62 protein-coding genes and 1 riboswitch (1 of these 63 running past the window's edge) are annotated in these 54,729 nt (G+C 71.8%); of the genes, 24 read left to right on the top strand and 38 right to left on the bottom strand.

Going from position 1 to position 54,729, the window contains the following annotated elements; translation table 11 throughout:
* From dusB to AB0B39_RS30990, 4 genes are all read right to left on the bottom strand, one after another.
* On the bottom strand, nt 1–801 hold the 5' portion of the coding sequence (gene dusB / locus AB0B39_RS31005) for a tRNA dihydrouridine synthase DusB (RefSeq protein ID WP_357576066.1). Its footprint begins 372 nt before the window's first position; only the first 801 of its 1,173 coding nucleotides appear in the window; the start codon lies at nt 799–801; its stop codon lies off the left edge, out of view.
* 64 nt (nt 802–865) lie between these two features.
* Complete coding sequence (locus AB0B39_RS31000; RefSeq protein ID WP_357498458.1) at nt 866–2,245, bottom strand: glycine--tRNA ligase; 1,380 nt, start codon at nt 2,243–2,245, stop codon at nt 866–868.
* Between the two features lie 114 nt (nt 2,246–2,359).
* Nucleotides 2,360–2,839 (bottom strand): hypothetical protein, encoded by a 480-nt coding sequence (locus AB0B39_RS30995; RefSeq protein WP_234587280.1) that lies wholly within the window; start codon nt 2,837–2,839, stop codon nt 2,360–2,362.
* Between the two features lie 24 nt (nt 2,840–2,863).
* Nucleotides 2,864–3,205, bottom strand: a complete 342-nt coding sequence (locus AB0B39_RS30990) for an antibiotic biosynthesis monooxygenase (RefSeq protein ID WP_357498456.1) — start codon at nt 3,203–3,205, stop codon at nt 2,864–2,866.
* A 29-nt stretch (nt 3,206–3,234) separates the two neighbouring features.
* On the opposite strand from AB0B39_RS30990, the gene AB0B39_RS30985 reads away from it, so the two are divergent.
* The 9 genes from AB0B39_RS30985 (at nt 3,235) to AB0B39_RS30945 (ending at nt 8,464) form a co-directional block, all read left to right on the top strand.
* Nucleotides 3,235–3,492, top strand: coding sequence for a hypothetical protein (locus AB0B39_RS30985; RefSeq protein ID WP_234587274.1), 258 nt, complete (start codon nt 3,235–3,237; stop codon nt 3,490–3,492).
* 54 nt (nt 3,493–3,546) lie between these two features.
* On the top strand, nt 3,547–4,497 hold the full coding sequence (locus AB0B39_RS30980) for a metal ABC transporter substrate-binding protein (protein WP_357576065.1): 951 nt from the start codon (nt 3,547–3,549) through the stop codon (nt 4,495–4,497).
* Nucleotides 4,494–5,255 (top strand): metal ABC transporter ATP-binding protein, encoded by a 762-nt coding sequence (locus tag AB0B39_RS30975; protein ID WP_357576064.1) that lies wholly within the window; start codon nt 4,494–4,496, stop codon nt 5,253–5,255. The genes AB0B39_RS30980 and AB0B39_RS30975 overlap by 4 nt, the downstream gene beginning before the upstream one ends.
* Nucleotides 5,256–5,257: 2 nt before the next feature.
* Nucleotides 5,258–6,124: a metal ABC transporter permease gene (locus AB0B39_RS30970; RefSeq protein WP_357498452.1), complete on the top strand. Its 867-nt coding sequence runs from the start codon at nt 5,258–5,260 to the stop codon at nt 6,122–6,124.
* Nucleotides 6,125–6,166: 42 nt separating this feature from the next.
* Nucleotides 6,167–6,466, top strand: coding sequence for a metalloregulator ArsR/SmtB family transcription factor (locus AB0B39_RS30965; protein ID WP_007463903.1), 300 nt, complete (start codon nt 6,167–6,169; stop codon nt 6,464–6,466).
* A complete protein-coding gene (locus AB0B39_RS30960) occupies nt 6,463–6,861 on the top strand; it encodes a Fur family transcriptional regulator (protein ID WP_203150761.1) in 399 nt (132 codons plus the stop codon). Before AB0B39_RS30965 ends, AB0B39_RS30960 begins: the two co-directional genes overlap by 4 nt.
* 13 nt (nt 6,862–6,874) lie before the next feature.
* Entirely contained in the window at nt 6,875–7,324 is a 450-nt protein-coding gene (locus tag AB0B39_RS30955; protein ID WP_357576063.1) for a GNAT family N-acetyltransferase, read from the top strand.
* Between the two features lie 96 nt (nt 7,325–7,420).
* Nucleotides 7,421–8,029, top strand: a complete 609-nt coding sequence (locus AB0B39_RS30950; RefSeq protein ID WP_357576062.1) for a hypothetical protein — start codon at nt 7,421–7,423, stop codon at nt 8,027–8,029.
* 267 nt (nt 8,030–8,296) lie between these two features.
* Nucleotides 8,297–8,464, top strand: a complete 168-nt coding sequence (locus tag AB0B39_RS30945) for a hypothetical protein (protein ID WP_234587259.1) — start codon at nt 8,297–8,299, stop codon at nt 8,462–8,464.
* A 251-nt stretch (nt 8,465–8,715) separates the two neighbouring features.
* On the opposite strand, the gene AB0B39_RS30940 is transcribed toward AB0B39_RS30945, so the two are convergent.
* The 5 genes from AB0B39_RS30940 to AB0B39_RS30920 all read right to left on the bottom strand — a co-directional run bounded on the left by AB0B39_RS30940 (nt 8,716) and on the right by AB0B39_RS30920 (nt 14,069).
* Nucleotides 8,716–10,758 carry an acyl-CoA dehydrogenase family protein gene (locus AB0B39_RS30940; protein WP_357498446.1) on the bottom strand — a complete coding sequence of 681 codons (2,043 nt, stop codon included), beginning with the start codon at nt 10,756–10,758 and terminating at the stop codon, nt 8,716–8,718.
* Nucleotides 10,759–10,878: 120 nt separating this feature from the next.
* Nucleotides 10,879–11,382, bottom strand: a complete 504-nt coding sequence (locus AB0B39_RS30935; protein ID WP_357576061.1) for a DUF6328 family protein — start codon at nt 11,380–11,382, stop codon at nt 10,879–10,881.
* Nucleotides 11,383–11,632: 250 nt separating this feature from the next.
* On the bottom strand, nt 11,633–12,382 hold the full coding sequence (locus AB0B39_RS30930; RefSeq protein WP_234587252.1) for an SIS domain-containing protein: 750 nt from the start codon (nt 12,380–12,382) through the stop codon (nt 11,633–11,635).
* Nucleotides 12,379–13,185 (bottom strand): AAC(3) family N-acetyltransferase, encoded by an 807-nt coding sequence (locus AB0B39_RS30925; protein ID WP_357498440.1) that lies wholly within the window; start codon nt 13,183–13,185, stop codon nt 12,379–12,381. Before AB0B39_RS30925 ends, AB0B39_RS30930 begins: the two co-directional genes overlap by 4 nt.
* A gap of 53 nt (nt 13,186–13,238) precedes the next feature.
* Complete coding sequence (locus AB0B39_RS30920) at nt 13,239–14,069, bottom strand: alpha/beta fold hydrolase (RefSeq protein WP_357576060.1); 831 nt, start codon at nt 14,067–14,069, stop codon at nt 13,239–13,241.
* A 107-nt stretch (nt 14,070–14,176) separates the two neighbouring features.
* A riboswitch (TPP riboswitch) is annotated at nt 14,177–14,281 on the top strand.
* A gap of 77 nt (nt 14,282–14,358) precedes the next feature.
* Here AB0B39_RS30920 and AB0B39_RS30915 point away from each other — a divergent pair.
* From AB0B39_RS30915 to AB0B39_RS30905, 3 genes are all read left to right on the top strand, one after another.
* Nucleotides 14,359–14,946 carry an ECF transporter S component gene (locus tag AB0B39_RS30915; protein WP_234587245.1) on the top strand — a complete coding sequence of 196 codons (588 nt, stop codon included), beginning with the start codon at nt 14,359–14,361 and terminating at the stop codon, nt 14,944–14,946.
* A gap of 138 nt (nt 14,947–15,084) precedes the next feature.
* Nucleotides 15,085–16,500: an ABC transporter ATP-binding protein gene (locus AB0B39_RS30910; protein ID WP_357576059.1), complete on the top strand. Its 1,416-nt coding sequence runs from the start codon at nt 15,085–15,087 to the stop codon at nt 16,498–16,500.
* Nucleotides 16,501–16,570: 70 nt separating this feature from the next.
* Nucleotides 16,571–17,371 (top strand): energy-coupling factor transporter transmembrane component T, encoded by an 801-nt coding sequence (locus AB0B39_RS30905; RefSeq protein WP_357576058.1) that lies wholly within the window; start codon nt 16,571–16,573, stop codon nt 17,369–17,371.
* A 111-nt stretch (nt 17,372–17,482) separates the two neighbouring features.
* Here the strand turns inward: AB0B39_RS30905 and AB0B39_RS30900 are convergent, their stop codons facing one another.
* Nucleotides 17,483–17,851: a hypothetical protein gene (locus AB0B39_RS30900; RefSeq protein WP_357576057.1), complete on the bottom strand. Its 369-nt coding sequence runs from the start codon at nt 17,849–17,851 to the stop codon at nt 17,483–17,485.
* A gap of 290 nt (nt 17,852–18,141) precedes the next feature.
* Here AB0B39_RS30900 and AB0B39_RS30895 point away from each other — a divergent pair, with 290 nt between their 5' ends.
* Nucleotides 18,142–18,438, top strand: a complete 297-nt coding sequence (locus AB0B39_RS30895; protein ID WP_357498432.1) for an MTH1187 family thiamine-binding protein — start codon at nt 18,142–18,144, stop codon at nt 18,436–18,438.
* Between the two features lie 144 nt (nt 18,439–18,582).
* Entirely contained in the window at nt 18,583–20,025 is a 1,443-nt protein-coding gene (gene gndA, locus AB0B39_RS30890; protein WP_234587233.1) for an NADP-dependent phosphogluconate dehydrogenase, read from the top strand.
* A gap of 157 nt (nt 20,026–20,182) precedes the next feature.
* Here gndA and AB0B39_RS30885 read toward each other — a convergent pair whose 3' ends face one another.
* The 5 genes from AB0B39_RS30885 to recO all read right to left on the bottom strand — a co-directional run bounded on the left by AB0B39_RS30885 (nt 20,183) and on the right by recO (nt 23,408).
* The gene (locus tag AB0B39_RS30885; protein WP_357576056.1) at nt 20,183–20,944 is read right to left on the bottom strand and encodes a pirin family protein; all 762 of its coding nucleotides are present in this window, start codon (nt 20,942–20,944) and stop codon (nt 20,183–20,185) included.
* Nucleotides 20,941–21,141 (bottom strand): thioredoxin reductase, encoded by a 201-nt coding sequence (locus tag AB0B39_RS30880; protein ID WP_234587228.1) that lies wholly within the window; start codon nt 21,139–21,141, stop codon nt 20,941–20,943. The genes AB0B39_RS30885 and AB0B39_RS30880 overlap by 4 nt, the downstream gene beginning before the upstream one ends.
* Nucleotides 21,142–21,468: 327 nt before the next feature.
* On the bottom strand, nt 21,469–21,654 hold the full coding sequence (locus AB0B39_RS30875) for a hypothetical protein (RefSeq protein ID WP_234587226.1): 186 nt from the start codon (nt 21,652–21,654) through the stop codon (nt 21,469–21,471).
* A 69-nt stretch (nt 21,655–21,723) separates the two neighbouring features.
* Nucleotides 21,724–22,524 (bottom strand): isoprenyl transferase, encoded by an 801-nt coding sequence (locus AB0B39_RS30870; RefSeq protein WP_234587293.1) that lies wholly within the window; start codon nt 22,522–22,524, stop codon nt 21,724–21,726.
* A gap of 8 nt (nt 22,525–22,532) precedes the next feature.
* Nucleotides 22,533–23,408, bottom strand: coding sequence for a DNA repair protein RecO (gene recO, locus AB0B39_RS30865; RefSeq protein WP_355067065.1), 876 nt, complete (start codon nt 23,406–23,408; stop codon nt 22,533–22,535).
* A 102-nt stretch (nt 23,409–23,510) separates the two neighbouring features.
* Between recO and AB0B39_RS30860 the strand changes: the two genes are divergently transcribed.
* Entirely contained in the window at nt 23,511–24,317 is an 807-nt protein-coding gene (locus tag AB0B39_RS30860; RefSeq protein WP_234587222.1) for a DUF4097 family beta strand repeat-containing protein, read from the top strand.
* On the opposite strand, the gene AB0B39_RS30855 is transcribed toward AB0B39_RS30860, so the two are convergent.
* From AB0B39_RS30855 to AB0B39_RS30820, 8 genes are all read right to left on the bottom strand, one after another.
* Nucleotides 24,304–25,440, bottom strand: a complete 1,137-nt coding sequence (locus AB0B39_RS30855; protein WP_357576055.1) for an acyltransferase — start codon at nt 25,438–25,440, stop codon at nt 24,304–24,306. The two genes, AB0B39_RS30860 and AB0B39_RS30855, sit on opposite strands and share 14 nt — an antisense overlap.
* Nucleotides 25,441–25,594: 154 nt before the next feature.
* The gene (era, locus tag AB0B39_RS30850; RefSeq protein ID WP_234587218.1) at nt 25,595–26,500 is read right to left on the bottom strand and encodes a GTPase Era; all 906 of its coding nucleotides are present in this window, start codon (nt 26,498–26,500) and stop codon (nt 25,595–25,597) included.
* Entirely contained in the window at nt 26,497–26,883 is a 387-nt protein-coding gene (locus AB0B39_RS30845; RefSeq protein WP_234587216.1) for a cytidine deaminase, read from the bottom strand. Before AB0B39_RS30845 ends, era begins: the two co-directional genes overlap by 4 nt.
* Nucleotides 26,876–28,300 carry a hemolysin family protein gene (locus AB0B39_RS30840; RefSeq protein ID WP_357498473.1) on the bottom strand — a complete coding sequence of 475 codons (1,425 nt, stop codon included), beginning with the start codon at nt 28,298–28,300 and terminating at the stop codon, nt 26,876–26,878. Before AB0B39_RS30840 ends, AB0B39_RS30845 begins: the two co-directional genes overlap by 8 nt.
* Nucleotides 28,276–28,749, bottom strand: coding sequence for an rRNA maturation RNase YbeY (gene ybeY / locus AB0B39_RS30835; RefSeq protein ID WP_007463954.1), 474 nt, complete (start codon nt 28,747–28,749; stop codon nt 28,276–28,278). The genes AB0B39_RS30840 and ybeY overlap by 25 nt, the downstream gene beginning before the upstream one ends.
* Before the next feature lie 15 nt (nt 28,750–28,764).
* On the bottom strand, nt 28,765–29,820 hold the full coding sequence (locus tag AB0B39_RS30830) for a PhoH family protein (RefSeq protein WP_234587214.1): 1,056 nt from the start codon (nt 29,818–29,820) through the stop codon (nt 28,765–28,767).
* Nucleotides 29,821–29,951: 131 nt separating this feature from the next.
* Complete coding sequence (locus AB0B39_RS30825; protein WP_357576054.1) at nt 29,952–31,337, bottom strand: serine hydrolase domain-containing protein; 1,386 nt, start codon at nt 31,335–31,337, stop codon at nt 29,952–29,954.
* Complete coding sequence (locus AB0B39_RS30820) at nt 31,334–31,693, bottom strand: histidine triad nucleotide-binding protein (RefSeq protein WP_357576053.1); 360 nt, start codon at nt 31,691–31,693, stop codon at nt 31,334–31,336. Before AB0B39_RS30820 ends, AB0B39_RS30825 begins: the two co-directional genes overlap by 4 nt.
* 47 nt (nt 31,694–31,740) lie before the next feature.
* On the opposite strand from AB0B39_RS30820, the gene AB0B39_RS30815 reads away from it, so the two are divergent.
* The gene (locus AB0B39_RS30815) at nt 31,741–32,502 is read left to right on the top strand and encodes an SDR family oxidoreductase (RefSeq protein WP_357576052.1); all 762 of its coding nucleotides are present in this window, start codon (nt 31,741–31,743) and stop codon (nt 32,500–32,502) included.
* Between the two features lie 269 nt (nt 32,503–32,771).
* Here the strand turns inward: AB0B39_RS30815 and AB0B39_RS30810 are convergent, their stop codons facing one another.
* The 3 genes from AB0B39_RS30810 to hrcA form a co-directional block, all read right to left on the bottom strand.
* Nucleotides 32,772–33,506, bottom strand: coding sequence for a 16S rRNA (uracil(1498)-N(3))-methyltransferase (locus tag AB0B39_RS30810; RefSeq protein WP_357498414.1), 735 nt, complete (start codon nt 33,504–33,506; stop codon nt 32,772–32,774).
* A 1-nt stretch (nt 33,507) separates the two neighbouring features.
* Nucleotides 33,508–34,653, bottom strand: coding sequence for a molecular chaperone DnaJ (gene dnaJ / locus AB0B39_RS30805; protein ID WP_172899204.1), 1,146 nt, complete (start codon nt 34,651–34,653; stop codon nt 33,508–33,510).
* A 73-nt stretch (nt 34,654–34,726) separates the two neighbouring features.
* A complete protein-coding gene (hrcA, locus tag AB0B39_RS30800; RefSeq protein WP_234587205.1) occupies nt 34,727–35,749 on the bottom strand; it encodes a heat-inducible transcriptional repressor HrcA in 1,023 nt (340 codons plus the stop codon).
* Nucleotides 35,750–35,974: 225 nt separating this feature from the next.
* Here hrcA and AB0B39_RS30795 point away from each other — a divergent pair, with 225 nt between their 5' ends.
* The gene (locus AB0B39_RS30795; RefSeq protein ID WP_357498411.1) at nt 35,975–36,613 is read left to right on the top strand and encodes a DUF4870 domain-containing protein; all 639 of its coding nucleotides are present in this window, start codon (nt 35,975–35,977) and stop codon (nt 36,611–36,613) included.
* A gap of 108 nt (nt 36,614–36,721) precedes the next feature.
* Here the strand turns inward: AB0B39_RS30795 and hemW are convergent, their stop codons facing one another.
* On the bottom strand, nt 36,722–37,945 hold the full coding sequence (hemW, locus tag AB0B39_RS30790) for a radical SAM family heme chaperone HemW (protein ID WP_357576068.1): 1,224 nt from the start codon (nt 37,943–37,945) through the stop codon (nt 36,722–36,724).
* A 19-nt stretch (nt 37,946–37,964) separates the two neighbouring features.
* Between hemW and AB0B39_RS30785 the strand changes: the two genes are divergently transcribed.
* Nucleotides 37,965–38,774 (top strand): enoyl-CoA hydratase-related protein, encoded by an 810-nt coding sequence (locus AB0B39_RS30785; protein WP_357576051.1) that lies wholly within the window; start codon nt 37,965–37,967, stop codon nt 38,772–38,774.
* Nucleotides 38,775–38,825: 51 nt separating this feature from the next.
* Here AB0B39_RS30785 and AB0B39_RS30780 read toward each other — a convergent pair whose 3' ends face one another.
* On the bottom strand, nt 38,826–39,590 hold the full coding sequence (locus tag AB0B39_RS30780) for an SDR family NAD(P)-dependent oxidoreductase (protein ID WP_357498409.1): 765 nt from the start codon (nt 39,588–39,590) through the stop codon (nt 38,826–38,828).
* A 269-nt stretch (nt 39,591–39,859) separates the two neighbouring features.
* Here AB0B39_RS30780 and AB0B39_RS30775 point away from each other — a divergent pair, with 269 nt between their 5' ends.
* The 3 genes from AB0B39_RS30775 (at nt 39,860) to AB0B39_RS30765 (ending at nt 43,207) form a co-directional block, all read left to right on the top strand.
* Nucleotides 39,860–40,720, top strand: coding sequence for a hypothetical protein (locus AB0B39_RS30775; protein WP_357498407.1), 861 nt, complete (start codon nt 39,860–39,862; stop codon nt 40,718–40,720).
* A 221-nt stretch (nt 40,721–40,941) separates the two neighbouring features.
* Nucleotides 40,942–41,844, top strand: coding sequence for a phytanoyl-CoA dioxygenase family protein (locus tag AB0B39_RS30770; protein ID WP_357576050.1), 903 nt, complete (start codon nt 40,942–40,944; stop codon nt 41,842–41,844).
* Nucleotides 41,845–42,004: 160 nt separating this feature from the next.
* Nucleotides 42,005–43,207 (top strand): low temperature requirement protein A, encoded by a 1,203-nt coding sequence (locus AB0B39_RS30765; protein WP_357576049.1) that lies wholly within the window; start codon nt 42,005–42,007, stop codon nt 43,205–43,207.
* Between the two features lie 29 nt (nt 43,208–43,236).
* Here AB0B39_RS30765 and AB0B39_RS30760 read toward each other — a convergent pair whose 3' ends face one another.
* From AB0B39_RS30760 to AB0B39_RS30735, 6 genes are all read right to left on the bottom strand, one after another.
* Entirely contained in the window at nt 43,237–44,430 is a 1,194-nt protein-coding gene (locus AB0B39_RS30760) for a low temperature requirement protein A (protein ID WP_357498402.1), read from the bottom strand.
* Nucleotides 44,431–44,584: 154 nt separating this feature from the next.
* On the bottom strand, nt 44,585–45,382 hold the full coding sequence (locus tag AB0B39_RS30755; RefSeq protein WP_234587187.1) for an ABC transporter permease: 798 nt from the start codon (nt 45,380–45,382) through the stop codon (nt 44,585–44,587).
* On the bottom strand, nt 45,382–46,302 hold the full coding sequence (locus AB0B39_RS30750) for an ATP-binding cassette domain-containing protein (protein ID WP_357576048.1): 921 nt from the start codon (nt 46,300–46,302) through the stop codon (nt 45,382–45,384). Before AB0B39_RS30750 ends, AB0B39_RS30755 begins: the two co-directional genes overlap by 1 nt.
* Complete coding sequence (locus AB0B39_RS30745; protein ID WP_179780533.1) at nt 46,299–46,670, bottom strand: hypothetical protein; 372 nt, start codon at nt 46,668–46,670, stop codon at nt 46,299–46,301. Before AB0B39_RS30745 ends, AB0B39_RS30750 begins: the two co-directional genes overlap by 4 nt.
* On the bottom strand, nt 46,670–47,266 hold the full coding sequence (locus AB0B39_RS30740) for a helix-turn-helix domain-containing protein (protein ID WP_357576067.1): 597 nt from the start codon (nt 47,264–47,266) through the stop codon (nt 46,670–46,672). Before AB0B39_RS30740 ends, AB0B39_RS30745 begins: the two co-directional genes overlap by 1 nt.
* 89 nt (nt 47,267–47,355) lie before the next feature.
* Nucleotides 47,356–47,994, bottom strand: a complete 639-nt coding sequence (locus AB0B39_RS30735) for an MOSC domain-containing protein (protein WP_357576047.1) — start codon at nt 47,992–47,994, stop codon at nt 47,356–47,358.
* Between the two features lie 72 nt (nt 47,995–48,066).
* Between AB0B39_RS30735 and AB0B39_RS30730 the strand changes: the two genes are divergently transcribed.
* Genes AB0B39_RS30730 through AB0B39_RS30720 form a run of 3 tightly spaced genes read left to right on the top strand, consistent with a single transcriptional unit; the run spans nt 48,067 to nt 50,446 of the window.
* Entirely contained in the window at nt 48,067–48,864 is a 798-nt protein-coding gene (locus AB0B39_RS30730) for an ATP-binding cassette domain-containing protein (RefSeq protein ID WP_357576046.1), read from the top strand.
* Complete coding sequence (locus tag AB0B39_RS30725; RefSeq protein WP_357576045.1) at nt 48,861–49,622, top strand: ABC transporter permease; 762 nt, start codon at nt 48,861–48,863, stop codon at nt 49,620–49,622. Before AB0B39_RS30730 ends, AB0B39_RS30725 begins: the two co-directional genes overlap by 4 nt.
* Nucleotides 49,623–49,663: 41 nt before the next feature.
* On the top strand, nt 49,664–50,446 hold the full coding sequence (locus tag AB0B39_RS30720) for a MerR family transcriptional regulator (protein ID WP_357498390.1): 783 nt from the start codon (nt 49,664–49,666) through the stop codon (nt 50,444–50,446).
* A gap of 16 nt (nt 50,447–50,462) precedes the next feature.
* On the opposite strand, the gene AB0B39_RS30715 is transcribed toward AB0B39_RS30720, so the two are convergent.
* The 4 genes from AB0B39_RS30715 to AB0B39_RS30700 all read right to left on the bottom strand — a co-directional run bounded on the left by AB0B39_RS30715 (nt 50,463) and on the right by AB0B39_RS30700 (nt 54,067).
* The gene (locus tag AB0B39_RS30715) at nt 50,463–51,293 is read right to left on the bottom strand and encodes a carbohydrate ABC transporter permease (protein ID WP_234587171.1); all 831 of its coding nucleotides are present in this window, start codon (nt 51,291–51,293) and stop codon (nt 50,463–50,465) included.
* Nucleotides 51,290–52,276, bottom strand: a complete 987-nt coding sequence (locus AB0B39_RS30710; protein ID WP_234587169.1) for a sugar ABC transporter permease — start codon at nt 52,274–52,276, stop codon at nt 51,290–51,292. Before AB0B39_RS30710 ends, AB0B39_RS30715 begins: the two co-directional genes overlap by 4 nt.
* Complete coding sequence (locus tag AB0B39_RS30705; protein ID WP_357576044.1) at nt 52,273–53,559, bottom strand: sugar ABC transporter substrate-binding protein; 1,287 nt, start codon at nt 53,557–53,559, stop codon at nt 52,273–52,275. The genes AB0B39_RS30710 and AB0B39_RS30705 overlap by 4 nt, the downstream gene beginning before the upstream one ends.
* 223 nt (nt 53,560–53,782) lie before the next feature.
* Nucleotides 53,783–54,067, bottom strand: coding sequence for a transglycosylase (locus tag AB0B39_RS30700; RefSeq protein WP_007463997.1), 285 nt, complete (start codon nt 54,065–54,067; stop codon nt 53,783–53,785).
* Between the last annotated feature and the right edge of the window lie 662 nt (nt 54,068–54,729).

The raw sequence follows: 54,729 nt of genomic DNA, 5'->3' as shown, positions 1-54,729 counted from the left end.
GAGGGTGGGCAGACGCCGTTCGGGCCGGCCGGTGAAGGCGGCCTCCAGGTCGGCGAAGAGCCACGGCCGGCCGAGGCAGCCCCGACCGATCACCACGCCGTCGACCCCGGTGTGCGCGACCATCCGGAGCGCGTCGTCGGCCTCCCAGATGTCGCCGTTGCCGAGGACCGGCACGTCGAGGGCCTGCTTCAGGGTGGCGATCGCGTCCCAGTCGGCGGTGCCCGAGTAGCGCTGCGCGGCCGTACGCCCGTGCAGGGCCACCGCGGCGACGCCGGCGTCCTGGGCGGCGAGCCCCGCTTCGACGTACGTCAGGTGGTCGTCGTCGATGCCCTTGCGCATCTTCACGGTGACCGGCACTCCGGAGGGTGCGGCGGCGTCCACCGCGGCCCGCACCAGGCGGGCGAAGAGCCGGCGTCGCCACGGGAGCGCCGCTCCGCCGCCCCGCCGGGTGACCTTGGGGACCGGGCAGCCGAAGTTGAGGTCGATGTGGTCGGCCAGGTTGCGCTCGACGACGATCCGCACGGCGGCGGCGGTGACCTCCGGGTCGGTGCCGTAGAGCTGGAGGCTGCGCGGCTGCTCGTCGTCGCCGAACGCGATCATGCGGAGCGTCTTCGGGTTGCGCTCGACAAGAGCACGGGTCGTGATCATCTCGCAGACGTAGATGCCGCCGCCCTGCTCGCGGCAGAGCCGGCGGAACCCGACGTTCGTGATGCCTGCCATCGGCGCGAGCACCACCGGTGGCGACACCTGGTACGGCCCGAGGGCCAACGGGCGCAGCACGGGAACGGTCGAGGCGGTCACCGCACAAGTGTACGGGGCCCCGACCGGCGCTTTCCGCGTCGGCCGGGGCCCCGTGCCAGGTGTCTCAGCAGCCGGGGAGGCGCTCGATCAGGTAGCGCTCGACCTGGTCCAGCGAGACGCGCTCCTGGCCCATGGTGTCCCGGTTCCGCACCGTCACGGCGTTGTCGTCAAGCGTGTCGAAGTCGACTGTCACGCAGAACGGGGTGCCGATCTCGTCCTGCCGGCGGTAGCGGCGGCCGATCGCCTGCGAGTCGTCGAACTCGACCACCCAGCGCTTGCGCAGCAGCGCGGCGAGGTCCTTGGCCTTGGGCGACAGCGCCTCGTTACGCGACAGCGGCAGCACTGCCACCTTCACCGGGGCGAGCCGCGGGTCGAACCGCATCACGGTGCGCTTGTCCACGCCGCCCTTGGTGTTCGGCGCCTCGTCCTCGTCGTACGCCTCCAGCAGGAAGGCGAGCACCGCGCGGGTCAGACCCGCGGCCGGCTCGATGACGTACGGCATCCAGCGCTCGCCCTTGGTCTGGTCGAAGTACGACAGGTCGACGCCGGAGTGCTTGCTGTGCGTGGAGAGGTCGAAGTCGGTGCGGTTGGCGACACCCTCCAGCTCGGCGAACTCGGTGCCGCCGAACTGGAAGCGGTACTCGATGTCGACAGTGCGCTTCGAGTAGTGCGAGAGCTTCTCGGCAGGGTGCTCGTACAGGCGCAGGTTGTCCGCCGAGAGCCCGAGGTCGAGGTACCAGTTCCAGCGCTCCTGGAGCCAGTACTCGTGCCACTCTTCGTCGGTGCCCGGCTCGACGAAGAACTCCATCTCCATCTGCTCGAACTCGCGGGTCCGGAAGATGAAGTTGCCCGGGGTGATCTCGTTGCGGAACGACTTGCCGGTCTGCGCGATGCCGAACGGCGGCTTCTTGCGGGCGACCGTCTCGACGTTCTTGTAGTTGACGAAGATGCCCTGCGCGGTCTCCGGGCGCAGGTAGTGCAGCCCCTCGTCGCTCTCCACCGGGCCCAGGTACGTCTTCATCAGGCCGTTGAACATCTTCGGCTCGGTGAAGGTGCCCTTGTTGCCGCAGTTGGGGCAGTTGACCTCGGCGAGCGAGGTGGGCGCGTGGCCGTGCTTGGCCTCGTACGCCTCCTCGATGTGGTCGGCCCGGAACCGCTTGTGGCAGAACTGGCACTCGGTGAGCGGGTCGACGAACTCGGCGATGTGGCCGGACGCCTCCCACACCTTGCGGGCCAGGATCACGGCGGAGTCGAGGCCGACGACGTCGTCGCGCTGCTGGACCATGGTCTTCCACCACTGCCGGCGGACGTTCTCCTTCAGCTCCACGCCGAGCGGACCGTAGTCCCACGCCGATCGGGTGCCTCCGTAGATCTCGCTGGAGGGGAAGACGAAGCCTCGGCGCTTGGCGAGGCTGACGACGGCGTCGATACGGTCGGCTGGCATGTTTCCTCCTACGCCGGCTGGCGGTCGGCGGGGGCGAGATGTGGATGGATCGGTCGGTTCGGGCCAACGGTACGACCACCGGCGTCCCGAGCCCAGCAGAATACCGGTGGCGGGTCAGCTCACCCCGCAGACCTCCATGCCGCCGGTCTGACCGTCCTGGCCCAGGCTGACCTGCTGCCGCTCCCGGTCGCCGCCGTCGAGGGTCACGTCGACCGGGACCGTCAGGTTGGTGGTGTCCACCTCACCCACCCGGAACGCGGTGACCTGCGGCTCGGCGGCTGCCCGCCGCTCGAACTCGGGGCGGGACTCGCGCCGCTGCGCGTCGTCGCAGAGCTGGTCGTACGCCCGGCCGTAGTTTCGCTCGACGAGCGCCTGGTAGTAGTCGCCGGTCACCGTGCGGCCCTGCTCGCGTACCGCCTGCACGCCGCTCACGGCCAGGCCGACGACTGCCGTGCCTCCGCCGCCGCAGCAGAGCAGCACGGCGAGGGCGCCGACGCCGAGGCCGATCCAGAGCCGGGTCCGGCGGCCCTCGGTGGGCGGCGCGGCGAACGGCGGAGCCACACCGGGACCGGGCGGCGGGGCGGGTGCGGTCATAGGAGCAGGGTAGTGCCCGGCGGCTCAGCGGTAAGGACCAGCGGCCCGATCACTCTCGGCTACCACCACGGCTCCCCCGGGCGCGGCAGTGGCCAGCGCCTCGTACGCGGACGGCTCGTCGACCGACTGGGCGAGCAACGGCACCGCGCTGACCTTGACTTCGAAGGCGCCGAGCGCCCGCCGGTAGGTGCCTACCGACTCCCACTCGGTGAGCAGCGTCCAGTACCGGGGATCGTCCAGGGCCCGGACCAGTTGGCCGCGCAGGTAGCCGGGGCAGGCGGCCAGCGCGGTGAGGGCGGCGTGCGCCCGTTCGGTGAAGCCGTCGGCGACATCGACGTCGACCACGAACCGGTTGGTCACCAGCACCGGGGGTTCCTCCTCGTAGAGTCTGTGGGATGCAGCGTACGCAGCGCCCTCTGCTGGCCCGGTTGGCCGGGGCGAACCCGACGTCGGTGTTCCTGCTCACCCTGGTGGTGGTGCTGGTGGCGTTCTTCACGCCGGGGGTGGTCGGCGCTCTGCTGACGCTGGCCCTCGCCGCCGCCCTGATCGCCCTGTTGGCGACCACCTGGTCGGTTCAGGCGCCGCAGACGCGGCTGATCCGGCTGCTGATGCTGACTCTCCTGATCACGGTGGGCCTGGCGAAGCTGCTCTGACATGCAAGCATGCGTTTTTGACAATCATTGTCGTTACCACGGACAGTTGGGGACATGACCAACCGCACCACGTCCCGCGTCCTGGCCGCCGCGACCGCCCTGCTCGCCCTGGGCGCCGTCGCCGGCTGCTCCACCGGCGGCGCGGCCGGCGCCGATCCCCAACGGGTCGACGTGGTGGCCGCGTTCTACCCACTCCAGTTTCTCGCCGAGCGCATCGGCGGTGACGCCGTCCACGTGACCAACCTGGCCAAGCCGGGCGCCGAGCCGCACGACCTGGAGCTGAGCCCCCGCCAGGTCGGTCAGGTCACCGAGGCCGAGCTGATCGTCTACCTGAAGGGCTTCCAGCCCGCGGTGGACGAGACTGTCGCGCAGGACGACGACGCCCCGGTGTTCGACGTGGCAGGCGTGCAGCCGCTGTTGGACGCGAGTGCCGGCGGCCACAACCACGAGGGCGAGGAAGAGCAGGGCGAGGAGCAGCACGCGCACGCCAAGGACCCGCACGTCTGGCTCGACCCGACCCGGCTCGCCGCCATCGGCGACCAGCTCGCCCAGCGGCTCGGCGAGGTCGACCCCGACCACGCCGCCGACTACACCGCCCGGGCCACGGCTCTGCGCGCCGATCTGACGGCCCTCGACGGCGAGTTCACCCAGGGCCTCGCGACCTGCCAGCGGCGGGAGATCGTGACCAGCCACACCGCGTTCGGCTACCTGGCCGACCGCTACCGGCTCGAACAGGTAGGCATCACCGGGCTGAGCCCGGACGTCGAGCCCTCGCCGCAGCGGCTCGCCCGGGTCATCGAGGACGCGAAGGCGCACCACGCCAGCACGATCTTCTTCGAGGCGCTGGTCAGCCCGAAGGTCGCCGAGACCATCGCCGGCCAGGTCGGCGCGAAGACCGCGGTGCTCGACCCGATCGAAGGACTCGCCGCAGGCAGCGGCTCGGACTACCTTTCGGTCATGCGTACCAACCTGCAGACCCTGCGGACGGCGTTGAGCTGCTCGTGAGCACTCCCGTCATCACCGTCGAGCACGGCGCGGTCGGCTACGACGGCCGCCCGGTGCTCCGGGACGTCTCGCTCACCGTGACCGCCGGGGAGGTGGTCGCCGTGCTCGGCGCCAACGGCTCCGGCAAGTCCACGCTGATCCGCGCGATCCTCGGCCTGGTGCCGTTCAGCGCCGGCTCGATCACCCTCTTCGACCGGCCGTTGCGCCAGTTCCGCCAGTGGCAGCGCATCGGGTACGTCCCGCAGCGCCTCGGCGCCGGCGGAGGCGTGCCCGCCACCGTCCGCGAGGTGGTGGCGTCCGGCCGACTCGCCCGCCGGGGGATCCTGCGCCCACCCGGCGCGGCCGACCGGGCCGCCGTCGACGCGGCCCTGCGCGCGGTGGGGCTCGCCGACCGGGCTGCCGACCCGGTGTCCACCCTCTCCGGCGGTCAGCAGCAGCGCACCCTGATCGCCCGTGCGCTGTCCGGCCGGCCGGAGCTGCTGATCCTCGACGAACCCACCGCCGGGGTGGACGCGGCCAGCCAGGAGGCGTTCGCGGGCGCGCTGCGCGACTTCGTCGCCGACGGCGGGACGGTGCTGCTGGTGGCACACGAGTTGGGCCCGCTGCGACCGGTGATCAGCCGGGCGGTAGTCGTCCACCAGGGCGGCGTCTGTCACGACGGTCCGGTTCCGGACCCGGCCGGCCACCACGCGGAGCCCGACCACGACCACGTGCACCCGCACGGTCCCGACGAGCCCGCCGGGCTGTGGAGCAACTGACCATGGAACTCTTCCAGTACCCCTACATGCAGCGCGCCCTGATCGGCGCGCTGGTGATCGGCCTGGCCGCGCCGGCGCTCGGCATCTACCTGGTGCAGCGCCGACTGACGCTGATCGGCGACGGCATCGGCCACGTGGCGTTGACAGGCGTCGGCGCCGGCCTGCTCCTCAACCGCTCGCCGGTGCTGGTGGCGGTGATCGTCGCCACGGTCGGCGCGGTCGCCATCGAGGTGGTCCGCGCTCGCGGGCGGACGTCCGGTGACCTGGCCTTGGCGCTGCTCTTCTACGGCGGCATCGCCGGCGGCGTACTGCTGGTCGGCCTCTCGGACGCGACAAGCGCCAACCTCAACGCCTACCTCTTCGGGTCGCTGCTCTCCACCTCGATGGCCGACCTGATCACCGTCGGAGTGCTCGGCGCGGCGATCCTGATCACCATGATCGTGCTGCGGCCCGCGCTCTTCGCGATCAGCCACGACGAGGAGTACGCCCGCGTGTCCGGCCTGCCGGTACGCACCCTCAACCTGCTGATAGCCGTCACCACCGCGGTCACGGTGACCATCGCGATGCGGGCCGTCGGGGTGCTGCTGATCAGCGCGCTGATGGTGGTTCCGGTGGCCACCGCCCAGCAGGTCACCCGGGGCTTTCGCAGCACGATGACCGCCGCGATGGCGCTCGGGTTCTTCGCCGCCGGTTCCGGCGTCTGGGTGGCGGCCACCGCCGACACCCCGCCCGGCGCCTCGGTGGTGCTGCTGGCGATCGCCTCGTTCCTGGTGGTGGCCGTGGCTGGCGCTCTCTGGCGGGCGGTGCGCCGCCGCACCGCACCGACCCCCGTACCGGCGCCGGAACCACACGAGGTGGTCCTGCACTGAGCCTGATCGGCGGATGTCGGTGGTATTGGTTACCGTTGCAAGATGACCAGCGCAACAGGCTACGAGGGTTTCGACGGAGCCAGCGAGTTGCTCCGGGCCCTGTCGGCGCCCATCCGGCTGGCCATCGTCAGCGAGCTGGCCGGCGGCGAGCGGTGCGTGCACGAGCTGGTGGAGAAGCTGGGCGCGGCACAGCCGCTGGTGTCCCAGCACCTGCGGGTGCTGCGCGGCGCGGGCGTGGTGCGGGGCTCCCGCCGGGGCCGGGAAATCGCGTACAGCCTCGTCGACGAGCACGTCGCGCACATCGTGGCGGACGCGGTCAGCCACGCCGGGGAGGGATCATGAGCGAGAGCGGCGCCGCGGTGCGCAACACCCGGCAGCGTTCGGCGGTGAGCGCGCTGCTGGGCGAGATGGAGGGCTTCCACAGCGCCCAGGACCTGCACGCGATGCTCCGGCAACGCGGTGAACGGGTCGGCCTCACGACTGTCTACCGCACCCTGCAAGGGCTGGCCGACGCGGGCGAGATCGACGTGATGCGCCCGCCGGGCGGCGAGCACCTCTACCGCCGGTGCAGCGAAGGGCACCACCACCACCTGGTCTGCCGGGCCTGCGGGCGTACGGTCGAGGTGGCCGGCCCTGCCGTGGAGAGCTGGGCCGACCGGGTCGCCGCGCAGCACGGCTACGCCGACGTCAGCCACACCCTGGAAATCTTCGGCACCTGCCCGGCCTGCGTCCGGTGACTAGCCTGGGGCCGTGTCAGACCTTCAGTTCAGGCCGGTGCAATCGGTAGGTAACGAAGCAGCCCTGCTCGACTGGCAGTACATCCACAATCTGATCATCCCCACGGCCGCGCTGTCGGTCGACGAGATCGTCGTCCGCGCCCAGCGGAACATCCTCGAGGTCGCGTACGTCGGGGGCTCGCTGGTGGGGTGCTCGACGGTACGACCCCCGGAATCCGACGCGGCGGTGGCGACCGTGATCGCACGGGTTCTGCCGGGACATCGCCGGCGCGGCTACGGGGAGCAGGTCTACCAGCGAGGGCTGGCGAGGGCACGCGATCTGGGCGCACAGGTCATCGACACTGTCGTGCTGGCCTCCAACGACGACGGCCTGCGGTTCGCCCGACAGCACGGCTTCATCGAGATCGAGCGGTACGTCCTGCCCGGTGACACCGTGCCGTTCGTGGACCTCCGGCTCGCCTGATCGCGGCGTGACAGGTAATCGCACCGTTCACGTCGGATCCTCCGGCAGCTGATCCGGCGGGTGCCGGTCCCGGCGCGTTCGTGGCACGCTGCTGGCGTGAAAATCTACGCCGATCGGTTTCCGACCGCCGTCCGACAGTTGCTCACCGACCTGCTCGTCGTCGCCTGGGTGTACGTCGCGATCCGCGCCGCGCTCTGGCTGCACGACCTGGTGCAGAAGCTCGCCGTACCCGGACAGAAGCTGGAGGGCGCCGGCGGTGGCCTCGCCGACAACCTCGCCGACGCCGGCGGCAAGGTCCGGCGGGTGCCGCTGGTCGGTGACGAGCTGACCGCGCCCTTCCAGCGGGCCGCCGACGCCGCCCGCGGGCTCGCCGACGCCGGCCGGGAGCAGCAGCACCTGGTCGACCAGCTCGCCCTCGCCCTCACCGTCGCGGTGCTGATCTTCCCGCTCGGGCTGGTGCTCTTCGGTTGGCTGCCGCTGCGGCTGCGGTGGATGCGCCGGGCCGGATCGGCCGCGAAGCTGGCTGCCGGGCCGGCCGGGCGGGACCTGCTCGCGCTACGCGCGCTGGCCACCCAGCCGCTGGGCCGGCTGACCCGGATCGCGCCCGACGTCGCCGAGGCGTGGCGACGCGGCGACGACGAGACCGTCGAGGCCCTGGCCGCGCTGGAGCTACGCCAACTCGGCCTGCGCAACAAAGGCCGCTAACCCACCCACACCCCGCACCCCGCACCCCGCACCCCGCACCCCGCACCCCGCACCCCGCACCCCGCACCCCGCACCCCGCACCCCGCACCCGCGATCTTGCAGATTCTGTCGCGGCATAAGGGGCAGAACAGGACAAGTCAGCGACCGAAAGTGCAAGATCGACGAGATCGGTCGCGCCCCTCGGGACGACGTTCCGCGTGGGGTGTGCCGTGCGGTGGCGCCGCGCCGACTCGGGACCTGCGGCGATCGGGCCGTTAAGGTCTTCGGGTGTTCTACTTCCTGATCGTCATCGCCGTACTGCTGCTCGGCTACGCCGCCGTCCTGGTCTCCCTCGTCCGCCGGGGCAGGAAGATCCCACCCGCGGCGTACCTCGCCCTGGCCGGGCTCAACGGTCTGATCCTGGCCGGGGTGCTGGCCTGGGCGGTCGCCCGCTGAAACCCCACGCTGTGCCAAGCGACGCCGTGCCGAGCCACGCCACACCACGCCACGCCACGCCACGGCACGCCACGCCACGCCACGCCACGGCACGCCACGCCACGCCACAAGATCGTGCTCGAAGCATGAAGTAGTGGCCTCGCGGTTGGAGGGATGCCACTACTTCCAGGATCGAGCGCGATCTTGCGGTGCGATCGACACCACCAGTGCGGCGAGGATCGACGGCGACGCAGCGGGCGGGTCGGGAAGGGCTACGGCTTCGGCGGGATGCGGCGGCGGACGTCCTCGGCGGTGGACGGGCCGGGCGACCAGCGGGCCACCCAGGGCAACTCGTCGGACGGGGTGATGACCCCCTCCTCCAGGCCCGCGTAGCGGCCGGCGAGGATCCGCTTGGCGGCTGCGGTGTCGACGGAGTCGGTGTTGTCCCAGAGTGCCGTGAACAGGGCGTCCACCCGAACCCGGGCCTGCCGGCAGAACAGGTCGGCCAGCTCGACGTTCTCGGGTCGCGTGTCCCGCTCGGCGGACGCCCGGACGCAGACGGCGGACATCGCGAACAACTCCGCGCCGATGTCCACCACGCGCCCGAGGAACGCCTGCTTGCGCTCCATCTTTCCCTGCCAGCGGGACATCGCGTAGAACGTCGACCGGGCCAGCTTGCGCGACGACCGCTCCACCTGGCGCAGGTGCGCGGCCAGGGGGCCGAACTCGGCGTACGACGACGGGCTCTGGCCCTTGCCGACCGCGAGGGTCGGCAGCCACCTCGCGTAGAACGCGCCCGCACGGGCGCCGGCGCGGGCCTTGCGGCCGAGCCCCGCCTCCGGGTCGATGATGTCGCCGGCCACCGAGAGGTGGGCGTCGACCGCCTCCCGGGCGATCAGCAGATGCATGATCTCGGTCGAGCCCTCGAAGATCCGGTTGATCCGCAGGTCGCGGAGCACCTGCTCGACGTTCGCCGGGCGTTCGCCGCGGGCGGCCAACGAGTCGGCCGTCTCGTAGCCGCGCCCGCCCCGGATCTGGATCAGCTCGTCGGCGATCTTCCAGGCCATCTCGCTGGCGTACAGCTTGACCAGCGCCGCCTCGATCCGGATGTCGTTACGGTCGTCGTCGGCGAGCAGGCAGCACAGGTCGAGCATGGTCTCCATGCCGTACGTGGTGGCGGCGATGAAGGAGAGCTTCTGGGCGACCGCCTCGTGCTCGCCCACCGGCCGGCCCCACTGGACGCGGTCGGCGGCCCAGCCCCGGGCGACGTTCAACGACCACTTGCCGGCGCCCACACACATGGCCGGCAGGGAGAGCCGGCCCGTGTTCAACGTGGTTAGGGCGATCTTGAGGCCCTTGCCCTCACCGCCGATGACGTTCTCCGCCGGTACGAACACGTCGTGGAACCGGGTCAGGCTGTTCTCCAGACCGCGCAGACCGACGAACTCGTTGCGCCGCTCCACCGTGATGCCCGCGCTGTCGCCGTCCACCACGAACGCGGTGATCCCGCCGCGCCGGCCCTCGGCGGCGGGCACCCGGGCCATCACCACCAGCAGGGTCGCGACGATGCCGTTGGTGGCCCAGAGCTTGACCCCGTTGAGTCGGTAGCCGGTGCCGTCCTCGGTCGGCTCGGCGGTGGTGGCGAGCCGGGCCGGGTCGGAGCCCACGTCCGGCTCGGTGAGCAGGAAAGCGGAGACCTCGCCCGCGGCGAGCCGGGGCAGGAAGCGCTGCTTCTGCTCGGCGGTGCCGAACATCTTCAGCGGCTGCGGCACCCCGATCGACTGGTGCGCCGAGAGCAGCGCGCCGATCGCCGGGCTGACCGAGCCGGCCAGCATCAGCGCCCGGCAGTAGTGCAGGTTGCTCAGACCGAGGCCGCCGTACTTCCGGTCGATTTTCATGCCGAACGCGCCGAGGTCGGCGAGCCCGTGGAAGACGGAGTCCGGAATGGAGGCGTCGCGTTCGATGGCCGCGCCGTCCACTTCGGAGCTGAGAAAGGCGCGGAACCGACCAAGGAACTCCTCGGCGCGGGCCACGTCGTCGGGGTCGGAGCGCGGCCACGGGTCGATGAGGTCGAGCCGGAACCGGCCGAGGAACAGCTCCTTGCCGAAGCTGGGTCGATCCCAGGTGGACTCCCGGGCGGCCTCGGCGACCTGCCGGGCCTCCTTCTCGGAGACCTGCCCCGCCTCCGCCGGCAACGGCGCGGCACTGCCGGCCGCAGTGCTGCCGGGCGCGGCGCTAACGGGCGCAGTGCTGCCGGGCGTGGCTTCGGAGTCGGGGCCGTCCGGTGCCGGTCGGCCGTTCTGCGTCGTGGTCACGGCTGCCCCCTCGAACCTCGGTTGCGGCTGCGTCGACGTGCGCGACTACCGTCACGCTACCCCCGGTTGTTACCCAGGGGTAGCGCTGCGCACGGATCGACGTAGGCCGCTCCGGCGCGGTCAGCGGCCGGTGAGCGTGTCCGGGTCGTCGTCCTCGTCGTCGATGTCGTCCTCACCCCAGCTGCGGCGGGCGAACGGCAGGATCATCCAGAAGGTGAGGAACCAGAGCCCGGTCAGCGCACTGAGCAGGAAAGCGACCGGCCGGTCCAGCACGAAGTCGGTGATCAGCAGCACCGAGCTGACCATCGCGATCAGCATGAAGGCGAGGCCGCCGGTGGCCATCCGATGGGCGAAGCGGACCAGCTCCGGCTTGCGCCCCTGACGGAACAGCGCCCGGTGGAACGCCACCGGCGAGATGATCAACGCGGTGGCGGCGGCCGCGGCGAGCAGCGCGACGATGTAGACGTCCCGCTGGAACTCGCTGGTCCGGGTGAACCCGTTGCTGAACGGCAGGGTGAGCAGGAAGGCGAAGAGGATCTGCACACCGGTCTGGGCGACCCGCAGCTCCTGCAACAGGTCGGCGAAGTTGCGCTGCCAACGCTGCTTCTCGGTCTCCTTGGACACGCGCTACCTCCGGTCAGACGGTACTGCCGGCGGTCCCGGCCGCCGGCAGCAACGCCAATGCCCCACCCGGCCGAGCGCGAAACAGACTCACGACATGTTCCGGCCATCTCCCGGCCGCCCGCCGGTCATCGCCCGGTCGCCACACCGTCGCCGCCCCGCCCGCGTCGGGCCATCGCCCGCGCCACGCCGCCAGCCCGCGCCCGGCCGCATACCGTCGCGCCATCGGCCGCCCGCGCCGCCGGGGAGGGGGTCAGGAGCCGCGGCGGATCCGGCCGGCGTACCGGGCTTCCAGCGCCGTGTTGTGCGCGTCGCCGTCCGGGATGTTCGCCGAGAGGTAGACCGGAGGCCGCTCCCCCGCTGCCAGCAACCGGGCGACGACCTCCACGGTGACCTGCTGCGCCAGCAGCGCCGCAGTGATCGAGGAGACCGCGCCGACCGCGCCACCGCCGGGCAGCGGCAGCGTCGCGTCGCCGTACGGTGCGCCGTTGTCGAGCACCACGTCGGCGAGGTCGGCCAGCTTGTGCCCGGACGGGTGGCGGGACGTCATCCGCCCGGAGTGCTGCGCCGAGGTGATCGCCACCAGAGGGTGGCCGTGCTCCTTGACCAGCGTGGCGAACTCGACCATCGCGCCGTTGACCCCGGAGTTCGAGGCGAGCACGAAGACGTCGGCGGGGCGTACGGGGGCCAGCTCCCAGAGTCGGTGCGCCACCGCCGGATCCCGCTCCAGCAGCGGCCCGAGACGATCGGCCGGTTCGCCGCCGAGCAGCACCAGGTCACGCAGCGCGATCCGGTTGGTGGGCACCAGGCCACCCGCCCGGCCGGCGATCTCCATGGCGAGGGCCTCCGAGTGCCCGGTGCCGAAGGCGTGCACCACCCCGTCGGCGCGTACCGCTTCGGCGATCAGATCGGCGGCCCGCCCCACCGCGTCCCGCTGGCTGGCGGCCACCCGGCCGATCGTCTCGGTCACCACGGCCAGGTAGTCCTCGGCGCTCACACTCATGCGTCCTCCGTCGTCCGGTTGCGGGCCATCCACTGCACGGCGAAGTCGACAGCTGCCCGCTGGCGTACCAACCTCCCCGTCCCGGCGCCCACCGGGCCGGTACGCACCGCCCCGATGGCCTCCAGGTCCCGGCCCAACGCGCCGAAGTCGCCCGCGTCGAGCCGGACGTCCTGCCACCACACCCACTCGCGGCCACCGTCGGCCGTGCGTGCCGCCGCGCCCAGTCGCTCGCGCACCGGCTTGGGACTGCGGTACTCGGCCAGGTGCAGCGACGTGTTGACGCTGTGGTCCACACCGATCAGGAGCACGTCGGCGTCCAGGTCGTAGAGCCGGGCCAGCGGCGAGCCCTCGCCGAGCATGTCGGCGAGTTCGTGCCCCGCCACCACCTGCTCGGCCGTCGGCCCGAGCGCGGCGAACGACACGTGGGGATGCGTGCTGCGCAGCGCGTCGGGCCAGCAGCGGACCGTCTCGGCGAACACGCCCATGTGCCGGCTCGGCGTGACCGCCGGGTCGAAGCCCGGCATCTCGGCGCGGATCAACTGCCACCAGTCCACCGGCACCGGCGGGTTGCGCCACTGCGCCGGGTCACTGTTGTCGGGGTTGTGGGTGGGCACCACGATCGTGCCGTCCGGGCCGAGCGCGTCGCGCAGGGCGAGCACCAGCGCCTGCGGCCCACCGCAGACGAAGCCCAGCGGGCGCATCCCGGCGTGCACCAGCACTGTCGAGCCGGGGCGTACACCCAGAAGGCGCAGCTGCGCGGCGATCGAGCGACGGGTGCCCAGCCCGCCGGCGGGCGCCGTCACGGCGCTTCTCCCCCTGCCGCCGGCCCGCCCGGCGCCCGTCGGCCCGGCACGGCTCAGGCCGTCCCGGCGATCCGGGCCAGGACCGCCTCGGCCAACGCGGCGGGTGCGGCGTCCGGAATCCAGTGGCTCACCCCGGGCAGCGGTACGAAGCGGTAGTCGCCGGTGACGTTGGCGGCGCACGCCTCGGCGGCGGGTCGTCCGATGGCGATGTCCCGGTCGCTCCAGACGTACGTGGTGGGTACGGCGACCGGACCGACAGCGGCCAGGTCGGCGCGGGACATGGCCCGGTACCAGTTCAGGGCGGCGGTGAGCGCGCCCGGCGCCCGCATCGGGTCGGCGTAGCGGTCCACCCGGGAGGCGTCGCCCACCCCGCCGAGCATCTTGCGCAGCGCCGTCGCGTGCCACGCGAGCAGCACCTTCTCGGCCTTGCCCGGCTTGCGGAACAGCGCGATGTACGACGAGCGGGCCTTCTGTTCCCGGTCGGTGCTCAGGGCGTGCGCCATGGCCGCCGGGTGCGGCACGGACACCGCGGTCAACGTACGGACCCGCTCGGGGTGCGCGGCGGCCACCGCCCAGGCCACGATCGCGCCCCAGTCGTGGCCGACCAGGTGGACGGCGTCCACACCGAGCGCGTCGAGCACCGCCACCACGTCGGCGACCAGTTCGGGAACCCGGTACGCGGACACCGCCTCCGGCCGGGCACCCGGCGAGTAGCCCCGCTGGTCCAGCGCGTACGTGCGCAGCCCGGCGGCGTGCAGTGCCGGCACGACCTCGTCCCACTCCCCGCTGTGCTGCGGGAAGCCGTGCAGCAGGAGGACGGGGACGCCGTCGGAGGGGCCGCCGGTGCGTACCTCGAACGTGAGACCTCGCGCGTCGACCTGCATGATCGTCAGCCTACCCAGGCGGCGGGACGCCGGCCCGGCTGCGCGGGCGGTCGGATGCCCTGCTGGGCTGTTACCCCTGGTCGGTGCTAGCGTCAGCGAGACAACTTCACATCCGACAGGGGAGCGCACAGCGCTGAGAGTGCGGGCACGCCCGCAGACCCTCGAACCTGATCTGGGTAATGCCAGCGCAGGGAGTTCGGTCGACCTCCAGCCGCGCCGTGGGTCCGGTGCCACCGGACGCGCGGCGTGCGTCTTCTCCTGGTTCGTTCCACTGAACTGGGAGCACAGCATGGACAACACCACAAGCCGTTGGCGCACCATCGACATCGTGGTCGCCTCGGTGATCGCGGTCGCCTTCGGCGTCATCTTCTGGGCCTGGGGCCTGGTCTGGAGCGCCACCGAGGGCGCGTTCGCCTTCTTCCCGCCGGCACAGACGCTGATCTACGGTGTCTGGCTGCTGCCGGCCGTGGTCGGCGGCCTGGTCATCCGCAAGCCCGGCGCCGCGCTCTACTGCGAGACGGTGGCCGCGGTCGTCTCCGCGCTGCTGGGCAGCCAGTGGGCCGGCACGGTGATCCCCCAGGGCATCGTGCAGGGCATCGGGGCCGAGCTGGCGTTCGCCGCTTTCCGGTACCGGTCGTTCCGGCTGCCGACCGCCGTACTGGCCGGCGCGTTGACCGGTCTCAGCGCGGCGCTGTTCGACTTCTTCGTCTGGAACGTCGACTACGCGCTGGGCGACTACCGCATCCCGTACGCCCTGCTCACCATCGTCAGCGCCACGATCATCGCCGGCGTGGGCGGCTGGTTGCTGACCCGCGCCCTGGCCAACACCGGCGCGCTGGACCGCTTCCCGGTAGGCCGGGACCGCGCCCTCATCTGAGGGCGCAACCGTCCTCGTGATCAAGAGGTTCGCGTCAACGGAAGCCGGAATTCTGCCGCAAACCTCTTGATCACCGGCGGGAAGACGGCCGGGAAGAGCCGGGGAAGACGGCCGGGAGTGGTTGGAAGGGGGTGTCGGGTGGGCGGGGTGCTGCTGCGGGGGTTCGGCTGGCGGCATGCCGGGCGGCGGGCCTGGGCTGTGCGCGGAGTGGATCTGCGGGTCGAGGCCGGGGAGCGGGTGCTGCTGCTCGGGCCCTCGGGGGCCGGCAAGAGCACACTGCTCAGCGCGCTGGCCGGGCTGCTGCCGGACGATTCCGGTGAGCAGGAGGGCACCGTCGAGATCGACGGGCTCGACCCCCGCAAGGCGCGGGAACGGGTCGGCATCGTCTTTCAGGACCCGCAGACCCAGTTGGTGATGGCGCGCAGCGGCGACGACGTCGCGTTCGGGCTGGAGAACCGGGGCGTACCGACGGACGAGATCTGGCCCCGGGTCGACGAGGCGCTGCGGCGGGTCGGTTTCCCGTATCCCCGGGACCGCAGCACTGCCGCGCTCTCCGGCGGCGAGCAGCAACGCCTGGCTCTGGCCGGCGCGTTGGCCCTGCGGCCCGGCCTGCTGCTGCTCGACGAGCCGACCGCCAACCTCGATCCGGACGGAGCCGCGCTGGTCCGGGGCGCGGTGACGGGCGCGTTGGACGCCGACACCACAGTGATCCTGGTCGAACACCGGGTCGCCGAGGCACTGCCACTTGTGAACCGGGTGGTCGTCCTGGAGCCCGGCGGCGGGGTCCGCGCGGACGGGACGCCCGACGCGGTCTTCGCCGCGCACGGCGCCGCCCTCGCCGCCGAGGGCGTCTGGGTGCCCGGTCACCCCATCGCGCCCCGCACGGCCGCCGCCACCCCCGGCGACCTGCTGCTCACCGCCGACCGGCTCGGCCTGCCGCCCCGGCTGGGCCCCACCGACCTGGCGGTACGCGCCGGAGAGGCACTCGCCGTACGCGGGCCCAACGGCGCCGGCAAGTCCACCCTGGCGCTGCTGCTCGGCGGTCTGCTCAAACCGGGCGTCGGCCGCGTCACCGCCTCGGCCGAGTTGGCCGGCGCCGACCACCGCGCTCCCCCGCACCGCTGGCGAGCGCCCGCGCTGGCCCGACGGATCGGATCGGTCTTCCAGGACCCGGAGCACCAGTTCGTCACGAGCACCGTCTTCGACGAACTGGCGCTCGGGCTACGCCGGACGGGTCAACCCGAGGCCGCCGTCCGGGAGACCGTGGCGGAACTGCTGGAACGACTGCGGCTGACCCGACTCGCGGCGGCCAACCCGTACACCCTCTCGGGTGGGGAGGCGCGGCGGCTGAGCGTGGCGACGGCCCTGGCCACGGCGCCCCGCCTGCTGATCTGCGACGAACCGACCTTCGGGCAGGACCGGCGGACCTGGCGGGAGTTGGTCGACCTCTTCGCCGACCTGCGGGACGCCGGCCACGGCGTGGTCACGGTCACCCACGACCTCGATTTCGTCGCCGCGCTCGCCGACCGCACCGTAACCCTGGAGCGACAGTGACCGCCCGGAGCACCAACGTCGGCGGCGCTGCCGGGTCGCGCGGGACCGCGTCCACCCGAGGTGACCTCCGATGATCAGCATCGAGCCGGTCGCCGCGCCCGGCGCCCCGCTGGCCCGGCGGAACCCGGTGGCGAAGGTGGCCGCCGCGCTGGTCTTCTCGTTCGTCCTGCTGGCGACGCTCGACCCGGTGGCGCCGGCGATCGCCATCGCTGTCGAACTTGCCGTCCTGCCGCTGTTCGGCGTCCGCTACCGGGTGCTGGCCCGGCGGGCCCTGCCCCTGCTGCTCAGCGCCACCGGCATCCTGGTCACCCTGGTGCTCTTCGCCGCCGACCAGTCCGGCCGGGTGCTGCTGGAGGCCGGGCCGGTGCTGGTGAGCACCGGCGTGCTGCGCACCGCTCTCGGCCTGGTGCTGCGGGTCTTCGCGGTGGCCCTGCCCGGCGTGATCGTCTTCGCCACCACCGACCCGACCGACCTGGCGGACGCGCTGATCCAGAACGCGAAGGCGCCGGCACGGTTCGCCGTCGGGTCGCTTGCCGCGTTCCGGCTGGTGCCGCTGCTCGGTCAGGAATGGCAGATGATCAGCATGGCCCGGCGGGCACGCGGCGTCGACGCCGGACGCAATCCGGTGGCGAAGCTGCGGCTGTTCACGTCCACGGCGTTCGCGCTGCTGGTCGGGGCGATCCGTCGGGGCACCCGGCTGGCCGTCGCCATGGACGCGCGCGGCTTCGACGGCGACACACCCCGTACCGTCGCCCGGCGCCAGCGCTTCGGCCTCGCCGACGCGCTGCTGATCGCCGGGGCGGCCGCGCTGGCCGGAGCGGCCCTGACGACGAGCGTGCTCCTCGGCACCTTCCGTCCCCTGATCGGCTGACGCCAACCCCCGTCCCCGCGATCTTGCAGTTACTGTCGTGGATTTACCCCGAATGCGTGGGTATGTAGCGACAGAAAGTGCAAGATCGCGGGGGCGGGGGCGGGGGGCGGGTCAGCTGCGTCGGTAGGCGTAGCGGCGCGGCTGCCCGGCTCGCTGGCTCTTGCCGTCGAACGAGCGGGCTCGGCCGGCCTGGGGTGGCCCGGCCTGGGGCGCCCCAGGTCGTCCGGTCACCGACGAGTCGGCCACCGGAGGCACGGCTGGGACCGCCAAGGCCGGCAGCACCGGTTCCACTGCCGGGGCCGGCAGGGCGGACTTGACCGCCCGGGCCGGCGCGTCGGGACGAGCCGGCAGGTCCGCCCCGGTCGAGCCGGCAGACTCGACCGGCGGGGCCGGGGCTGTGCCGTGACCGGCCGCCGGGTCGATGCCCAGCGGCGTCGGTGCGGACGTACGGGTCTTTCTCGGATTGCGCCTGGCGGGCATCCGGGCCTCCTTCGGTGCCGACCGTCCCGGCGGTCCCGCGCTCCCGCGGTCGGTCGGATCGGCTGGTGACCGTGGCAACGCGACGGTCGAACGGGAAGGACTGCTCACCGGGGATCGGGCCGAATCACCACCGCCGAACGGTGCAGGAGGACGCGCGACGCCCGGGAGCGCACGGACCGCGATCGCGGGGAGGCGGGCCGGCTCGGGAAGTGGGGCGTCAGTTGCGCATGCCCGAACCCTAACCACCGCCCGATGAGACGCGCACCCGATTTTCCTGGCACGATCGGCGCATGCTGATCGCGTTCTCGATCACCCCGCTCGGCGCCGGCGACTCCGTGGGTGACCTGGTTGCCGAGGCGGTACGGGTGGTCCGCGAGTCCGGATTGCCCAACCGGACCGATGCCATGTTCACCACCGTGGAGGGTGAGTGGGACGAGGTGATGGCGGTGGTGAAGCGGGCTGTCGACGTGGTGTCCGCGCAGGCGCCCCGGGTGAGTGTCGTCCTGAAGGCCGACGTCCGGCCCGGGGTCACCGACGCGCTCACCGCGAAGGTGGCGCGTGTGGAGGATCGACTGTCCCAGGGGTGAGCGGGCCGCCGGTCAGGGTGTGGCCGCGCCGGGCGGACGGGCCGCGACCAGGCAGTGACCCGCCGTGGGACGACCCGCCCACGATCCCGCGCGCCGCGATACGGTCGCAGCAGGATAGTTCGACGGCGAGAGGTGGCGGCACGAATGGCTGAGCAGGCGACGGCGCAGATCGGCGTGACCGGGCTGGCGGTGATGGGCCGGAACCTGGCCCGCAACCTGGCCCGCAACGGCTTTACCGTGGCGGTGCACAACCGGTCACCGGAGCGCACCCGCAGCCTCGTCGCCGAGCACGGTGACGAGGGCACCTTCGTGCCCGGTGAGTCGATGGCCGACTTCGTGGCGTCGCTGGAACGGCCCCGCGCGGTGATCGTGATGGTCAAGGCCGGTGCGCCCACCGACGCCGTGATCGACGAGCTGGTGCCGCTGCTGGAGGAGGGCGACATCATCGTCGACTGCGGCAACGCCCACTTCGCCGACACCCGTCGCCGGGAGGAGTCGCTGCGCGCGCAGGGGCTGCATTTCAGCGGCACCGGCGTCTCCGGTGGTGAGGAGGGCGCGCTGCTCGGGCCGAGCATCATGCCGGGCGGCTCGGAGGAGTCGTACGCCAAGCTCGGGCCGATGTTCGAGAAGATCGCCGCCCACGTCGACGGCGAGCCGTGCTGCACGCACGTCGGGCCGGACGGCGCCGGGCACTTCGTCAAGATGGTGCACAACGGCATCGAGTACGCCGACATGCAGCTCATCGCCGAGGCGTACGACCTGCTCCGGTCGGGCCTGGGCGCGAAGCCGGCGGAGATCGCGGAGATCTTCCGCGACTGGAACGGCGGCGAGCTGGAGTCCTTCCTCATCGAGATCACCGCCGACGTGCTCGCGCACACCGATGCGGCGACCGGCCGCGCGTTCGTCGACGTCGTGCAGGACCGGGCCGAGCAGAAGGGCACCGGCCGGTGGACGGTGCAGAGCGCCCTCGACCTGGGCATCCCGATCACGGGCATCGCCGAGGCGACGTTCGCCCGCTCGCTGTCGGGTCACGTCGACCAGCGCGAGGCCGCCCGGCGGGCGTTCCCGGACGCCGGTGAGGCGTGGCAGGTCGCCGACCGGGACGCGTTCGTCGAGGACGTGCGCCGGGCGCTGCTCGCTTCCAAGATCGTCGCGTACGCGCAGGGCTTCGACCACATCCGGGCCGGCAGCCAGGAGTTCAACTGGGACATCGACCTCGGCGGCACGGCGACCATCTGGCGGGGCGGCTGCATCATCCGCGCCCGCTTCCTGAACCGCATCCGCGAGGCGTACGACGAGCAGCCCGACCTGCCGACGCTGCTCGTGGCACCGTACTTCGCCGAGGCGGTCGCGGCAGGTGTGCCGAGCTGGCGGCGGGTCGTGGCCGACGCGGCCCGGGCGGGGGTGCCGACGCCCGCGTTCTCGTCGTCGTTGGCGTACTTCGACGCGCTGCGCGCCGAGCGGCTACCCGCCGCGCTGATCCAGGGCCTGCGGGACAACTTCGGCGCGCACACCTACCAGCGCGTCGACCGCGAGGGTTCGTTCCACACCACCTGGGCCGGCGACAAGACCGAGTCCCCGGCGTAACCAGGAGCGCCCCCGCGCGACGCACCGGCGCCCTGGCCCCGCGTGCGCACCGCGCTCAGCAAGATCGTGCTTGATCCATGATGTAGTGGCCTCCCGATCACGGGAGGCCACTACATCCATGTTCGAGCGTGATCATGGGAGCCGACGCGGGCACCCGTCAGGCGACCGTGGCGTGCATCTCCCAGACGAGGATCTCGGCCGGCTCGTCGGCGGTCACCCGCCGGCCGCCGGTCATGGTGAGCCGGGCGGCGTCGCCGGTGCCGAGCGGGCCGCTGTCCTCCAGGGTCACCGTGCCGTTCGGCACGTACAGGTGCACGAAAGGCGCGTCCGGGAGGGTGACCTCGTCGCCCGGGCCGAGTCGGGCGGCGTGCAGGGTGGCGTACCGGTTGCAGATCCGGATCGCGGACGCCCCGTCGTAGCGGTCCATCCCGGAGGCGACAGGCACCAGGCCGCCGCGCAGCAACTCGTCCTCGATCTCCAACTGCTCGTAGCCGGGGTCGACGCCCTGCTCGTCGGGGAGCACCCACATCTGCACGAAGTGCACGGGGTCGCTGTGCGGCTCCTGGTTGTTGAGCCGCCAGGCGTCGTTCTTCTCCGAGTGCAGGATGCCGGTGCCGGCGCTCATCCGCTGCGCCAGGCCCGGGTAGATCACCCCGGAGTGGCCGGTGGAGTCCTGGTGCACGAGGGAGCCGCGCAGCACCCAGGTGACGATCTCCATGTCCTCGTGCGGGTGGGTCTCGAAGCCGGCGCCCGGCCGGACCACGTCGTCGTTGTTCACCAGCAGCAGCCCGTGGTGGGTGTTGGCCGGGTCGTAGTGCCGGGAGAACGAGAAGGAGTGCTTGGAATCCAACCAGGAGATCCGGGTGGCGAACCGGTCCTCGGCACGACGCAGGTCGACCGCCGGCGCGGGGGCGGTCACCAGGCACGCTGCCCGGTCTCGGGGGTCGACGGCGCCCAGGTCAGGGCCGGCTCACCGGTGACCAGCTCGGCGATCTCACCGGTACGCAGCTGCGGCGTGTGACCGAACTCCGCGCAGTGCTGCTCGGCGATCTCGGCGCAGATCTCGGCGACCTGTTCGCAGATCGGGTCGCCCAGATCCGCCGCGTTCAGCGCCATGATCATCTTATACCGGAGATCCCGCATATCCCCCCCAACCGCATCATCCCGCCACCTCCGGACCCTACCTGCCCCCACCTCCCCGAACCCCGAAACAACCAACCCCACCCACCCTCCCCGGCCACCCTCCCCGGCCACCTCCCCGGCCGCGTCGATCATGGAGTTGTGGTGGCGAACGAAAGTCGCGAATGCGGCCGAACCGGCCACCCCAACTCCATGATCGACCGGGGCGTGCTGCACCGATTTGGCTTCCTGGACGCGCCGACCGGGTGAGACGCCAGCGCCGCCCCGCACGTCGTGTGCGGGGCGGCGCGGGAGGGTCGGGGACTACCAGAACCGGCGGCGCTTGGCCTTCTGCGGGCGGATCAGATCCGCACCCTTGGTCAGCAGCCGGGTCGCCCCGGAGGGACCACGCCGGGCCTCCAGGGTGTGGCTGAGGCGGCGGGCGCCGGCCGCGGCCACTGGCACCGCGATCGCCATCACCGCCCACTGGGCAATGCGCTTCTGGATCATGTGGGTTCACCTCCGTCAGTGGCTTCTGACGTAGCTGGTACCCAGAGTGACCGTCGGGTAAGCCTCCGCTCAGACCGTCGGGGCCACCGGGTTGGGCAGCGCGCCGCCGAACCGCCGGTCCCGCTGGGCGTACAGCTCGCACGCGTACCACAGGTGGCGGCGGTCGAAGTCCGGCCAGAGCGTGTCCAGGAAGACCAGCTCGGCGTACGCGGTCTGCCAGAGCAGGAAGTTCGAGATCCGCTCCTCGCCGGAGGGCCGCAGGAACAGGTCCACCTCCGGGATCTCCGGGTGGTACAGGTATTTCGCGACGGTCTTCTCGGTGACCTTCGACGGGTCCAGTCGACCGGCCGCCACGTCCCGGGCGATCGCCGCGGCGGCGTCGCCGATCTCGGCCTGCCCGCCGTAGTTCACGCAGAACTGCAGGGTCAGCGTCGAGTTGCCCCGGGACATCTCCTCGGCGGTCTGCAACTCGGAGATGACGCTCTTCCACAACCGCCCCGACCGCCCCGACCAGACCACCCGGACGCCGAGGTCGACCAGCTGGTCGCGGCGTCGACGGATCACGTCCCGGTTGAAGCCCATCAGGAACCGGACCTCGTCGGGCGAGCGCCGCCAGTTCTCGGTGGAGAACGCGTACGCCGACAGGTAGGGGATGCCCATCTCGATCGCGCCCTCGATGGTGTCGAAGAGGCTGTGCTCCCCCGCCTCGTGGCCCTTGGTGCGGGGCAACCCGCGGTCCTTGGCCCACCGGCCGTTGCCGTCCATCACGACGGCGACGTGCTTGGGCACCGCCTCGCTCGGCAGCGCCGGCGGCCGGGCACCGGACGGGTGCGGGGTCGGTGGCGTCGGCTCCCGCCGGCCGGACCTCATCGATCGGATCACTCGGCTCTCTCCCTGCTCGTGCCGTCCGCACCGGCCTCGACGTCACCGCGCGGCCGGAGCATCGCAGCCCCACCGCCGCCCGGCGGCGGGACCGTGCCGGCGACCGAGGGACCCCGGTCGACCAGCGGCAGCGAGCGTAGCGCGCGTTCCAGATGCCACTGGAGGTGCGCCGCGACCAGCCCACTGCACTCCCGGCGTACTCCCGTCTCGGTGGCGTCGGCGACCACCCAGTCGCCGGTGGTCAGCGCGGACATCAGGTCGATGGTGGCCGGCGCGGGGTGGGCCGCGCCGGGCGGCCGGCAGTCCGGGCAGACCGCGCCGCCGGCCGGCACGGAGAACGCGCGGTGCCGCCCGGGGGTGCCGCAGACCGCGCAGGCGATCAGCGCCGGCGCCCAGCCCGCGAGAGCCATCCCGCGCAGCAGGTACGCGTCGAGCACCAGCGTGGTCGCGTGCTCGCCCCGGGACAGCGCCTTCAGCGCCCCCACGGTGAGCTGGAACAGCCGCAGCGACGGCTCCCGCTCGACAGGCGTCAGCCGCTCGGCGGTCTCGGCGATCGCGCTGGCCGCCGTGTAGCGGGGATAGTCGCCGAGGAACCGCTTGCCGTACAGCTCGATGCCCTCGACCTGGCTGACCGTGTGCAGCGAGCTGCCGTGGTTGCCCTTGGGGTCGCCGGCGAGTTGAAGGTCGACGTGACCGAACGGCTCCAGCCGGGCGCCGAACTTGCTCATGGTGCGCCGGACCCCCCGGGCGACCGCCCGCAGCCGGCCGTGCCGGCGGGTGAGCAGCGTGATGATCCGGTCGGACTCGCCGAGCTTCTGCACGCGCAGCACCACCGCGTCGTCGCGGTAGAGCTGTCGGCGGTACCCGGCCATCGGACCATTCTCCCTCGGGGTCTGAAATCAGGGTCGGTTCGGGGTGGATGCGCGGACGAACCCCGATGCGCCAGGCTCGCCACCGGCCGTAGCGTGCTCGCCATGGCACTGCACCAGATGACCGCCGCCCGTCGTCGCCGCGCCGCCGCGCCCGTCGCGTTGGGGCTGGCCACGGGCCTCATCCTGCTCGCCGGGTGCGACAACCTGTCCTTCCGCCGGCTCGACTACGACAACACCGAGGCGGTGAAGATCAGCACCATCCGGGTGCAGGGGGGCTCCGGAGACGTGATCGTCCGAGGCGGCGGCACGGCGGGCGAGGCACGGATCAAGCGGGTCGTGCGCTACCAGGGCGGCGAGCCCAAGGCCCGGTACGAGATCAAGGACAGCGAGCTGGTGCTGGACACCGACTGCGGCGACAGGTGCAGCGTCTCGTACGAGGTGACAGTCCCCGAGGGCGTGACCGTGCAGGGCGAGAGCGGCTCGGGTGACGTCGAGCTGACCAAGGTCGGCGCGGTGAAGCTGCGGCTGGGCTCGGGCGACGTGCGGATCAGCGACGTCGCCGGGGCGATCGACGTGGAGACCGGCTCCGGCAACATCGAGCTGAGCGAGGCCCGTTCGGCAGTACGACTGCGCGCCGGCTCCGGTGACATCACGGCTCGCCGGGTGGACGGGACGACGGACGCCGAGGCCGGCTCCGGCAACGTCACCGTCGAGCTGGAGACCGCCGCCTCGGCGCGTGTGCACGCCTCCAGCGGGGACGTCTCGCTGGTGGTGCCGGCCGGCAGCTACCGGGTCCGCTCCAGCACCGGCTCCGGCGACGCCCGGATCACCGTCGCCGACGACCCGGCCGCGTCCCTGGTGCTCGACGGCTCGGCCGGCAGCGGAGACGTGTCGATCAGCCAGCGTTGACCTCGACGGTCACCGGCGCACCGGGCACCCGCTGCGCCGGCACGGCCGCCCGTACGGCGGTCTCGCCGACGTCGGGACGACCCGCCGGGCCACGGTCGGAGGGGGCCGGCGGGCCGGTCGGGCGCGACGAGCCGGCGGGAATCAGCTCCGGGCGGCGACGGGCGGCGACGTCCTCGACCCAGCCGACGGCCAGGGTGACCAGACCGACAAGTGCGAAGACCAGCAGCACCCGGACGGCCAGCCCCACCGGGTCCTGGTGCGACCAGCCGACCACGTCGACCAGCGGGGTGAGCGCCACCACGAACGGCATGTGCCAGAGGTAGATGGTCAGCGCCCGCCGGTTGAACACGGTCACCAGCCGGTCGGCCAGCCGGCTGCGCTCCAGCCAGGCCACCCCGGTCGGGGCCCGACCCAGCACGACCAGGATGAACGCGGCCGACCAGAGCGCGTTGCCGAGGTGGTTGTCGTTGAGGTCGTACCCGCGGGGGCCGGGATGCGTGACGATCCAGGCCCCGCCGACGACCGCGAGGGCCAGCGACAGCGGGTACAGCACCCGGCCGGTGAGTCGACGCAGCATTCCGGCGTGGTGGGCGAAGCCGAGCAGCCAGGCGCCGAAGTACAGCCCGAACTCGCGCACCACCGGCGGCGCCGGGTAGATCCCCACCTCGATCGTCACCAGCACCACGTACGGGGCGAGCAGGGTGGGCAGCGGGGCCCGGCGGAACAGCCAGAGCGCGACCGGCGAGGCGAGCACGAACCACAGGTAGTCGCGCAGGTACCAGATGATGCTCAGCGCCAGGGCGCCCCAGTTGTTCGCCGGCGGATCGGTGATCGGGAACAGCCACAGCAGCACCCGGGGCGACAGCGCCAGCCCGGTGAGCAGCATGGCCGGCACGAAGACCGCCGCCAGCACCCACAGCGACGGCAACAGCCGGCGCAACCGGCGGCCGACCGCTCTCGGGCCGGACCGGGCGAGCGAGGCAGCCATCAACGAGCCGGCCAGCGCGAACATCACCGACATGGCCGGGAAGACGAGGGTGAGCGTCGCCCAGCCGGTGACGTGGTAGACGACCACCCGGACGATGGCCAGGAAACGGAGCAGATCGAGGTATCTGTTGCGCATCAGCCTGCATCTGGATCGGGGACGCGGTGCTTCCTCCCCTACCCTTCGCGGCCCGTGCGCCAAACGACGCCGACCCCGGCCGATCGTGAAGCTGCCCACGGCCCCGACCGGGAACGATCAGGCCGCCCCTCAGCAGGGCGGCCGGATGGCGCTCTTAGAAGCCCAGCTTGCGCAACTGCCTCGGGTCGCGCTGCCAGTCCTTCGCGACCCGCACGTGCAGGTCGAGATAGACCCGGCTGCCCAGCAGCTCCTCGATCTGCCGGCGGGCGGTCGTGCCGACCTCCTTGAGCCGGCTCGCCTTGTGACCCAGAACAATGGCCTTCTGGCTGGGCCGTTCCACGTACAGGTCGGCGTAGATCTTGATGACCTGACCCTCGGGGATCATCTCCTCGACCACCACGGCGATGGAGTGGGGCAGCTCGTCGCGGACGCCCTCCAGGGCCGCCTCCCGGATCAGCTCCGCGACCATCACCTGCTCCGGGTCGTCGGTGAGCATGTCGTCCGGGTAGAGCTGGGGCGACGGCGGCAAATATTTGGTCATCACGTCGACGAGCGTGTCCACCTGGTGCCCGGAGACGGCGCTCACCGGCACGATCTCGGCGAACTCGCCCAGCTCGCTGACCGCGAGCAGCTGCTCGGCCAGCCGGCGCTTGTCCACCAGGTCGGTCTTGGTGACCACCGCCAGCACCGTCGCCTTCAGCTCGGCCAGCTCGCCGGTGATGAACCGGTCGCCGCGCCCCACCGGCTCGTCCGCCGGGATGCACAGGCCGATCACGTCGACCTCGGTCCAGGTCGAGCGGACCAGGTCGTTGAGGCGCTCGCCGAGCAGCGTACGGGGGCGGTGCAGACCCGGCGTGTCCACCAGAACCAGCTGCGACTCCGGACGGTGCAGCACCGCCCGGATGACGTGCCGGGTGGTCTGCGGCTTGTTCGAGGTGATCGCGATCTTGGTGCCGACGATGGCGTTCGTCAGGGTGGACTTGCCGGCGTTGGGCCGCCCCACGAAGCAGCCGAACCCGGCCCGGTACGGACGCGGCTCCGGATCCCGGACGGGGCTCACTGGGTCACCGTGCCGAGCACGGTGCCGTCCGGCGCGGCCACGTGGATCGGCGCGTCCACGGCGAGGTCGCGGACCGCGGCGTGCCCGGCGCCGTCCAGCGTCGACGCCTCGGTCACCACCACCGCCGCCTCCAACCGGCCCGCACCGGCGGCCACGGCGGAGGCCACCGCCAACTGCAGCGCCGTGAGGGTCAGGGAGGGCAGCGCGACGCTTGCCGCCGCGTACGTCCGGCCGTCGGAGTCCCGGACCGCGGCCCCTTCCACGGCACCGACCCGCCCGCGGGCGCCCCGGGCCAGGACGACGAGCTTGCCGTCCTCGGCGCTCAGCGGGCCCGGCGCGGTGGGGGTGGGCCGGGCGGCGGGCGCGGCGGGTGTCTCAGGCATCGGCGGCTTGCCTCTCCTCGTCTCGGTAATGATCCGGGTCGTCCCCGGGGCCGGCATTGTCGCCGCGCCCGGTGCTGTCCTGCTCGTCGCCCGACTCCACCCTGCTGACCAGGACGGTGTCGATCCGGTTGCGCCGGCCCGTGGTGCCCTCGGCGACCAGCCGGAGGCCAGCCACCTCGGCCTGCGCTCCGGGGATCGGCACCCGTCCCAGCGACTGGGCGAGCAGGCCACCGACCGTCTCCACCTCGTCGGTGGGCAGATCGGCGCCGAACATCTCGCCCAGGTTCTCCACCGGCAGGCGGGCGGTCACCCGCACCGAGGAGTCCGCGAGGCGTTCGACCGGCGGGCGTTCGACATCGTACTCGTCGGTGATCTCACCGACGATCTCCTCCAGGATGTCCTCGATGGTGACCAGACCACCGGTGCCGCCGTACTCGTCGACAACGATGACCAGGTGGTTGCGGGCCGCCTGCATCTCCGACAGCAGATCGTCGACCGGCTTGGACTCCGGGACGAAGGTGGCGGGGCGCATCAGCTCGGCCACCGGCAACTGCTCGGCGTCCGGGTCGCCGCCCCGCGACCGCCGGATCAGGTCCTTGAGGTAGAGCACCCCGAGCACGTCGTCGACGCTCTCCCCGATCACGGGGATGCGGGAGAAACCCGAGCGCAGGAAGAGCACCAACGCCTGGGCGAGGGTCTTGCCCTCCTCGATCCACACCATCTCGGTACGCGGAACCATCACCTCGCGGGCGATGGTGTCGCCGAGCGCGAAGACCGAATGGATCATCTGACGCTCGCCGTGCTCCACGACGCCGCGCTGCTCGGCCAGGTCCACCAGCTCCCGCAGCTCCACCTGGCTGGCGAACGGCCCCTCGCGGAAGCCGCGCCCGGGGGTGACCGCGTTGCCGATCAGGATGAGCAGCGAGGCGAGGGGGTTGAGCGCGCGGCCCAGCCAGCGGACCAACGGCGCGACCGCCCGGCCCACCGCGTACGCGTGCTGCCGGCCGATGGTGCGCGGCGCGACGCCTACCACCACGAAGCTGACCACTGTCATCGCGCCGGCGGTGACCAGCGCGGCACGCCAGCCGGCGCCGAAGCTGTCCACCGCGACCAACGCCACGAGCGTGGTGGCGGTCAGCTCGGCGAGCAGCCGCAGCAACAGCAGCAGGTTGAGGTGCCGGACGACGTCCGCGGCCACGACCTGGAGGGTCCGGGCGCCGCGCACACCGTCGCGGGCCAGCTCGGCGGCCCGGGCGGGCGAGACCGCGGCGAGCGCCGCCTCGGTCATGGCGATGACACCGGCCAGCACCACCAGGCCCGCCGCGAAGACGATCAGTTGCAGGTCGGGAAGGCCGGCCGTGGGGCCGACCGCGAGTAACAAGGGAGTGGACATCACTGGGTGCGGGTCGACCGCCAGCTCGCCAGCAGTCGAGCCTGCAGAGCGAACATCTCGCGCTCCTCCTCCGGCTCGGCGTGGTCGTAGCCGAGCAGGTGCAGGACCCCGTGCACGGTGAGCAGGTGCAGCTCGTCGGCCGAGGCGTGCCCGGCGGTCGCCGCCTGCTTGGCCGCGACCTCGGGGCACAGCACGATGTCACCGAGCAGGGCCGGCTCGCCGCCGGCGGGGGCGCTCTCGCCCGGACCGTGGTCGACGCTCCCCTCGTCCATCGGGAAGGCGAGCACGTCGGTCGGGCCGTCCCCACCCATCCAGCGGTGGTTCAGCTCGGTCATGTAGTCGATGTCGACAAGCAGCACGGAGAGCTCGGCGAGGGGGTTGACCCCCATCTCGTCGAGGGCGTGCCGGGCGACGGCGAGCACGGCGTCGGTGTCGACCTCGACACCGGACTCGTTGGCGATCTCGATGGACAACTGCTTTCCTCTGCTTTAGCGGCGGCGGCCGGACCGGCCGCCCTGGGCGGGTCGCCCGGGAACGGCGTGGACGCCCTGCGCCTGCTGGTTCTCCCGCTCGTCCCAGCGGGCGTACGCGTCGACGATCTCCCCGACCAGCCGGTGGCGAACCACGTCGGAGCTGGACAACTGGGAGAAGTGCACGTCGTCGACGTTCTCCAGGATCTCCCGGACCACCCGCAGGCCGCTGCTCGTCCCGCCGGGAAGGTCCACCTGGGTGATGTCACCCGTCACGACGATCTTGGAGTTGAAGCCGAGTCGGGTGAGGAACATCTTCATCTGCTCGGGCGTCGTGTTCTGCGCCTCGTCGAGGATGATGAACGCGTCGTTGAGGGTGCGGCCCCGCATGTACGCCAGGGGCGCGACCTCGATCGTCCCGGCGGCCATCAGCTTCGGGATCGACTCGGGGTCGAGCATGTCGTGCAGCGCGTCGTAGAGCGGGCGCAGGTACGGGTCGATCTTCTCGTTGAGCGTGCCGGGCAGGAAGCCCAGCCGCTCCCCCGCCTCGACCGCCGGTCGGGTCAGGATGATGCGGTTGACCTGCTTGGCCTGCAACGCCTGGACGGCCTTCGCCATCGCCAGGTAGGTCTTGCCGGTGCCGGCCGGGCCGATGCCGAAGACGATGGTGTTCGAGTCGATCGCGTCGACGTACCGCTTCTGCCCGAGCGTCTTGGGGCGGATGGTGCGCCCGCGACGGGAGAGGATGTCGAGGGTCAGGACCTCGGCGGGTCGCTCGGCGCTGCCCTGCTCGAGCATGCCGACGGTACGCCGGACGGCGTCAGTGGTCAGGGTCTCGCCTTTCTCGATGAGTTCGAGCAGCTCACTGAAGACCCGCTCGGCGAGGGCGTTGTCCGCGGGGGCGCCGGTGATCGTGATCTCGTTGCCCCGGACGTGCACGTCACTGGCGACCGAGCGTTCGACGAGTCGCAGGATCTCGTCGCCCGCGCCGAGCAGATTGACCATGATCTTGGAGTCGGGCACGGTGATCCTGGTCTGCACCCGGGGCGGGCCGGGAGGTGGGGTGCCGGTCATAGGTCGGGCCGAAGGGCCCTGCGCACCTGCTCTCGATCTCGGCGCCGGCCCTGCTGGCACGGCGTGCGGACGTTACACCCATCGTATCGGGTCAACGCAGGCCGCATCGCGCCCATTTCCGCTGGCCGCGATCAACTACCGGCCCGGAAGTCGTACCCGTCGAAGGTCTCCTGGTGGCGGGTGAACCGGTAGGTCGCCCAGTGCATCCGGACCACCGTCCGATCCTCGTCGCGGGTCAGCCGCAGCAGCTCGCCGACCTCCCGGCCGGAGACCGTCCGGAACACGTCCGGCCGGTCCGGCAGCGGTGCGAAGACCGCCGGCGGGCGGCCCGCCTGGTCCCCGGCCCCGCGCGCCCGCAGGGCGCCGTCGTGCCAGGAGAAGACGTACTCGGAACCCTCGCCCCACCACCGGCCGAGCACCCCCCGCAGGGCCGCCGGAGCGGGTGCGCCCGGCGTCCACGGCTCGATGTCGGCGGGATCGTGCTCGACCGCCTCGGTGAGCAGCCGGTGCGGCAGTTCGAGCACCTCGCTGGCCGTGCCGGACGAGCCGAGCACCGCGGCGCCCATCGCGCCGGCCGTGCCGTCGCCACCCCGCCGGCCGTACACGCCGGCCAGGAAGCCGGGCATCGCCCCGTCGTGCCCCACGTGCACCACCCGTTCACCCTGCGGGACGAGGATCAGGCCGAGCCCGAAGCCGGCGCCCCAGAGCGTCTCGTCGGTGGTGGTCAGCGGCCAGCGCATCTCGTCCAGGGTGCCCGGGGCGAGCACCGCGCCGGCCGGGTCGAGCGCCGCCGGGTCGGCGAGGAACGCCGCCCAGCGGGCCATGTCGCTAGCGGTGCTCCAGAGCTGGGCGGCCGGGCCCACCGCGCCGAAGTCGGTCGGCGGCTCCGGGTGCGCCTCGTCGGAGTACGCGTCGACCAGGTAGCCGGTGGCCGCCGAGGGCCGCGGGGTCACTGTCGTGTCGGTCAGCCCCAGCGGAGTCAGCACCCGCTCGGCGAGCACCTCCGCCCAGGTGCCCCCACGCAGCCGGCCCACCAGCAGGCCGAGCACGGCCAGGCCCAGGTTGGAGTAGTGGAAGCGCCGACCGCTGGGCAAGACCCGCTCGGCGCGGTCGAGGCCGGCCACCAACTGCTCGACGTCCGGCGCGTTCAGGGTGTCCCAGACGTCACCGAACGGCTCGCGTTGCAGGCCGCCGGTGTGTGACAACAGCCGGCGCACGGTCAGCTCGCCGTGCGCCGGAAGGTCCAGGTGCCGGCCCACCGGGTCGTCCAGGTCCAGCAGCCCGTCGTCGCGGCACTGGAGGGTGAGGACCGCCGTGAAGGTCTTGGTGACCGAGCCGATCCGGAACTGGGTGCCCGGCCCCAACGGACTGTCGGTGCCGGTGCCCCCGACAGTGCACGTCCACAGCTGTCGGTCGGCGCGGTGCAGCGCCGCCGACACCGCCGGCACCCGGGCGTCGGCCTGCACCCGGCGGACCAGCCGGCCCAACCGGTCGTACGCGTCGGGGCCGGCCGTCACGCCAGGTCCCGGGCGAGCATCGGACCGAGCGGGGCGCCACCGAGCAGGTGCGCGTGCGCGTGGAGGACCTCCTGCCCGCCGTACGCCCCGGTGTTGAACATCAGCCGGAACCCGTCGCCGAGCAGCCCCTCGTCCTCAGCCACCGCGGCGGCCGTGGCGAGCACCGCACCGGCCAGCGCCGGGTCACCCTCGGCGAGCGTGGCGACGTCGGCGTAGTGCTCCTTCGGAATGACCAGGACGTGCACCGGGGCCTTCGGGTCGATGTCGCGGAAGGCGAGCGTGGTGGCGGTCTCCCGGACCACGGTGGCCGGGATCTCCCCGGCGACGATGCGGCAGAACAGGCAGTCGGATCCCATCGGGGCAGTGTAAGGAGAGGATGCACGGTTGAGGCAGGATGGCCGGCATGACGGATCGGGCGGTACTGGTGACCGGCTCCTCGCGTGGCATCGGCCGCGCGGTGGTGGAGGCGTTCGCCGCCAGCGGCGACCGGGTGGCCATCCACCACCGCGACTCCGGCGACGCGGCCGAGAAGCTGCGCGCGGGGCTGCCCGGCTCGGGGCACGTGGTGGTCCGCGCGGACCTCACCGACCCGGGCGCGGTCCGGGCCATGGTCGACCGGGCCGCCGAACTGCTCGGCGGGTTGGACGTGCTGGTCAACAACGCCGGGACGTACGGCGACCGGGACGTCCCGCACCCGATCTTCGGCACGTCGTACGACGAGTGGCAGCAGCGCTGGCGACAGGTGCTGGAGACCAACCTGACCGGGGCCGGCAACGTCATCTGGTGCGCCGCCCAGCACCTGCGCGAGCGCGGCGGCCGAATCATCAACGTGTCGTCCCGGGGCGCGTTCCGGGGTGAGCCGGACCAGCCGGCGTACGGCGCCAGCAAGGCGGGGCTGAACGCGTTGGGGCAGTCCCTCGCCGTGGCACTCGCGCCGTACGGCATCACGGTGGCCACCGTCGCGCCGGGCTTCGTGGCGACCGACATGACGACCGAGCACCTGCGCGGTGAGCGGGGCGCGGCCATCCGGGCGCAGAGCCCGTTCGACCGGGTGGCCCGGCCGGAGGAGATCGCCGCCGCCGTGCACTGGCTGGCCTCGCCCGAGGCGGAGTGGGCGTCGGGCACCATCGTCGACCTCAACGGCGCCTCCTACCTGCGCAGCTGACAGCGCGGGCAGCGCGGGCAGCGCGGGCAGCGCGGGCAGCGCGGGCAGCGCGGGCAGCGCGGGCAGCGCGGGCAGCGCGGGCAGCGCGGGCAGCGCGGGCTACAACGGGCGTGATGCCTGTGAGTCATCAAGATGACTCACAGGCATCAGGTTCAACCGGGGGTGCGGCTCGACCGCAGCCGACAGCGACCGCCTGGCACGGCCCGGCTCGCCCCTGTCGCACCTGACGGGGCTACGGCGACCGGCGGGCTACCAACGACCGAGGGGGGCTACCAGCGGCCGAGGCGGGTGGCGAGCACGGCGAGCGCCGCGACCCCGGCCGTCGAGGTGCGCAGCACGGCTGGTCCGAGTCGGACCGGCCGGCCGCCGGCCTCGCGGAAGGCGGTCAACTCGGCCGGGGCGATGCCGCCCTCGGGGCCGACGACCAGGACGATCTCACCGCCGGTCGGCAGGTCGGCGGTGGTGAGCCGCTCCTGCGCCTCCTCGTGCAGGACGAACCCGGCGGCGGCGCCGGCGATGCGGCGGGCGACAGTGGCGGTCGACTCGTCGGGCGCACCGGCCACCACCGGCAGCCAGGGCCGGCGGGCCTGCTTCGCTGCCTCGCGAGCCGTGGCGACCCACTTCTGCCGCGCCCGTACGCCCCGGTCGCCGCGCCACTGGACCACCGAGCGCGACGCCGCCCAGGGCACGATCTCGTCCACCCCGACTTCGGTCATCGCCTGCACGGCCAGCTCGCCCCGGTCACCCTTGGCGATGCCCTGCACGGTGACGATCCGGGGTACGGGCGCGTCCGCGTACTCCCGGTTGGTGACGCTGACCTCCAGGCTGCCCCTGCCGACGGCGGTGACCACTGCGGCGGCCGTGCCACCCCGCCCGTCGGCGAGCAGCAGCTCCTCGCCGACGCGCAACCGCTGCACGGTGGCGGCGTGGTGCCCCTCGGGCCCGTCGAGGGTCAGCGCGTCGCCGGTGGGCAGCGCGTCGACCAGGAAGAGCGGCGCGGACACGTCAGGCGTGGCCGTTGAACGCGTCGCGCATCCGGGAGAAGAAGCCGCCCTGCTTGGTCAGCTCGGCGACCTCCTCGCCCCGGGTCTTGGCGAAGTCGCGCAGCATCTTCTCCTGGTCGGGGTCGAGCTTGGTGGGCGTCCGGACGTCGAGGTGCACGTAGAGGTCGCCCCGGCCGGTGCCGCGCAGGTGCGGTACGCCCCGGGCGCGCAGCCGCAGCGTGCTGGCCGGCTGGGTGCCGGCCTTGACGTCGACGGTCTCCTCGCTGTCCAGCGTCTTGATGGTGAGCCGGGTGCCCAGCGCGGCGGCCGTCATCGGCACGGTGACGCGGCAGTGCAGGTCGTCGCCCTTGCGGGAGTAGACGTCGTGCGGCCGCTCGTGGATCTCCACGTAGAGGTCGCCGGCGGTGCCGCCACCCGGGCCGACCTCGCCCTGCTGGGCCAGCCGGATCCGCATGCCGTCCTCGACACCGGCCGGGATCTTGACGGTGAGCGAGCGGCGGGTGCGCACCCGGCCGTCGCCGGCGCAGGTGGGGCAGGGGTGCGGGATTGTCGTGCCGTAGCCCTGGCAGACGGTGCACGGCCGGGCGGAGACCACCTGGCCGAGGAAGGTGCGCTGCACCGACTGCACCTCGCCCCGACCGCCGCACGCCTCGCAGGTGGCCAGGTGGGTGCCGGCGGCCGTGCCGGCGCCCGAGCAGGTGGTGCAGAGCACCGCGGTGTCGACAGTGATCGGGGCCTCGACGCCGAACGCCGTCTCGTGCAGGTCGAGTTCGAGGCGCAGGATCGCGTCGGCGCCCGGCCGGGTCCGCGGCCGTGGGCCACGGGCGCCACCTGCCGCGCCGCCGAAGAACGCGTCCATGATGTCCTGGAAGCCGACGAACGGGCCGGCCCCGCCGGGGCCACCCGGACCGCCCGCGCCGCCGCCTCCCGGGGCGAGCGGGTCGCCACCCAGGTCGACGATCTGCCGCTTGCGGTCGTCCGAGAGGACCTCGTACGCGGCGTTGATGTCCTTGAACTTCTCCTGGGCCTCCGGGTCCGGATTGACGTCCGGGTGGAACTGGCGTGCCAGCTTGCGGTAGGCGCGCTTGATCTCGTCATCGGAGGCTTCCCGGCTGACACCGAGGATGCCGTAGTAGTCCCTGGCCACTGCGTTCCGTGTCCTCATGTTCGTCTCGCGTTACGCCGACCGGCGGCCGCAGCCGGCCGTCGGCCCTGACTGGTCAGTTCTGGGCCAGCAGCTCGCCCACGTAGCGTGCCACGGCGCGCACCGTGGCGATGGTGCCGGGGTAGTCCATGCGGGTGGGCCCCAACACGCCGAGGCCGCCCACGATGGTGGCCCCCGGGCCGTACCCGGTGCTGACCACCGAGGCGGCGCGCAGGTTGTCGAACTCGTTCTCGTCGCCGATCAGGACCCGGGTCGTGCTGGGCTCGGTCTCGCCGATGAGCTTGAGCAGTACGACCTCCTCCTCCAGCGCCTCCAGGATGGGCCGCAGCGAACCCTGGAAGTCGAGCAGGCCGCCCCGGGTGAGGTTGGCGGTGCCGGCCAGGGCGATGCGTTCCTCGTGCCGCTCGACAAGCGTCTCCAGCAGGACCGTGGAGAGGGTGGTCATCGCGCCGCGCAGCTCCGACGGCACCTCCTCGACCAGCGCCTGCACCAGCGGCGGGGTGTCGGACAGGCGGGCGCCGGCGAGCTTCTCGTTGGCGAGCCGGCGCAGGTCGGTGACGTCGTCGGCGGGCACCGGCGCGGGCAGCTCCACCAGCCGCTGCTCGACCCGCCCGGTGTCGGCGATCATGACGAGCATCAGCCGGGTGGTGGAGATCGGCACCAGCTCCAGGTGGCGCACCGAGGAGCGGGCCAGGCTCGGGTACTGCACGACGGCGACCTGCCGGGTGAGCTGGGCGAGCAGGCGTACGGTGCGGTGCACCACGTCGTCGAGATCGACCGCGCCGACGAGGAAACGCTCGATGGCCCGGCGTTCGGCCGGACTGAGCGGCTTGACCCGGGACAGCCGGTCGACGAACAGGCGGTAGCCGCGGTCGGTGGGCACCCGGCCGGCACTGGTGTGCGGCTGCCGGATGTAGCCCTCCTCCTCCAGCACGGCCATGTCGTTGCGGACCGTCGCCGGGGAGACCCCGAGCTGGTGGCGCTCGACAAGCGCCTTGCTGCCGACCGGCTCCTGGGTGGAGACGTAGTCCTCGACGATGGCGCGGAGCACGGCGAGCTTGCGGTCGTCCAGACCCATCCTCCGCACCTCCTGTCGCACGTCGGCCGGCAGCCCACCCGGGCCGTCGGCCGTCCTGGCACTCGACTGTAACGAGTGCCAGTCTACGTCGGCGCCCCCGCCGACGCGATGATCAACGACAGGCCGTCGGTGCGGCCCACGCCACCCCGAGCGGGCCGATCGGCCCACGCGGCCGGGCGGTGTCGCTCTGGTGCGACGTTGCCGCCGACACCTACCGTGACAGTCATGACTGAACCACCTCGCCCTCCCGGCGCGGGAGACCCCGGCAGTTACCCGCCGGAGCCGACTCCCCCGGGCTCGCCCTACGCGGCCGAGCCGCCCACCGCACCACTGTCGGGGGCACCCGACCCGGCCGGGTATCCCCCGGCCGGTGGCTATCCGCCGCCCACCGGTGACCAGCCGCCGTCGGGCGGCTACCCTCCGCCAGGTGGCTACCCCCCGCCGGGCGGTTATCCCCCGGGCGGCCCGACTGGCGGCTATCCGACCGGCGGCGCCTACGGCGGCCCCGGCGGCGGCTACGCCAACAACGAGGACAAGACCTGGGCGCTGGTCGCGCACTTCGGCGGCGCGGCCGGGATGATCGTCAGTGCGGGCGTGCTCGGCTGGATCGCCCCGCTGGTGGCGATGCTGGCCCGGGGCACCCAGTCCCCGACGGTCCGGGCGCACGCCGTCGCCGCGCTCAACTTCCAGCTCATCTGGTCGATCGTCGGCCTGGTCGGCTGGGTGCTCTCGTGCATCCTGATCGGCTTCATCGGCGTCGGCGCGGCCGTCATCCTCGGTGCCGTGTTCGGCATCCTCGCCGGCATCAAGGCCAACGAGGGCAGCCTCTACCGCTACCCACTCTCGGCCAACCTCGTCAAGTGATCCGGGCCGGCCGCTCCCCCGGCCGGTCCGGCGCACCGCCCGCCCGCCGGCAGGGGTGTGGGGTGAGCGGCGACTGTCGCACCGCCGGCCGGAGCCACATGCCCCGGGTCAGGGCAGCAGGTCGCGGACGACCGCGTCGGCGAGCAGCCGCCCGCGCAGGGTGAGCACCGCCCGGCCGGCGGCGTAGTCCCCGGCGACCAGCAGACCGTCGGCGAGGGCCCGCTCGGCGCCGGCCCGGCCGGCCGCGTCGAGCACTGCCAGCGGCAGCCCGCTGGCGAGCCGCAGCCGGAGCATCACGTCCTCCATGTGCGCCTCGTCGGGGGTGAGCACCTCACGGGCCAGGCCGGGGGACGCGCCGGAGGCCAACCGCTGGGCGTACGTCGTGGGGTGCTTCACGTTCCACCAGCGCACCCCGCCGACGTGGCTGTGCGCCCCGGGGCCGAGCCCCCACCAGTCCGCGCCGGTCCAGTAGAGCAGGTTGTGCCGGCACCGGGCGTCGTCGGTGCGCGCCCAGTTGGACACCTCGTACCAGGACAGGCCGGCCGCGTCGAGGGCGGCCTCCGCGGCCAGGTAGCGGTCCGCGGCCACGTCGTCACTGGGGTACGCCAGCTCGCCGCGCCGCATCCGGGCGGCGAGCCGGGTGCCGTCCTCCACGATCAGGGCGTACGCGCTGACGTGGTCCACCCCGGCGGCGACCACCTGCTCCAGCGTGGCGGCGAAGTCCTCGGGCCGCTCGCCCGGCGTGCCGTAGATCAGGTCCAGGTTGACGTGCTCGAACCCGGCGTCGCGGGCCTCCAGGGCGGCGGCGGTGGCCCGACCGGCGCTGTGTTTGCGGTCCAGGATCGCCAGCACCCCCGGGGAGGCGGACTGCATGCCCAGCGAGATCCGGGTGTAGCCGGCCGCCCGCAGCCGCCGCAACGACTCCGGGGTGACCGACTCCGGGTTGGCCTCGGTGGTCACCTCGACGTCGGCGGCGAGCCCCCAGGTGCGGTCGATGCCGTCGAGGATGCGGGCCAGGTCGTCGGCGGGGAGCAGGGTGGGGGTGCCGCCGCCGACGAATACCGTGTCGACCCGCGGCGGCGGGCTGTCGCCGAGCACGCGGGCGGCGAGCGCCAGCTCGGCCAGCACGGTGTCGGCGTACGCCTCCCGGCTGGCGCCCCCGCCCAGCTCGGCTGCCGTGTAGGTGTTGAAGTCGCAGTAGCCGCAGCGGCTGGCGCAGAACGGAACGTGGACGTACACGCCGAAGCCGCGCGCGCCGACCGCCGAGGTGGCGGTGGCGGGCAGCGATCCGTCGACGGGGACGGTCTCACCATCTGGAAGGACGCCGGGCATGGCCACTAGTGTGCCCGGCATGACCTCTCCCGACGTCCTCGTGCGGGTCGCCACGGCCCGTGGGGTGACCACCCTCACCCTGGACAGCCCCCACAACCGCAATGCGCTCTCCACCGCCCTGATGACCCAGTTGCTGGCCGGGCTTGCCGAGGCGGTGGCCGACGACGCGGTCCGGGTGATCGTGCTGGACCACACGGGCCCGGTGTTCTGCGCGGGCGCGGACCTGAAGGAGACCGCCGCGGCGTACGCCAGCGGAACGGTGCCGGCCGGGATGCTGGGCGATGTGCTGGCGGCGCTCTGGGACTGCCCGAAGCCGGTGCTCGCGCGGGTCGCCGGGCCGGCCCGGGCCGGAGGGCTGGGCCTGATCGCGGCCGCCGACCTGGCGGTCTGCGCCGACGAGGCGACGTTCGCCTTCACCGAGGTGCGGATCGGGGTGATCCCGGCGGTGATCTCGGCGACCGTGCTGCCCCGCCTGCACCCGCGTGCCGCCGCCGAGCTGTACCTGACCGGCGACACCTTCGACGGCCGACGGGCCGCCGAGATCGGCCTGGTCACGGCCTCCGTGCCTGCGGACGGGCTGGACGACGCGGTACGGCGCTACTGCGACTCGCTGGTGCGCGGGGCACCCGGCGCGCTGGCCGGCGCGAAGGAGCTGCTGCGCCGGCCGGGCACCGCCGAGCTGCGGGCGGATCTGGCGCGGCTGTCCGCCCTCTCGACCGGGTACTTCCTCTCCGACGAGGGGCGCGAGGGCGTCCTGGCCTTCCGGGAAAAGAGATTGGCTCGATGGGCGGCCGTTCTGGACGGCGGTTCCGCTGATCATGCCGGGTAGGGCCGGGACGCCACCGTCGCCCGGTGGCGCCCCGGCGTCCGTCCGGTCGGGTCACCAGGCGGTCGCGCCGCCGTCGACGGGGTAGTTGGCCCCGGTGATGTACGACGCCCGGTCGGACGCGAGGAAGACCACCAGCTCGGCGACCTCCTCCGGACGGGCGAAGCGCTTCAGGAGCGTCTTGGCCGTGATGGCGTCCCGGGCCGCCTGGTTGTCACCGAGGTCCCGCTCACTGGCGGGGGTGAGGATCGGGCCGGGGCTGACGGCCACCGCGCGGATGCCATGGGGTGCGCCTTCGAGCGCGAGCTGCCGCGTCAGCCCGATGACGCCGGCGTTCGCGGCGGTGTGGCCCACCATCGGGGGGACCTGACCGGCGATCATGCCGGCCATCGAGGCGGCGTTGATGATGACGCCACCGCCGCGCCGGACCAGGTGCGGCCAGGCGAACTTCGACACGAGGTACGGGATGTCGAGTTCTCCGGCGATGGTGTAGCGCCAGTCCTCGACCGAGAAGTCCGGCATCGGGCCGAACCGCAGCGCGGCGGCGTTGTTGTAGACCACGTCGAGCCCCCCGTGGACGGCTACGGCGTCCTCGACGAGTTTGCGGGCCTGTTCCGGGTCGGTCAGGTCGACCGGAGCGATGCTCGTCATCTCCCCACCGGCCGCCCGGACGAGGTCGACGGTCTCGTTGTTGCCGTCGATCTGGATGTCGGCCCCGACGACCTTGGCGCCCTCCCGGGCGAAGGTCAGCGCGGCGACGCGGCCCAGACCGCCGCCGGTGCCGGTGATGAGTACGACCTTGCCGTCCAGCGTGCCCATCGGACTCCTCCTTGCCTGGTCGGGGCCGTTTCGCGGCCCCTGATTGACGTGTCAATCGCTCAAGTCCCTGAGCCGGTCAATCGCTTCCCGGCGTCCGCGGTCGGGTGATCCGGCAGACAGCCCCGAGCCCGGTCGGCGCGGCAGGTGAGTTCGGCCCCGGAGCGGGAACGTCCCGATCGGGTACGCGGCGGCAGCGCGGACCCCGAACCGGTCGGACGACCCGGACGACGCCGACGGGGACGTACGCTTGTCGAACTGTCGTTCAGGGGGTGTGGGTGCGAACTCGGGCAGCCGTGGCGGGTGGAGTGGTGCTCATCCTCGTCGCCGTGATCGCGATCTGGCTCGTCGTCCGGCAGGTCGGGGATCAACTGCGGCTGCCGCTGGCGGGGCGCACCTGCACGGTCCAGGCCGACGGCCGGGTCGCGCTGGACGTCGAGCAGATGGCCAACGCGGCGACCATCGCGGCGATCGGCGCCCAGCGCGGGATGCCGGAGCGGGCCGTGGTGATCGCGCTGGCCACCGCCTACCAGGAGTCGGGTCTGCGCAACCTCGCCGACGGCGACCGGGACTCGGTAGGCCTGTTCCAGCAACGCCCGAGTCAGGGCTGGGGCACGTCGGCGCAGATCCGCGACCCCCGCTACGCGGCCAACAGGTTCTACGCGGCGCTGAAGAAGGTGCGCGGCTGGGAGAAGATGCGGGTCACCGATGCCGCCCAGCGGGTGCAGCGCTCGGCGTTTCCCGAGGCGTACCAGAAGTGGGCCGACGACTCCGAGGTGCTCAGCAGGGCCCTGCTCGGCGATGTCACCGGCGCGGTGGCCTGCACTGTGGGGCGTACCCCGGTGATGCACGGCGCGGCGGCGGCCGCCCAGCTGACCCGCAACCTGGTGCTGGACTGGGGGGTGTCGGGCGCCGACCCGGCCAGCCAGACCGGCCTGGCGGTGACTGCCGACGACCAGCGCGACGGGTGGCGGTACGCGCACTGGCTGGTCTCGCACGCCCAGGACCACGGGGTGAAGCGGGTCCGCTTCGGTGACCTGGAATGGACCGCCCGCAACGGCACCTGGGGCCGGGTAACCGGCGGGCAGGGCCCGGCGGATCGGGTGGTGGCCGAGGTCTTCGCCGAAGGCTGACGACCCGGATCTCTTAACCGGCAGTGACCGCACAATCGGACATAAGCCCGCAGAACCAGCCGGCCATCAGGTGAATGTGACTCTACGCACCCGTACCGCTGCGTGCGGTCCGACCCGGAGCCGCACCTGCACCGCTCGCCCTCCCACCGCATAGGCACTCGCGTTACGATCGGCGGCCTGTGCCAGAAATGGTTTCACCTCATGGGGAGGGGTACGACGCGGTGTTCGATTACGGCGACCGGACCGGCTACGAACCGATCAGCGACACTGACCGCAAGGAGTTCCACGAGCAGGGGTTCCTCCTGCTGCGCAACGTCCTGACGGAGGACCACCGGGCGGCGCTGGAGGCGGCTGTCGACCGCGTCTACGCGGAGGAGCAGGCCAAGGGCAACACCAAGAAGGACGGCACGCTGCACCTGCTGGGCTTCCTGGAGCGTGACGAGCTCTTCGGCGAGCTGCTCACCCACCCGATCGCCTTCCCGTACATGTGGGGGCTGGCCGGCTGGAACATCTACACCCACCACAACCACCTGGACGTCACCCCGCCGGCCGCCGAGCCGGAGAAGCCCTACTGGGGCTGGCACCAGGACGGGTACCGGCAGAACTCCGACCCGGAGACGATGGACCCGAACCTGCCCCGGCCGATGTTCTCGCTGAAGGTGGCGTACGTGCTCTCGGACCTCTCCGAGACCGGCCGCGGCGCCACCAAGGTCATCCCGGGCAGCCACCTGTGGAACTCGCTGCCCCGGCCGAAGGACCTCAGCGTGCACAACCCCGACCCGGAGGGCACGGTGGAGATCACCGCCAACCCGGGCGACGCGTTCATCTTCGACCGCCGGCAGTGGCATTCGCGCTCGACGAACCTGTCGACGATCACCCGCAAGATGCTCTTCGTCGGCTACACCTACCGGTGGATCCGGCCGCTCGACGAGCTGCACCCGGACCTGAACGGCGAGTGGTACCGCAACCGCACGCCCGTGCAGCGCCAGCTGATCGGCGAGGGCACCCACACCGCCAACTACTGGGGCATCAACTGGGACGGGTACGTCGACGACGAGATCCCGCTGCGCAAGGAGCTCAAGGAGCGCGGGCTGCTGGACCGCAACATCCCCTGGCTGCGCTGATCACCTGCGGCTGAGAACGGCCCCCCGCCACCGTTGGCGGGGGGCCGTTCTGTATCCGCTTCCGGTCCACCGGCTGCCGCACTGTCGGTAGCGTGACGGGTAGGCAGAGCCGGGGCGCAGCGCCTGCCCGGGGCGCGGGGTGGCACAGGAGGCAGCCGCGATGACGTCCGCTCCGCTCCCCCGGATCCTCCGCCGGCGCGGCGAGCCGGAATATCCGACCTTCCTGGAACTCTTCTTCGACCTGGTCTACATCTTCCTGCTCTCGCGGCTCTCCGCCAGTCTGGGCGAGAGCCTCACCGTGCGGAACGCGGCGCAGACCGCCGTCCTGCTGCTGGCCGCCTGGTGGGTCTGGGTGCTCACGGCGTGGCTCACCGACCTGTTCAACCCCCGACTGCCGATCATCCAGGCGACAGTCCTGCTGGTCATGCTCGGCACCCTGCTGATGGCGATCGCGACCCCGTACGCCTTCGGCAGGTACGGGTGGCTCTTCGTCGCGGCGTACTTCGGCATCCACCTGGTCCGTGACGCCGTCCTGATCCCCGGCACCCGCGTCAATCGTCCGATCCAGGCCCGGAGCATCCGGGTCTTCTTCTGGTTCGGCATCACCGTGACGCCCTGGGTTGCCGGGGTGTTCGTCGACGAGACGGCTCGACTGGTGCTCTGGTCGCTCGCGGTGGCGGTCGATCTCGGCTCGGCACGGTTCGGCTGGCCGACGCCGGGGCTGGGCCGCACCGAGCTGGCCAGCCAGATCTTCACCGGGGTGCACCTCTCCGAGCGGCACCGGGCGATCTTCATCGTCGCGCTCGGCGAGTTGATCCTGAGCACCGGCACGGGGCTGGCCGGCAGCGGGTTCACCGCCGGTCAGGTGACCGCCAGCGCGGTCGCGTTCGTCAGCGCGGTCCTGCTGTTCCAGCTCTACTTCCAGCGCGTCCAGCGGATCCTGGCCCCACCGAGCGTCACGACTGTGGAGCGGGTCCGCTCCGGCACCTCCACCTCGTACACCCATCTGGTGATGGTGGCCGGGGTGGTGCTGGTCTCGACCGGCACCTCGATGGTCATTGCTCGGCCGTCCGGTCACACCCCGGTGGATGTGATGGTTGCCATCCTCGGCGGACCGGTGCTGTTCCTGTTCGGCAGCGTGCTGTTCGACGCCGTGGTGACGGCGCGGATTCTCTGGTCCCGGGTGCTGGCGATCGTGCTGCTGGCGGTCGTGCTGCTGTGCGCGCTTGTCGCGCCCGGCACGTTCCGTCTGCCGCCGTTGACCGTCCTGGTGGTGGCGAACCTGGTCCTGCTGCTCACCCTGGCCGGGGAAGGGCTGGCCGCCCGTCGCAGGCGGGCCGAGGTCACCGCGCCGGCCCGGTGAGGGGTCGCCCCCACCCGCCGCGCGGAGTCTCACCCCAGCATCGGCGGCGCCGGCGTACGCGTGTGTCGTCGGGTGCTGGCCAGGTTCGCCACGGCGATCAGGGCCAGCACGATCATGGCGAGCAGCGCGACAAGGATCGGCGGAAGCACGGGCGTGGCCGGCGCCAGGCACCCCAGCAGCACCACGCCGGCCAGCCGGGACCGCGAGATGCGTCCGAACACGGTGAAGTCGAGCAGGCCCCGGCCGATCAGGTACAACGCGGGGCTGCCGAGGATGACCGCGGCCCACGACGGCGGGGTCTCGCCCAACGGTCGATTCACCACGAGGTCGCTGGTGACCGCCGCCCCGGCGATGCCGGCCACCATGATCAGATGGGTGATCGCGGCGGACTGGGTGAGCAACGCCGGGTCGGTCGACCTGACGATCGCGTCGGTCAGCAGCTCACCGGCGCGGTAGATGTAGATCCGCCACATCAGCACCACAGTGCTGAACACCACGAGCAGAGCCCAGGCCCTCTCCAGCGTGTAATCGCTCCGGCTGAAGGTCGTCCCGGTCACGAAGATCGACACCCCGAGCGCGATGATGACGAACTGCCGGTAGCGCTCGGCCACCCGCGCGTGGACCAGCCGCCAGTCCCCCGGTCGTGAGCGGCCGATCCGGGGCAGCGGCCAGCCGCACACCGCCCCGACGTACTCGACGATGATCGCGAGCGCCCAGATCGACAACTGGCCCGAGCCGCCGACGAGCGCTCCGGCGATCCAGCCGACGCCGGTGACGCACTTCCAGGTCTGGATCCGGATGGTCGACCGCCGCAGGGGCCGGCCCTTCGAGACGACAACTGCGTAGTAGGCGGTGGTGCTGAGGGGAATGAACACGAAGGTGATCGCGAAGAGCAGCGCGCGATCGCCGTACGCCTCGGCCGCGATCGCCGCCAACAGCAGGCTGGCCGCCGCCACCGAGGTGAGATGCCCCTGCCCGGATGGACTGGTCAGGTCGATGGTGTCCGCGGTCCACACGCTCAGCGCCCAGACCATCGCGAACGCGAGCAGCAGCACCAGCACCTTGGCGACGCCGGTCCAGGTCAGGTCGTTGGCCAGGATGGTCGCCAAGGTGACCAGCGCGAAGACGTAGACGAGGTCGAAGAAGAGCTCCAGGAACGCCGGACGCTCCAGCGCCGGATCGGGTGCCGCTGCCGTGGCGCCGCCGTCCGTGGCCATCGACATCGCGCTTCACCCGGCCTCCACCGCATGCCCTCAAGGGGGACGATACGGGCAACCGCTCGCGTCCAACCCCGTCATCCGGTTCTTACCGGCCGCTGGCCACCCCAACGCTGGCGTGTCGCCTCGGCAACGCGGTCAGCCCCGCGCCTTCAGCCGGTCACGTGACGTCTCGACGCAGGGGCAGCAACAGGGCGATCGCCGAGGCGGCCACCGCGTACGCGGTGAGCAGGAGAGCGCCGGCCGCCGGCGGGAGCAGGTTGACGGTGCCGCTGCCGAGTTCCGTGGAGATGGCGTCGGCGACGTAGGTGAAATCGGTCAGCGCGGCGGTGGCTCCGCCGGGCAGGATCGGGTAGAGCGTGTTGACGCCCGGGATCATCATCAGCACCGGCTCCCCCACGTACAGATAGCCGATCACGACGCACAGCGCCGCGACCTGGTGGTGGATGAGAGCGCCCATCCCGGCCCCGAGGAGCAGGTAGACCACCATCGCGACGGCGATACGGCCGAGCAGCGCCAGCACCGTGGAGGCTGGCAGACCGAGTGGGACATCGCGGGCGGCGGCGACAGCGAACAGCGCCACCGCGGCGGTGCCCGCGAGAACGAGCCCGTACGCGAGGCCAACGACCGCGTACGTGGCGAGTTTGGCGGCGAGCACCCGCCCACGGCGCGGAGCGAAGAGAAAGGTGACCGCGGCGGTGCGGTGTCGGTACTCGGAGGTGACCGCCAGGGCCCCGGCGGCGGCCGGCACGAACGCGGTGTAGCCGAGAATGCCGAGGATCGCGCGGAGGCCGGCCTCGGTGTCCAGACCGGGCATCGGTGGATCGAAGTTCTCCGGTCCCGCCAGCGCCATGGCCCCGAACATGCCCCCGCCCAGCACAGCTGCGGCGAGCAGCAGGCCGCCCCACATGCGGGTGGCCAGCAGCCGGCGGAACTCCGCTCTGATCAGGTGGTTCATCAGCTGACCGCCTTGTCCGTGGTGAGGTGGAGGAAGAGTTCTTCGAGACTGGGAGTCTCGACGACCAGCTCGTGCACCCGAACGTGGTGGGCGGCGGCGAGATCGGCGATGCTCGGCGCGTCCAGCCCTCGCACCCGCAGCCGATCGGGCCGGACGGCTTCGACGTGCGGTGCCGTGCCGCCGTTGGGGGGGTCGGCCGTCAGAACGGCAGCGAGCGCGTCCGCGTCGGGTGAGGTGACCAGCACCGCTGGCGGGCCGGCGAGCCGGGAACAGGGCCCGGCGGCGACGAGTTCGCCACGCCGGATCACCACGACGTCATCCACGAGCTGCTGGATCTCGCCGAGCGCGTGGCTGGAGATCAGGACGGTGCGGCCCTCGTCGGCGAACTGACGCAGAAAGCCGCGCAGCCACGACACGCCTTCCGGGTCCAGGCCGTTGCCGGGCTCGTCCAACAGCAGTACGCGGGGATCGCCGAGCAACGCCGTGGCGAGGTTGAGCCGCTGCCGCATGCCCGTGGAGAATCCTCGGGTGCGACGGTGCGCGGCCTCGGCGAGGCCGAGCAGGTCGAGCAGGGTGGTGACCCGGCTGTCCGGATATCCGCCCATCGCGGCGTAGACGCGCAGGTGGTCGCGGGCGGTGTGTCCAGGGTGGAACGCGTTGGCGTCGAACACGGCGCCGACAGTGCGCGAGGGCCGGGCCAGTTGGCCGTACGGCAGGCCCCCGATCGTGGCGGTGCCACTGGTCGGCGACACCAGCCCGGTCATCATGCGCATCGTGGTGGTCTTGCCGGCGCCGTTCGGGCCGAGGAATCCGGTGACGACACCGGGCTGCACGGTGAAGCTCAGATCATGCACGGCGGTCACGTCACCGTAGCGCTTTGTCAGGCACGACACCTCGATCGCGAGGTGGTCGCCGGTCACGCGCGGGCCGCCATGGCTCGCGTGATCGTCTCCACGAGGCCTGGCGCGGCCGGGCTGGAGAGCACTACCTGGTCGAACTCGCCGCCTGCCGACGCCCGGTCCAGAACGAGGTGCAGCCCCGGTTCCGCACGGCGGGCCGCCACGAGCTGCCGAGGACCGCCGTACAGGCCCCATACTCCGATCTTGGCGAAGCCGGACACCACGTATCCCCGGCGGGCGCCACGGGCCAGACGGAGCGGGTTGTCCACCAGGGCGACGTGCCGCACCGCGGTGAGGGGCAGCGCGAACTGCTCCCGCCCGACCCAGACCCGCTCCCATCCGGTGAACCGAATGTCGATCACATCGTTGGTCACCATGACCGATGCCATCAGTCATCCCCTTTCGTCGTGTCGGAGTCGTCCGTCGGCGCAGGTGTGCGCCCGTCGGTCGTCGGCAGATCGGTGGGCAGCAGAACGGTCGCCAACAGTCGCGGTATCCGTTCACCGCCGGGCTGGTTGCCGAGCAGCGGGCCCACCAGTGCGGTGAGACCGGCGGCGAACTCGCCCAGTTCGGCGTCGGTAAGGTGCAGCACGAGTTGCTGATAGCCCACACCGTCGGCGGTGAAGTCGATCCGTTCCCGGGTGAGATAGCGGGAGAACTCCGACAGCAGACTCGACATGAACGCCGTGAAGTACCGCGCATGGTCCTCCGGCGTTGCCGTGGCGAGGGCCGCCGGGTCGAGCGTCGCGCCGTGCGCGGGCAACGCGTACACCCGCTCGACGGTGCCGCGAACCCTGCGTTCGTCAACCACCTCGACCAGCCCTGCCTTGACCAGGATCGCCAGGTGCCGGTACATCGTGGCCTGCGGGACATCGGGCAGCAGCTCAAGCAGCCCTTGTGTGGTCAGGCGCGTGCCCGCGACCGCACGCAGGATCCGGATCCGCACCGGATGCAGCGCCAGATCCGCCCAGCGCTCTCTCGACATCTCCACAACCGAACGGTATCACTCTCGATAATGAGAATGAAAGACCGTGTTCCACAACGAACGGCTGGGCGCTCGCGCCCCGACGTCGGCTAACGGGCGGCGAGACGGCGGCGGACCTTGTCCCGGATCGGCTCCGGCAGGTCGTCCGCGTCGAGCAGGCGGGGCAACAGCTCCGGCTCCAGGCTGGTCGCCCGGAACACCTCGCCGATGGTCACCCCGTGCGTGGGCCGCTCCACCACCTCGACCGGGTCGCCGGCACCCACCTCGCCCTCGCGCAACACCCGCAGGTACGCCCCCGGGGAGGCCCGCACGGTGAAGCGCCGGATCAGGTCGGGCACGCCCCAGAAGCCCGCGAACGTCGTGCAGGGGGTACGCGGCATCGTCACCTGGAGCAACGCCGTGCCCACCGCCCACTGTTCGCCGATGACCGCGCCGGTCACGTCGACGGCGTACGTGGTCAGGTTCTCCCCGAAGCCCCCCGAGCGGATCGACCGGCCGATCTCGGCCGACCACCACGCGGCGTCCTCCTCGGCGTACGCGTAGACGGCCTTGTCCGGCCCGCCGTGCACGGACCGCTCGCCGATGAAGTCACCGGCCAGGCCGCCGGCGAGCACCGCCACCGGCCCGTCGACCGATCGCTTGTCGATGCCGCTGCGACCGCTCGCGTCGCCCGCCCACGCCGCCTCGGTCACGATGCCGAGATTCACCGCTGCCACCCTGCCCGTCATGGCGGACAGCCTAGGTGAATCCGCGGTCCGGGCTTGACCTTGACGCTGCGTCAACCCTCCATGCTGACTGCCATGAGCATCCCGCCAACAACCGACCAGGTCGAGCAGACCGTGATACACGTGCAGGGCCTGGAGAAATCGTTCAAGCAACTGAAGGTGCTGCGCGGCGTGGACATCGACGTCGCGCGCGGCAGCATCTTCGCCCTGCTCGGCTCCAACGGCGCGGGCAAGACCACTGTGGTGAAGATCCTGTCCACGCTGCTCAAGGCCGACGGGGGAACCGCCCGGGTCAACGGTTTCGACGTCGCGACGCAGGCCGCCGAGGTGCGCGAGTCGATCAGTCTCACCGGGCAGTTCGCGGCGGTCGACGAGATCCTCACCGGACGGGAGAACCTCGTCCTGGTCGCCCGGCTCAGGCACCTCAAGGACCCGGGCGCCATCGCGGACGACCTGCTGCGGCGCTTCTCGTTGACCGAGGCGGGCACCCGGAGGGTGGCGACGTACTCCGGTGGCATGCGCCGCCGGCTGGACATCGCGATGAGCCTCATCGGCAACCCACCGGTGATCTTCCTCGACGAGCCGACGACCGGGCTGGACCCGGAGGCACGCATCGAGGTGTGGCAGGCCGTCATGGATCTGGCCGAGGCGGGTACGACAGTCCTGCTCACCACCCAGTACCTCGACGAGGCGGAGCACCTAGCCGACCGGATCGCGATCCTGCACGAGGGCCGGATCATCGTGAACGGCACCCTCGACGAGCTCAAGCAGCTCCTCCCACCCGCGACGATCGAGTACGTCGAGAAGCAGCCGAGCCTGGAGGACGTCTTCCTCACCCTCGTCGGCGCCCGAACCCACAAGGAACAACGATGAACAGGCATTTCGTCGGCGACACCGCAGTTCTCCTCGGACGCTCGCTGCGCCACATCGCCCGCAGCCCGGACACCATCATCACCACCGCGATCATGCCGATCGCCTTCATGCTGCTGTTCGTCTACGTCTTCGGCGGCGCGATCGAGACCGGGTCCGACTCGTACGTGAAGTACCTGCTGCCCGGCATCCTGGTCATCACGATCGCCTCGGGCATCTCCTACACCGCCTTCCGGCTCTTCCTGGACATGAAGGGCGGCATCTTCGAACGGTTCCAGTCCATGCCGATCGCCCGGTCATCCGTGCTGTGGGCGCACGTCCTGACCTCACTGGTCGCCAACCTGATCTCGCTCGTCGTCGTCGTCGGCGTCGCCCTGATCATGGGCTTCCGGACGGGGGCGGGGGTGTCGCAGTGGCTCGCGGTCGCCGGCATCCTGGTCCTGTTCACCCTGGCGCTGACCTGGATCGCCGTGATCCCCGGCCTCACCGCGAAGACGGTGGACGGCGCGAGCGCGTTCTCCTATCCGCTCATCTTCCTGCCGTTCGTCAGCTCCGCCTTCGTGCCCACCGAGTCCATGCCCGGCCCGGTGCGCGCCTTCGCCGAGCACCAGCCGGTGACCTCCATCGTCAACGCGATCCGGGACCTGTTCAGCCAACAGCCGGTCGGCACGGACATCTGGATCGCCCTCGCCTGGTGCGTCGGCATCCTCGTCCTCGCCTACCTGTTCGCCAATGTCACCTACCGTCGCAGGATCTCCTGAGCTGGCGTACCGGACAAGGTGAGTGAGAGCAGGATCAGAGCATGCTGACGATCAGTCAACTCGCGGCGTACGCCGGCGTCACGGTGCGGGCGGTGCGGCACTACCACCAGATCGGACTGCTGCCCGAGCCGGAGCGGGACGCATCGGGCTACCGGCGCTACGGCGCGACGGCTGTCGTGTCCCTCATCAAGATCCGCACCCTCGCCGACGCCGGCGTGCCGCTGTCGCAGATCAGTCGGATGCTCGACGCCGACCCGTCAGCCTTCGCCGAAGCGATCCGGACCATCGACGGCAACCTGCGCGACGAGATCGAGCGGCTGCAGACCAGCCGCACACACATCGCGCAGCTCACCGCCGGGGACAGCCTGGCGCTCCCACCGGAGGTCGCCGCCTATCTCGACCGGCTCCGGGCCATCGGGGCGTCACAGCGGATGGTGGAGGCCGAACGCGACGGGTGGATCCTGGTGGCGGCGCGCTGGCCCGACCGCATCGTCGAGTGGATGCCCGGCAAGAGCGCCGCTCTCGATGATCCGCAGGTCGTCCGGCTCTACCGGGTGCTCTCGGAGATCTTCGACGGTGACGAGCAGGACGACCCGCGGCTGGCCGAGGCCGCCGACATCATGGCCTGCCTGGCGGAGCAGGCGTACGCCGCCGGCGATTTCCTGCACGCCGAGGAGGCCGACGACGACATTCCGCACGACCTGATCGACGCCCTCGCCGACGAGGCGGACCCGCGGGCGCAGCGGCTGCGGGAGCTGATGCGCGAGCGGGGTTGGTCCGGTTGGAACCGGATGGAGCGGCTCGCCGAGCCGCCCCGCAAATGACCGCCGGCCGGCGCGGTCAGCCCTTGACGGCGCCGGCCACGAGGCCGGAGACCATCCGTCGCTGCACCAGCAGGAAGAAGATGATGACCGGCAGGGTGAACAGGGTGGAGGCGGCCATGACCGGCCCCCAGTTGGTGTCGTCGCGGCCGAAGAAGAACGTCATCGCCACCGGCAGCGTGTAGCGGCCCTGGTCGTTGATGAACGTCAACGCGAAGATCAGCTCGTTCCACGCGGTGATGAAGGAGAAGATGCTGGTGGCGACCAGGCCGGGCGCGACCAGCGGGAACAGCACCCGCCGGAACGTCTGGGCCCGGCTCGCGCCGTCGATCGCCGCCGCCTCCTCCAACTCCTTGGGCACGGCGGCGACGAACCCGCGCAGCATCCAGACCGCGAACGGCAGCGAGAAGCCGAGGTACGTGAGGATCAGGCTGGGCAGGGTGTTGTAGAGCCCGAGCCGCTGGATCATCAGGAACAGCGGGATGACCAGCGCCTCCAGCGGGATCATCTGCACCACGAGCAGCATGATCAGGAAGCTGGTCCGCAGTTTGAAGCGGAACCGGGCCACCGCCGTCGCGGCGAGCAGGGCGACCAGGCCGCTGAGCACCACAGTGGACACGGCGACGATCGCGCTGTTGACGAAGAAGTCCAGGAAGCTGACGCCGGGGATCAGATTGCCGGTCAGGATCTCCCGGTAGTGCGCCAGCGTCGGGTGGGCCGGCACCGGCTGCGGGGTGGACGAGAAGATCTCGCTGCTCGGCTTCAACGAGGTCGAGATCATCCAGTAGACCGGGAACGCCGCGAAGAGCGCGACCAGCAGCCCGGCGGCGTTGAGGGCCACCTTCTTCACGACTCGTCCTCCTGCCTGAGCACCATCCGTACGTAGAAGCCGGTCACCACGAGCAGGATCAGCGTGAGGATCACCGCGATCGCCGCGCCGAGGCCGTACTTCGGCGGCGGGGAGAAGGCTTCGGCGTACGAGTAGATGGAGAGCATGAACGTCGGCCGGTCCTGGGTGCCGCCGGCCAGGACGAACTGCTGGGTGAAGACCTTGAAGTCCCAGATGGTGGAGAGCACGATCAGGATTCCGAAGACCGGCCGCAACAGCGGGAACGTGATCTTCCAGAAGACCCGCCACGGGCTGGCGCCGTCCACCCGGGCCGCCTCGTGCAGCTCACTCGGCACGCTCTTCAGGCCGGCGAGCACGCTCACCGCGATGAACGGGAACGAGTGCCAGACCACCACCAGGGTGAGGATGGCGAAGAAGAGCAGCGGCGAGTTGAACCAGCCGTAGCCGGTCCAGTCGCTGCGGCCGAACAGCGCCTGGGAGAACCCGTCCGGCAACGCGTTGAACAGCCAGGTGACCAGGCCACTGGTGTCGTCGAAGATCCACTTCCAGACGATCGTGCCGGTCAGCGCCGGGGTGGCCCAGGCGAGCATCACGCAACTGGCCACGAAGGTGGCCATCTTGCGGCCGAGCCGGTTGAGCAGCAGCCCGACCAGAGTGCCGAGCACCATCGTGAGCAGCACGTTCGCCGCGGCGAACAGCACCGTGTTGCGCAGCACCGTCAAGAAGAACGGGTCGGAGAGGATGTCGGTGTAGTTGCCGAGCCCCACCCACGGCCACTCCCGGTCGCCGCGCAACTGCCGGACGCTGTTGAGCCGGTAGAAGGACATCGCCACCACCTGGCCGAGCGGCCAGAGCAGCAGCACCCCGATGATGACGAGTGCGGGCAGGAGCAGCAGGTAGGGCAGGCGGTCCACCGGGCGACGCCGCCGCGCGGGGGTCTCCCGCGCGGCGGACGTCTCCGGCACCTCGGTCAGCGTGGTCACTTGGAGTTGAGGATGCTTTCCATCTCACCGGCCGCGTCAGCGGTAGCCTTCTCGACCGTCTTCTGACCCTTCATGACCGAGCTGTTCATCGCCTGGGTCACCGTCTTCGTCCGGCTGACCTCCACCCACTTCGGGGTGAGCGGCGTGAGCTTGGTGTTCTGCATGGTGGTGGCGAACGCCGCCATGACCTTGTCGTTGGCGTACGTGTCACCGGCGACGAGGTCCTTGTAGACCGGGAAGAAGCCGAGGCTGCTCGCGAAGCTCTGCGCGTTCTTCTTGTTCAGCAGCACGGTCAGGTAGTCCCAGGCCAGATCCTGGCGCTCGCTGTCCTTCCAGATCGCCACGTCCGAACCACCGGCGAAGCCGGGCGCTGCCTTGCCGTCCGGGCCGGGGATCGGGAACGTACCCCAGACCTTCTCGATCTCGGGGTTGTCCTTCTTGATGGCGCCCTGCTGCCAGCTGCCGGCGAACGCCATGGCGGCCTTGCCGGTGGCGAACTGGGTACGCGCGTCGATCTCGTTCCAGCCGGCGGCGGCCGGCGGGGCCACCTTGTGGACGGTCACGAGGTCGGTCCAGTACTTGACCGCCTTCTGCGCCTCCGGCGTCGTGTAGCCGGACTTCCAGGCGCCACCCTGGTTGGTCGCGATCTCCGCGCCCGCGCCCCAGAGGAAGGAGTAGAAGGGCAGCTCGGAGTTGCCCGGCAGCGCGATGCCGTAGGTGCCCGGCTTCTTCGCCTGCACGGCCTTGGCCACCGTGACCAGGTCGTCCCAGGTCTTCGGCGGCTGGACGCCGGCCTCGGCGAACCAGTCGGTGCGGTAGTAGATCGCCCGCACGCCCGCGTACCAGGGGACGCCGTACTGCTTGCCGTCGAGCTGCGCGTTGCGGACCAGGTCGGGCAGCAGGTCCTTGCCGTCGGCCCAGCCGCCCATCCGGCCGCTGACGTCGGCGAGCGCCTCCTGCGCGGCCCAACCCTGGGTCTCGGTGTTGCCCAGCTCGGTGATGTCCGGTCCCTCACCACCGGCGAGCGCGGCCTGGAACTTCTTGGGCGCCTCCAGCCAGGGGATGTACTGCACGACCACATCGGTGTCGGGGTGCTTCTGGCGGAACTCCGCCTCGACGCCGTCGAGGAACTTGTTCTGCGCGTCGCCGCCCTCGCCCATCATCCAGACCGTGAGCTTGCTGTCGTCGCCCGCCTTGTCGTCGGAGCCTCCACAGCCGGTCAGCACCATCGCGGCCGAGGCCACTACGGCGGTGACCGGGGCCAGCCGCTTCCACCTGTTCACGCCACTTCTCCCCTCGCGCCGCCTGGAACTTACCTTCTCCGCCGCACCTTAGTACGAAGAAATCCTTTACGACAGTGGGCGGGGAGGCCGAAGCGTCGCGACCGTACCGCAGGGAACCGACCCGACGGGTCGTGGCGTAGGGCCGAATCTGGGCACTTCACCACGAAAGAGCGCCCGACCAGTGGTCGGGCGCCCTTTTCCGTGGTGCGGTGATGCCAGGTTGTTACCGGGTGACGCGGCGGCGGCCACCCACGCCGGCGACCAGCGCGACAGCGATCGCGGCGACCACGACCTGCACCAGCAGCTCGGTCCAGTCGATACCGGCGGTCTCGGTCGCGATACCCATCGCCCGCGCCAGCACCGTGCCCAGCAGAGCCGCACCGACACCGATCAGCAGGTGCAGCCACATCGGCATGTTCTGCCGACCCGGAACAACCAGGCGGCCGAGCGCCCCGACGATGAGACCAACAACGATGGCAGTGATGATGCCCCACACGGTGAGCTCCACGGTCGCCCTCCTTCTAAGAATGTCTGACACACAATGTGTGCTTCCTGTCGTGACGACTAAGTTCCCGACCCACCGAAAAACCAAACCGACTTCGTCGCCCAGACGATCACGACTTGGCCAACAACGGCACGTTCCACCGGGCGACGCGTCCGCCTCGCGCATCGGCCGGGCCGTGCACCACGCCGCGGCATGATCGACTCCCCTTCGGCGATATCGCCGGTCACCCGACTCCCGCCATCGGCGCCGTGGAGCCCGAGCACGCCGGCAGCGTGATCGACCGGGCTGAGCGCGCGGTCAGCCGCCGAAGTGCTGCGCATCATCGCCACGAACGTCGCACGACTGCGCGAGGACGCTCTGCCAGGCGATTCCGGCGCTGCCACCCGTCCCATTCAGCCGCGCCCGCGGGCGCTCCGGCCGGGTGGCGCGGGGGTCGCGCGGCGGGTCGCGCGGGTCGCGCGGGGGTCGACTCCACTGCGCCGGGCCACGCGGGCCGCGCACGAGCATGATCGACCCCACTGCGCCGAGGTGGCGGTGTCCGGCGAACCGGATGCCACCACTTCGGCGCACTGGAGTCGATCGGTGCGGAGCGATAAACACCAACAGGCGCTCCACCCGCCGACCCGACAAACGCCGAGGGGCACCCGGCCTGTCGGCCGGGCGCC

This window comes from Micromonospora sp. NPDC049114, assembly GCF_040648635.1.
In the GTDB taxonomy this organism is placed as follows: domain Bacteria; phylum Actinomycetota; class Actinomycetes; order Mycobacteriales; family Micromonosporaceae; genus Micromonospora.
Note: the sequence above shows the minus strand (reverse complement) of the source record. Positions and strands in the feature narration are given on the sequence as shown.

Coding starts and splice junctions, on each gene's coding strand:
- AB0B39_RS31000 (WP_357498458.1), bottom strand. CDS start 2,245: ATGCCAGCCGACCGTATCGACGCCGTCGTCAGCCTCGCCAAGCGCCGA.
- AB0B39_RS30995 (WP_234587280.1), bottom strand. CDS start 2,839: ATGACCGCACCCGCCCCGCCGCCCGGTCCCGGTGTGGCTCCGCCGTTC.
- AB0B39_RS30985 (WP_234587274.1), top strand. CDS start 3,235: ATGCAGCGTACGCAGCGCCCTCTGCTGGCCCGGTTGGCCGGGGCGAAC.
- AB0B39_RS30980 (WP_357576065.1), top strand. CDS start 3,547: ATGACCAACCGCACCACGTCCCGCGTCCTGGCCGCCGCGACCGCCCTG.
- AB0B39_RS30970 (WP_357498452.1), top strand. CDS start 5,258: ATGGAACTCTTCCAGTACCCCTACATGCAGCGCGCCCTGATCGGCGCG.
- AB0B39_RS30965 (WP_007463903.1), top strand. CDS start 6,167: ATGACCAGCGCAACAGGCTACGAGGGTTTCGACGGAGCCAGCGAGTTG.
- AB0B39_RS30960 (WP_203150761.1), top strand. CDS start 6,463: ATGAGCGAGAGCGGCGCCGCGGTGCGCAACACCCGGCAGCGTTCGGCG.
- AB0B39_RS30930 (WP_234587252.1), bottom strand. CDS start 12,382: ATGAGTGTGAGCGCCGAGGACTACCTGGCCGTGGTGACCGAGACGATC.
- AB0B39_RS30920 (WP_357576060.1), bottom strand. CDS start 14,069: ATGCAGGTCGACGCGCGAGGTCTCACGTTCGAGGTACGCACCGGCGGC.
- AB0B39_RS30915 (WP_234587245.1), top strand. CDS start 14,359: ATGGACAACACCACAAGCCGTTGGCGCACCATCGACATCGTGGTCGCC.
- AB0B39_RS30905 (WP_357576058.1), top strand. CDS start 16,571: ATGATCAGCATCGAGCCGGTCGCCGCGCCCGGCGCCCCGCTGGCCCGG.
- AB0B39_RS30900 (WP_357576057.1), bottom strand. CDS start 17,851: ATGCCCGCCAGGCGCAATCCGAGAAAGACCCGTACGTCCGCACCGACG.
- AB0B39_RS30895 (WP_357498432.1), top strand. CDS start 18,142: ATGCTGATCGCGTTCTCGATCACCCCGCTCGGCGCCGGCGACTCCGTG.
- gndA (WP_234587233.1), top strand. CDS start 18,583: ATGGCTGAGCAGGCGACGGCGCAGATCGGCGTGACCGGGCTGGCGGTG.
- AB0B39_RS30880 (WP_234587228.1), bottom strand. CDS start 21,141: ATGGCGCTGAACGCGGCGGATCTGGGCGACCCGATCTGCGAACAGGTC.
- AB0B39_RS30875 (WP_234587226.1), bottom strand. CDS start 21,654: ATGATCCAGAAGCGCATTGCCCAGTGGGCGGTGATGGCGATCGCGGTG.
- AB0B39_RS30870 (WP_234587293.1), bottom strand. CDS start 22,524: ATGAGGTCCGGCCGGCGGGAGCCGACGCCACCGACCCCGCACCCGTCC.
- recO (WP_355067065.1), bottom strand. CDS start 23,408: ATGGCCGGGTACCGCCGACAGCTCTACCGCGACGACGCGGTGGTGCTG.
- AB0B39_RS30860 (WP_234587222.1), top strand. CDS start 23,511: ATGGCACTGCACCAGATGACCGCCGCCCGTCGTCGCCGCGCCGCCGCG.
- AB0B39_RS30855 (WP_357576055.1), bottom strand. CDS start 25,440: ATGCGCAACAGATACCTCGATCTGCTCCGTTTCCTGGCCATCGTCCGG.
- AB0B39_RS30845 (WP_234587216.1), bottom strand. CDS start 26,883: ATGCCTGAGACACCCGCCGCGCCCGCCGCCCGGCCCACCCCCACCGCG.
- AB0B39_RS30830 (WP_234587214.1), bottom strand. CDS start 29,820: ATGACCGGCACCCCACCTCCCGGCCCGCCCCGGGTGCAGACCAGGATC.
- AB0B39_RS30820 (WP_357576053.1), bottom strand. CDS start 31,693: ATGGGATCCGACTGCCTGTTCTGCCGCATCGTCGCCGGGGAGATCCCG.
- AB0B39_RS30815 (WP_357576052.1), top strand. CDS start 31,741: ATGACGGATCGGGCGGTACTGGTGACCGGCTCCTCGCGTGGCATCGGC.
- hrcA (WP_234587205.1), bottom strand. CDS start 35,749: ATGGGTCTGGACGACCGCAAGCTCGCCGTGCTCCGCGCCATCGTCGAG.
- AB0B39_RS30795 (WP_357498411.1), top strand. CDS start 35,975: ATGACTGAACCACCTCGCCCTCCCGGCGCGGGAGACCCCGGCAGTTAC.
- hemW (WP_357576068.1), bottom strand. CDS start 37,945: ATGCCCGGCGTCCTTCCAGATGGTGAGACCGTCCCCGTCGACGGATCG.
- AB0B39_RS30785 (WP_357576051.1), top strand. CDS start 37,965: ATGACCTCTCCCGACGTCCTCGTGCGGGTCGCCACGGCCCGTGGGGTG.
- AB0B39_RS30780 (WP_357498409.1), bottom strand. CDS start 39,590: ATGGGCACGCTGGACGGCAAGGTCGTACTCATCACCGGCACCGGCGGC.
- AB0B39_RS30765 (WP_357576049.1), top strand. CDS start 42,005: ATGACGTCCGCTCCGCTCCCCCGGATCCTCCGCCGGCGCGGCGAGCCG.
- AB0B39_RS30760 (WP_357498402.1), bottom strand. CDS start 44,430: ATGTCGATGGCCACGGACGGCGGCGCCACGGCAGCGGCACCCGATCCG.
- AB0B39_RS30755 (WP_234587187.1), bottom strand. CDS start 45,382: ATGAACCACCTGATCAGAGCGGAGTTCCGCCGGCTGCTGGCCACCCGC.
- AB0B39_RS30745 (WP_179780533.1), bottom strand. CDS start 46,670: ATGGCATCGGTCATGGTGACCAACGATGTGATCGACATTCGGTTCACC.
- AB0B39_RS30740 (WP_357576067.1), bottom strand. CDS start 47,266: ATGTCGAGAGAGCGCTGGGCGGATCTGGCGCTGCATCCGGTGCGGATC.
- AB0B39_RS30735 (WP_357576047.1), bottom strand. CDS start 47,994: ATGACGGGCAGGGTGGCAGCGGTGAATCTCGGCATCGTGACCGAGGCG.
- AB0B39_RS30730 (WP_357576046.1), top strand. CDS start 48,067: ATGAGCATCCCGCCAACAACCGACCAGGTCGAGCAGACCGTGATACAC.
- AB0B39_RS30725 (WP_357576045.1), top strand. CDS start 48,861: ATGAACAGGCATTTCGTCGGCGACACCGCAGTTCTCCTCGGACGCTCG.
- AB0B39_RS30720 (WP_357498390.1), top strand. CDS start 49,664: ATGCTGACGATCAGTCAACTCGCGGCGTACGCCGGCGTCACGGTGCGG.